This window comes from Rhodopseudomonas sp. WA056, from assembly GCF_010906995.1.
GTDB lineage: Bacteria > Pseudomonadota > Alphaproteobacteria > Rhizobiales > Xanthobacteraceae > Rhodopseudomonas > Rhodopseudomonas palustris_G.
Genome location: NZ_QPFS01000008.1, coordinates 1 through 54,264, shown reverse-complemented (window position 1 = coordinate 54,264; position 54,264 = coordinate 1). Strand labels below are relative to the sequence as shown.

The following is a 54,264-nucleotide window of genomic DNA, read 5'->3' as shown; positions in this document are numbered from 1 at the left end:
GTACACAGGGACTACGTAGAACCCCGAGATCAGCATCCGGTCGAGCGCCCGCACCGCATCGACGAAATCGGTGCGTCCGCGCGCGCGCAGCAGCGCCGCGATCATCGCGTCGATCGCCTGGTCCCTGGCGCCCATATAGTTGCGGGTGCCGGGCGTGTCGGCTGCGTCGCTGCCCCAGTAGAACGCCTGCTCGTTGCCCGGAGACAGCGACTGATCCCAGCGGTTCGGGATCATATCGAAATCGTAGCTCAATCGGCGCTGGTCGAACTGGACCGCGTCGACCGTTCGGACCGACACGGTGATGCCGGCGCGCTTGACGTCGCGGGCGAAGGCGAGCGCGATCCGCTCCTGTTCGCGCGTCGTCACCAGCAGTTCGAACGACAACGGCTGGCCGGTGTCGCGCTTGCGCAGGATGGTGCCGTCGAGTTGGTATCCGGCCTGCCCGAGCAGGTCGAGCGCACGGCGCAGCCCGGTGCGATCGCGCCCCGAGCCGTCGCTCTCCGGCAGCCTGTAACTGCCGTCGACGATATCGGGGCGCAGGCGCGCCAGATACGGCTGCAGCAGCGTGCGCTCGCCGTCTTCGGCCGCGCGGCCGTAGGCCGACAGATCCGATCCGCCGAAGAATCCGCCGGCGCGGGAGTACAGGCCGAAGAAGTAGTTGCGGCTGATCCATTCGAAATCGAACAGGTTCAACAGCGCCTCGCGAACCCGGATGTCGGCGAACACCGGCCGGCGGGTGTTGAACACCAGGCAGTCTGTCGGCTCCGGGGTGCCGGGCTTGATCGCGAGGCGGCTCACCTCGCCGCGGCGGGCCGCGGGGAAGTCGTAGCCTTCGTGCCAGCGCAGCGGGTCGGTCTCGACGCGGAAGTCGTACAGGCCGCGTTTGAACGCCTCGAATTGTGCATTGGCCTCGCGGAAGTAGTCGATCCGGACTTCGTCGAAATTCCACGAACCCCGGTTGATCGGCAGATCCCGGCCCCAGTAGTTCGGATCGCGGGTGAGGGTGACGCTGGTGCCCGCCTGGACCCGGGTGACCCGGTAGGGGCCGGAGCCGAGCGGTGGCGTCAGCGAGGTTTCCTCAAATCGGTCGGGATCCACGGCGTGGCGCGGCAGCACCGGCATCAGGCCGAGGATCAGCGGTAGTTCTCGGTCCGGCGCGCCGCCGAAATCGAACCGGACGGTGAGGGGATCCAGCACTTCCGCGCGGGCCACCTTGCCGTAGTACAGGCGCAGGTTCGGGCGGCCCTTGTCGCGCAACAGCCGCCACGAGAACAGGACGTCCTCGGCGGTCACGGGCTTGCCGTCCGCGAACCGGGCACGGGAATCGATGCGGAAGGTCACATAGCTGCGGATGTCGTCGGTCTCGACCGACCGTGCGAGCAGGCCGTACAGGGTGAACGGCTCGTCATGGCCGCGCGCCAGCAGGCTCTCGATCACATAGCCGCGCATCTGTTGCACCGCTATGCCTTTGACGATCAAGGGATTGAGGCTGTCGAACGCTCCAACCACGCTGGCGATCATCCGGCCGCCCTTGGGAGCATCCGGATTGACGTAGGGCATCGCCGTAAAGTCGGCCGGCTGGGCGGGCTTGCCGTGCATCGCGATGGCGTGGCTGACGGTCCCGGCGGCGGAAGCGCCGGCCGGCTCGGCACCGGCGATTGTTGCGCCGCCGAGGCACCCGATGCCGACCGCCAGCGCGCAGGCGAGGGCCTTGATCCCGGGGACGATGTGGTGCTCTGATTCGGCGCGTCTCACGTTTGAATTTTTACCACATCGACGCAGGGAAACCGGCCCCGGAGGATTGTTGCCATTGATATTTTCGTTCGCCAATGTATTGAAGGCGGGCAGTCGATGATGCCCACCGGCTCGTCACGTAACCGCCTCAATTGGCACAGAGACAGCGGCCGACGGCCGGATGTCGCTCCCGCGTCGCGGTTGGGGTGCGCGACCGTTTCAGAAAGGGTTTTCCGAATGAATTCTTGCAACTTGGTCGCGTCGGCCGGGCTGCGCGGGCGAGTCTTCGCCCTGCTGGCGGCTACCGCATTCGCCACGCTGACCGTCGCCCCCGCTGCGCAGGCCCAGCAGCAGCCGGCTGCTCCGAAGGCAGCGCCGAAAGCGGCGCCGAAGAACGCGCCGGCACCTGCGCAGCAGGCCCCCGCGCAGGCCGAGCAGCAGCAGGTTCAGTTGATCTACGCGCCCTGGACGAAGTTCTGCCTGAAGGGGCAGGACGCCAACGCCAAGCAGGTGTGCTTCACCGGCAAGGACGGCCGCATCGAATCCGGTCAGCCGGTGATCGCGGCGGTGATCATCGAGCCGGAAGGCGAGCCGAAGAAGATCCTGCGCGTGACACTGCCGCTCGGTATGCAGCTCGTTCACGGTACCCGCATCATCGTCGACGGCAATGCGCCGCAGCAGAGCCCTTATGTGATCTGCTTCGCCAACGGCTGCATGTCGGACTACGAAGCGACGCCGGAACTGGTCAACCAGCTCAAGAAGGGCCAGAATCTGGTCGTCCAGGCGATCAACTCCAACGGCGCGCCGCTGACGCTGCCGCTGCCGCTGGCGGAATTCGCCAAGGCCTATGACGGTCCGCCGACCGATCCGAAGCAGTTCGAAGAGACCCAGAAGAAGCTGCAGGAAGAGCTGCAGAAGCGCGCCGAAGAGCAGCGCAAGAAGCTGGAAGCTCAGGCTCCGGCCGGTGCCAACCCGGCCGCCAAGTAAGCCACTAAGTAACACGCGACCACGATCGCGAAACGCAAAGGGCGCCCCCGGTGGCGCCCTTTCTGTTTTCTGAGGACTCGCCTGCGCCCGCCGGGCTGTCATATCAGCCGGTGATGATCGCCATCGCGGACGACTGGGTCGCCGCTAGGCTTTCGCGTGAGGCGCCGTGCGGGAGATCCGTGCTGGTCGGGTATTTTCAACCCAGCGATCGTCGAGACGCCCGAGACGGCACCCGCGCCCGATTAGTTCAGCGACGGGTTGCGCGGCCGGTAGCCGCCGGACTTATCCTTGATGAAGATCTCGGCGACCTGGGAATGCCGGATCGGCTCGCCGGAATCGTCGGGGAGCAGGTTCTGCTCCGACACATAGGCGACGTATTCCGACTCCGCGTTTTCCGCGAGCAGGTGATAGAACGGCTGGTCCTTGCTCGGCCGCACATCTTCGGGGATCGCCAGCCACCATTCTTCGGTGTTGGCGAATTCCGGATCGATGTCGAATACCACGCCGCGGAACGAGAAGATCCGGTGGCGGACGATCTGACCGATCTGAAACTTGGCGGTTCGCGTTTTGATCATGGGAGTCGGATAGACCAGCTTGGCGGCGGACGCTAGTGGTAAACCGGCGAGTCTGCTCCGCGGCGGCCAGCCCGGGGTTTCCCTGATACCGTTCGGTTCCCAACTCCGGCCGCATTGCGCATGATCGACATTCTCAATCTCGCCCTGCCGTATTTCGGCCTGATCTTCGTCGGCTTCGCCTGCGGCCGTCTCAAGAAGCTGCCGGAGCAGGGCCTGGTCTGGATGAACTTCTTCCTGGTCTACGTCTCGCTGCCGGCGCTGTTCTTCCGGATCATGTCGAAGACGCCGTTCGAGGAGCTCAACAACCTGCCGTTCATATTGGCGACGACGCTGGCCACGGCGATCGCGTTCTTCCTGTCCGGCCTGCTCGGGCGGATGATCGGCAAGTTGTCGATGCGCGAGGCGACGATGGCGGCGCTGTCGGGCGGCTACGGCAACATCGGCTACATGGGGCCGGGCCTGGCGCTGTCGGTGCTGGGCACCCAGGCGGCGGCGCCGACCGCGCTGATCTTCTGCTTCGACACGATCTTTCTGTTCTCGATCGTGCCGCTCGGCATGGCGCTGACGGCGGCCGACAAGCGGCCGATGCTACCGACCATCCTGGCGGTGCTGCGCGAGATTTTACTGCACCCGCTGATCGTCGCGGCCTATTGCGGAGCCGCGGCCGCGGCGTTTCATGTCGAGTTACCGGTGGCGCTCGATAAGATGCTGGCGTTCCTGCAGAACGCCGCTGCGCCGGTGGCGCTGTTCACGCTCGGCGTTACGGTGGCGCTGCGTCCGTTCGGCCGGGTTCCCTGGGAGATCCCGAGCCTGGTGGCGGTCAAGCTGCTGCTGCACCCGATCATCGTGTTCGGCCTGATCCTGGCATTCGGACCGTTCTCGCCCGAATGGGCGGCGACCGCGGTGCTGATGGCCGCGCTGCCGCCGGCGCTCAACGTGTTCGTGATCGCCAGGCAGTACAATACCTGGGTCGAGCCGGCGTCGGTCGCGGTATTGATCGGGACGTTCGTCTCGGTGGTGACGCTCACCACCGTGATGTGGCTGATCCGGACCGGGCAGATCCCGTTTCCGGGGTAGGGGCGTCAGATCGAGCGCCAGAACGGCGACAGCCCCTCGCGCATCGCGAACCGGCGCAGCGGGCCGACCGAGCCGAGCAGGTGCATCCCCGCCGCCCGCAGCATCTGCACCGGCAGCAGGCCGCTGAGCAGGGTGCGGTTGGCGATGTCGATCGCGGCGGTGCGGCTGGCGATGTCCGGGCCGCGGCTGCGGCCGTAGCGTGCCAGCACCGCATCCGAGCCGATATCGGCGCCGCTCTCGATCGCTTCACGGACGATGTCGGCGAGGTCGCCGGCGTCGCGCAGCCCCATGTTCAGCCCCTGCGCCCCGATCGGCGGCACCACGTGAGCGGCCTCGCCGACCAGGGCGATGCGATGCTGCGCGTAAGCGGCCGGCTTCTCGATCGCCAGCGGAAACAGATTGCGGCCGGGCTCGACGGTCATCTTGCCGTAGATCGACTGCGACTGCTTTTCGGCGGCTGCCGACAACTCATCGTCGGACAGCGCCATCAGCCGCTGCGCCTCCTTCGGCGCCGCGACCCAGACGATGCTCATGCGCTTGCCGGGCAGCGGCACGAACACGCACGGGCCTTCCTCGGTGTGAAACTCGGTCGAGACATTGTCGTGCGAGCGTGTGGTCTTGACGTTGAAGGTCAGCGCCGACTGGTGCAGCGCCCGGCTGCTCACCTTGATGCCGGCGGCTTCGCGGCACTGCGACTGCCGCCCGTCGGCTCCCACCACCAGCGTCGCCGACAGCGTCATGCCGCCGCGCAGCCGCACGACCGCCTCGTCGTCGCCCGGGACGACGCTGTCCGCTTCGTCGTCGAAGCGCTCGAGGTTGGACAATTCGGCCGCGCGTTCTTCCAGCGCGATCAGCAGGGTGCGGTTCTCGATGTTGTAACCGAACGCGTCCATGCCGATCTCTTGGGACGCGAACTTGATCTCAGGCGCCCGGATCAGCCGCCCGGTATCGTCGACCAGCCGCATCGCCCGCAGCGCCGCGGCCTTCCCCGAGCAGCGCCGCCACACGTCGAGCCGGTCCAGGATGTCGATCGAATCGCCGAGCAGCGCCGTGGTGCGGTTGTCACCATACGGGACTCGCCGGGCCACCAGAGCGGTGATCGCGCCGCTGTCGGCGAGCGCGATGGCGGCGGTGAGGCCGGCGGGGCCGCCGCCGACCACGATGGCATCATAGCTGTTGGGCTCGAGCAGGCTCTGGGTCATGCCGGGACAATTGCCCCGGCCTGCGCCGATTTCAAGTCCGCCGCGAAACATTAACGTTTCTGGCCGTTTGCGCGACCGAACGCCGCAACGGAATTGTGCAGATCGGCCGCCAACCTGCTATGCACGACGTTCGATGACACCGCAGGATCCTCCGCCGCCTCCCGGATCGCGCTCTCGCCGTGCCGCTGCGCTCGGCGTGCACGTGTTGACGGCTGCCGGGGCGGCGATTGCGCTGCTCGCGCTGCTGGAAGGGGTGCGCCAGCATTGGGCGGCGATGTTCGCCTGGCTCGGGCTGGCTCTGCTGATCGACGCGATCGACGGCCCGCTGGCGCGGCGGCTCGACATCGCCCGGCTGCAACCGCAATGGTCGGGCGAGGTGCTCGATCTGGTGGTCGACTTCCTCACCTACGTGTTCGTGCCGGCCTATGCCATCACCGCGAGCGGTCTGCTGTTGCCGATCGCGGCGCCGGTGCTCGGCGTCGGCATCGTCGTCAGTTCGGCGATGTACTTCGCCGATCGCCGGATGAAGACCGAGGACAACCACTTCCGGGGCTTTCCGGCATTGTGGAACGCCGCGGCGTTCTATCTGTTTCTGCTGCACCCGCCGGCGATCGTCGGCAGTCTCGGAATCGCCGTCTTGATCGTCCTCACCTTCGTGCCGTTTCGCGTCGTGCATCCTGTGCGGGTGGCACGGCTGCGCCCGCTGACCCTGACGCTGACCGCGCTGTGGGCGCTGCTTGCCGGCTACACGCTTCTGCGAGACTTTGAAGTTGTTGCCCCGGTGACGATCGCTCTGTGCGCGATCGCGCTGTATGTCGGCTGCGCCGACACCGTGTTCCGCTTGCTCCGACGAGACCCCCGATGATCGAACTGCTCTCCAGTCCTGAAGCCTGGGCCGCGCTGCTGACCCTGACGGCACTCGAAATCGTGCTCGGGATCGACAATGTGATCTTCCTGTCGGTTCTGGTGTCGCGCATCCCCGAGCCGCGCGCGACGCGAGCGCGGCAGATCGGCCTTGCCCTGGCCCTGATCTTCCGCCTCATCCTGCTGACATTGCTGGTCTGGCTGATCGGTCTCACCACGCCGGTGTTCAGCATCGCCGACAAGCCGTTCTCCTGGCGGGACATCATCCTGATCGCCGGCGGACTGTTCCTGATCGCCAAGGCCACCCACGAGATCCACAGCGAGGTCGAGGCGAGGGACCACGCGCCTGAACCCGGTCTCGCCGACCGGGCGTTCTTCTGGGTGATCGTACAGGTCGTCATCGTCGACCTGGTGTTTTCGATCGATTCGATCATCACGGCGATCGGGATGGCCCAGGACATCGAGATCATGGTCGCTGCCGTGGTGATCGCGATGGTGGTGATGTACATCTCGTCGGGTCCGGTGGCGCGGTTCGTCGCGGAGCATCCGACCACCAAGATGCTGGCGCTGGCGTTTCTGGTGCTGATCGGCGTGGCGCTGGTGGCGGACGGTTTCGCGTTCCACATCCCGCGCGGCTACATCTACTTCGCCATCCTGTTCTCGGCGTCGGTGGAGTTCTTCAACGTGCTCGCCAAGCGCAAGCGTGCGCCTCAGCGCTGACCGCGGAAGCCGTCGCTGCCGGCAGGTTGACAACACCCGGGTGATGGCTTTCGGTGAAGCTCACATGAGATCCGAGGGGACGACGATGACGAAGGCGGTGCGTGTACATCAGGTGGGCGGACCGGAGGTCCTGGTCTACGAGGACGTCGAGCTGCCGCCGCCGGGCGAAGGCGAGGTCCGGATTCGCCAGCACGCCGTCGGCCTGAACTTCATCGACGTGTATTTCCGCACCGGCCTCTACAAAGCGCCGTCGCTGCCGTTCGTGATCGGCAACGAAGCGGCCGGCGAGGTGGTCGCGGTCGGCCCGCACGTCACCAACTTCCATCCCGGCGACCGGGTCGCGTACTACGCGAATCTCGGCGGCTACGCCACGCAGCGCAACATCGAAGCCGCCAAGCTGGTAAAGCTGCCAGACCACATCACCTACGAGCAGGGCGCCGTGCTGATGCTCAAGGGCCTGACGGTGTGGTACCTGCTGCACAAGACCTTCAAGGTCGAGCCCGGCCATCGCGTCTTGATCCACGCCGCCGCCGGCGGCATCGGGCTGCTCGCCTGCCAATGGGCGCGGGCGCTCGGCGCACACGTCATCGGCACCGTCGGCTCCAAGGCCAAGGCCGACCTCGCACTCGCCAACGGCTGCGATCACGTCATCCTCTACAACGAGGAGGATTGGGTGACGCGGGTCAAGCAGATCAGCCGCAACGAACTGTGCGACGTGGTCTATGACGGCGTCGGCAAGGCGACGTTCCCGGGCTCGCTGAAATGCATCAAGCCACGCGGCCTGTTCGTGTCGTTCGGCAACGCCTCCGGGCCGGTGCCGTCGTTCCCGCTCGCAGAACTCAACAATCACGGTTCGCTGTTTGCGACGCGGCCGAAGCTGAACGACTATATCGGCACCCGCAAGGAACTGATCGAAGGCGCCGACACGCTGTTTTCAGCGGTGATCGAGGGCAAGCTGCACGTCCCGATCAACCACGCCTACGCGCTGAAGGACGCCGCGAAGGCGCATATCGATCTGGAAGGGCGGACGACGACCGGTGCTTCGATTCTGAAGCCGTAAGGTCGCACAACGTCACCCATACGAGCCGCCACCCTCCGCGAAAGCGGAGGGCCCAGTGTTCCGGAACGCTGGTGTAAAGCAATCAGCTCTCTGGAATACTGGGTCGCCCGGACAAGCCGGGCGATGACCTGCGTGTGTGTAGTCGCTGTTGCTGCTCAGAACCCCGCCACCGTGCCGTGCAGATCATACGCGTCGGCGCGGTCGATCTTGGCGGTGACGATTTCGCCGATGCGCAAGGGGCGACGGCTCGACAGATAGACGGCGCCGTCGATCTCCGGCGCGTCGGCCTTGGAGCGGCCCTTGGCGACGGTCGGGCCGATCTCGTCGATGATCACCTGCTGACGGGTGCCGACCTTGCGCTTCAGCCGCCGCGCTGAGATCGCCTGCTGCCGCGCCATCAGTCTGTTCCAGCGCTCCTGCTTGACCTCGTCCGCGATCTGATCCTCCAGCGCGTTCGACGGCGCACCGGCGACCGGCTCGTATTTGAACGCGCCGACGCGATCGATTTCAGCTTCATCGAGCCAGTCGAGCAGGAATTCGAAGTCGCGCTCGGTCTCACCGGGAAAGCCGACGATGAAGGTCGAGCGCAGCGCCAGGTCGGGGCAGATTTCACGCCAGCGCTTGATCCGGTCGAGCGTCTTGTCCTGTGCGGCCGGGCGCTTCATCTGCCTGAGCACGTCGGGGCTGGCGTGCTGGAACGGAATGTCGAGATAGGGCAGCACCTTGCCGTCCGCCATCAAGCCGATCACCTCGTCGACATGCGGATACGGATAGACGTAGTGCAGCCGCACCCAGGCACCGAGTTCGGCGAGCTCGCTGGCCAGATCGAGGAATTTGGCGCGGACGGCACGATCCTTCCACGGGCTCTCGGCGTACTTGACGTCGACGCCGTAAGCCGAAGTGTCCTGCGAGATTACCAGCAGCTCCTTGACGCCGGCGGCGACCAGCTTCTCGGCTTCGCGTAGCACGTCGCCGGCCGGGCGTGATACCAGATCGCCACGCAGCTTCGGGATGATGCAGAAGCTGCAGCGATTGTTGCAGCCCTCGGAGATCTTCAAGTAAGCGTAGTGCCGCGGCGTCAGACGCACGCCCTGCGGCGGCACCAGATCGAGGTGCGGGTTGTGCAGCGCCGGCCGGGCGCGATGCACGGCGTCCAGCACGCTTTCATATTGCTGCGGACCGGTGATCGACAGCACGCCGGGATAGGCGGCTTCGATCTGCTCCGGCTCGGCGCCCATGCAGCCGGTGACGATCACCTTGCCGTTCGCCGCCATCGCTTCGCCGATTGCGGCCAGCGATTCCTGCTTGGCGCTGTCGAGGAAGCCGCAGGTGTTGACGATGACGAGGTCGGCGCCGTCGTGCTTGCGCGCCAGCTCGTAACCCTCGGCGCGCAACCGGGTGATGATGCGCTCGGAATCGACCAGGGCCTTGGGGCATCCGAGCGAAACAAAGCTGATCTTGGGCGCGGCGGCCTGCTGCATGGTCGAACTGCCTGGATTGGGGTGCGAGAGGAGCTAAACCGGATCGGCGGCGCTGACAAGGCGGCTCGGAACCGAACCGGCGAGAAGATTGCCCTTCGGCGGGGTTCCGGAAGAGACGAATTTTGCCGGTTCCCGGACCCGGACAGCGCCGCCTTTGTTATTTCGGCGGCCGTCTTGCGGCGGAGGCGGTCAGGCCTTTCTTGTTCCTCGGAACCAGGAGAACGGACCGTGCGACACCAGGCTCATCTGCACTCGGCGACGACACCACAGCGGCTTCGGTCGTGGTCGTCGTTCGCGATCGATATTCACGTCCTGATGCTCGGCGCAGCCCTCGGGTTGATCGGCGCGATCGTGATCGCGGCGCCGCATCTGCGACTGTCCTGAACGGCGTCCAGATAGTTAGTCGTGCGAGCCACTGCCGGCCTGGGTTCGCACGAAACGCGCCGCGGGAGCGATCGCTGAATTCGCGAAATGCCGGACGATCACGCTGGCGAGCGCCTCTGCCGCAGGATTGGCACTCCGCGCCGAGCGGTACAGCACCAGATCGACCTTGGGCAAGGCCGGGAAGGTGTCGCCGCGGCCGAGCACCCGCATCCCCGGAAGCACCGAACTCTTGCCGACCACGCTGACGGCGATGCCGGCGAACACGGCGGCCTGAATGCCGCTGATGCTCTCGCTGATGCAGCTCAGCCGCCAGATCCGGCCGATGCTTTCCAGCGCGGCGAGCCCGAAATCGCGAAAGATGTTGCCTGGCGGCAGCATCGCCAGCGGCACCGGATTTTCGAGGTGGACCGAGCCACGCTCCGACGTCACCCAGACCAGCTCCTCCTGCGCGACCAGCTCTCCGACCTTGAACGCGGGCATCCCGGTGACGATCGCCAAGTCGATTTCGGCTTTCTCGACCGAAGCCATCAGCTTGCTGGACAGCGCGCATTTCAGCTCGACATCGACGTTGGGATAGGCGCTGCGAAAATCCGACAGGATGCCGGGTAGCAGATAGGCGGCATACAGATCGGGCATTCCGAGAACGACCGCGCCGTCGAGCTTCGGCGCAGCGAGGCGGGCGCGTAGTTCGTCCTGCAGGCCCATGATGGTGCGCGCATAGCCGAGCACCAGCTCACCGTGATTTGTCAGCACCAGCCTGCGCCCGACCTTGGTGAACAGTGGAGCCCCGGTTGCTTCCTCGAGCCGGTTGAGCTGCAGGCTGACGGCCGGCTGAGTCCGGCCCAATCGCCGCGACGTTTCGGAAAAACTGCCGGTCTGAACCAGCACGATGAAGGTCTGCAGCAGGCGGAGGTCGAGCGGTGCGAGCATCGTTCTATTAAGCCAGCTTATAAAACCGATATAAACAATAAATTTCTGATGTTGTTGCGTCGCACCTACAGTGGCTTGCCGGGATCAGCAGCGAGGAAGCCATGCACAACACCACCAGACGCCACTTCATCCGCCTCGCGGTGACCGCGACCGCACTTGCCGCCACCAGCCTGACGGCGCTTGCGGAGGATCGCGTCATCAAGGTCGGAACCTTGAAGCTCATTCACGGCATCACACCGTATTTCTACGAGAAGTTCGTGCCGGCGGGCGTCAAGGTCGTGGTGGTGCCGTTCGAGAGTCCGACCGACGGCAAGAACGCCGTGGCGACGGGATCGGTCGATTTCGGCATCTTCGGCCTCGCGGCGGCGACGCTCGGCGGCGCCAATGGCGAGCCGGTGGTGGTGGTCGGTGCCGCCTGCAACCGTGGCATGGCGGTCGTCGCCGGCAAGGATTCCGGCATCGCCAGCATCAAGGATCTGAAGGGCAAGAAGGTCGCGATCTGGCCGGGCTCGACCCAGGAGGTGGTGATCCTCGACCGGCTGGCCGCCGAAGGCATGACGATCAAGGACATCCAATCGGTCCGCGTCTCGTTCAGCGACATGGCCCCGGCGCTCGCGCGCGGCGACATCGACGCCTATGTGGGCGCCGAGCCGGCGGCCGGCATCAGCCTCGCCAGCGGCGTCGGCAAGATCGTCGAATATCCGTATTCGACGCCGACCGGTTCGCTGAACATGGTGCTGAGCACCCGGCGCGAACTGATCGAGAAGGATCCCGAACTGATCCGCACGCTGCTCAAGGTGCACCGCAAGGCCAGCGAATACGCGATGAGCAACCGCGACGCGTTCGTCGAGATGGCGATGCAGAAGCTCGGCCAGCAGAAAGCCTCGATCGAGCAGGCGGCACCGAACGTCGAGCTGACCTGGAACATCGACGATCAGTTCCTGAAGCAGGCGCAGTATTACGGCGCCCAGATGCTCGACAAGAAGCAGATCCGGCAATTGCCCGACTACAAGACCTTCATCGACGCAAGCTTCATCAAGGCGATTTCGGCGTCGTGAGCAACTGATGAGCCTGCAAAGCACGGTCACCTCGTCCGCCATGGGCGCTCCCTCGATGACCAGGACTTCCGCCGCACCTGCGCGCGGCGGAAGTCGTCCCCCCGGCAAGCTCGCAGCCAGGCTACGCGCCACAGCCCTCGCGCTGATCGTGCCGCTCGGCCTGCTGCTGGCGTGGGACTTGATGGTGCGCTGGACCGGGACGCGGCTGGTTCCGCCGCCATCCGGCGTCGCGACGATGATGTGGGATTTCGCCTTCGGCGGAATCTACGACGACGCCTACAGCGCCAGCCTGCCGATCCACTTCTGGAAATCGGTACAGCGGGTGTATGGCGGCTTCTTTCTGGCTGCGCTGATCGGAATTCCGCTTGGGTTGATGATCGGACGGATTCCGCTTTTGCGCGCGTTGCTCGATCCGACGCTCGCACTGCTGCGGCCGATCCCGGTCACTGCCTGGCTGCCGCTGTCGATGATCTTCTTCGGCCTTGGGCCGAAGTCGGCCGTGTTCCTGGTCTTCCTCGGCGCGTTCTATCCGATCCTGCTCAATACCGTGTTCGGGGTGAAGTCGGTCGATGTCCGGCTGTTCGAGGCCGCCGGGATGCTCGGCTGCAACGGGCCGCAACTGTTCAGATCCGTCGTGCTGCCGGCGGCGTTGCCGAGCATCTTCAACGGTCTGCGGCTCGGCGCGTCGTTCGCCTGGATCCTGATCGTGGTCGGCGAGATGACCGGCGTTCCGGAAGGTCTCGGCGCCGTGATCATGGACGGCCGCACGCTGTCGCGCACCGATCTCGTCATCACCGGCATGATCATCATCGGCATCACCGGATTCCTGTCGGATCGCATCCTGGTGATGCTCAGCAACTACTTCCTGCGCTGGAGTCCGCAGCACCATGCTTGATCAAACCACCAATCGTGACGCCCCGCCGGTGATCCTGGAGGTGAGCGGGCTGAACAAGATCTATCACGCGTCCAACGGGCCGGTGGAGGCGCTGCGCAGTGTCGATCTGACGGTGCGCAAGGGCGAGTTCATCTGTCTGCTCGGCGCTTCGGGCTGCGGCAAGTCGACCCTGCTGCGGATCATCGCCGGCTTCGAGACGGCGACGCAGGGCTCGGTCGGCGTGTACGGTTGCGAGGTGCGCGGTCCCGGCCCGGACCGCGGCATGGTGTTTCAGGACTACGCGCTGTTTCCCTGGCTGACGGTACGGCAAAACATCGGGTTCGGCCCGAGCCATCGCCGGGTCGCGGCGCAGGAGGTCGACAAGCTCACCGAGCGGTTCATGGCGATGGTCGGGCTCACGGCATTCGCCGACCGCTATCCGCACCAACTGTCCGGCGGCATGAAGCAGCGCGTCGCGATCGCCCGGGTGCTCGCCAACGACGCCGACATTCTGTTGATGGACGAACCGTTCGGTGCGCTCGACGCGCTGACCCGCGCGGCGCTGCAGGAAGAGCTGATCGAGATCTGGCGGACCACCAAGCTGACGGTGATCTTCGTCACCCATTCGGTCGAGGAGGCGGTGCTGCTCGCCGACCGTGTCGTGGTGATGAGCTCGTCGCCGGGCCGGATCGATCGAGATGTTGCGATCGAGCTGGCTCGCCCGCGCGATGTCGCCTCGGTGGAGTTCAATACGCTTCGGCGCAGCATCACGCAGCAACTCACCAGCCATGTCGGCGCCGGCCGCAAGGTTGCAGCGACGGCGGATTCCTGAGTGACCGTTTCAACTTCCCACGCTTCGCGATCGATCTATCGCGGGATGGATCGCACCGCGCTCGACGCCGCCTACAACAACAGCGCCGCGGTGGTCGACAGCCCGCAATGGCTGGATCGCTGGCGCGACCGCAGCGACACGCGCCGCGCGGGGGCGGGAGCGCGGCTCGATATCGCCTATGCGGATCGCGAGCGGACCTCGCTGGACTATTTTGGCTCCGGTGAAGCGGGCGCGCCGCTACTGGTGTTCCTGCATGGGGGCTATTGGCAACGCAATTCCAAGGAGATGTTCTCCTTCGTGGCCGATGGACCGAACGCCCACGGCATCGACGTCGCCGTGGTCGGCTACACGCTGGCGCCGGCGGCGCGGTTGTCGGACATCGTCGCCGAGGTCGATCTGGCGCTCGATGTACTGGCTGCCGACACCGAGCGATTTAGCTTCGACCGGCGCAAGCTGGTGGTGAGCGGCTGGTCCGCCGGCGGACACCTCGCCTCGGTGGCGAGCGCGCATGCAGCGGTCCGGGGCGCGGTATGCATCAGCGGCATCTTCGATCTCGAGCCGATTGCGCTGTGCTATCTCGATGAGGCGTTGCGGCTGGATCGGCAGGAAGTCGAGATCCTCAGTCCGATCCGGCGCACACGTCTCGGCATGGCGCCGCAATCGCTGCTGGTCGGCGGCGACGAACTGCCCGAACTGCAGCGGCAATCGCTGGACTATGCCAACGTCGCCGCGCGGGCAGGATCGCCGGTCGCTCTGCGCATTCTGCCGCGGCATCACCACTTCTCCATTTTGAACGAATGGAGCGTCGATGGCGCGCTGACCGCCGAGCTGCTGACGCTGATCGGGACGTAGCGCGGATCGCGGGCGTCAGGCTCCGGCAAACGGCGCGACGGCGATGCCGCTCGCTTCGAGCTTCCGGCGCACCCCGCGCGCGATCTCGACCGCGCCTTTGGTATCGCCATGGATGCACACCGTGTCGGTGCGCATCTTGATCACCTTACCCGTGACGGAGACGACGGCGCCGTCCTGCGCCATCCGCAGCACGCGTTCGGCAATCTCATCGGGGTCGTGCAGCACCGCGCCGGGCTTCTTGCGCGACACCAGATTGCCGTCGTCCTCATAGGCCCGATCGGCAAACACTTCGTGCGCCAGCGGCAGGCCGGCGGCTTCGCCCGCCAGCATCAGCTTCGAATTCGCCAGCACGACGAACACCAGCGACCGATCGACTGCCTTGATTGCCGATGCGATCGCGCGCGCGGTCATGTCGTCTTCGCAGGCGACGTTGGACAGCGCGCCGTGTGCCTTGACGTGGGTGACCTTGTGGCCGGCAAGGGTGGCGACCGCCTGCAGCGCGCCGATCTGATAGGCGACGAGGTTTTCGATCTCGGCCGCGGTGATCCCCGGCACCGGGCGGCGGCCGAAGCCGTGCAGGTCGCGGAAGCCCGGATGCGCGCCGATCGCGACGCCGTTCTGCTTCGCCAGCGTCACTGTCGCGTGCATGATGTCCGGATCGCCGGCGTGGAAGCCGCAGGCGATGTTGACGCTGGTGGCGATCTGCATCATCGCCGCGTCGTCACCCATCTGCCAGACGCCAAAGCCTTCGCCGAGGTCGCAGTTCAGATCGATCTTCATCCCGATTGGTCCCGTCGTCGGATTCGATTACTCCGCCGTCAGCGCGTCGATCGCGGTGCCGGCGACGTTGGCGGTGAGCAGCGCGTCGAGGTCGATGGTGGCATGCTGTGCGTCGCGCAGCCGGTCGGGCAGCGAGCGGATCAGCCTGGCCATGGCGCGGTAGGCGCCCTGCGCGTCTTCGACGCTGACCGCCCCAAAGCGGAACGGCCGCCCGGGCTGGCGCTGCGCCAGCCGGCCGAGATCGGCCGAGATCACCGTGGCGATTTTCGGATAGCCGCCGCTGGTGCCGCGATCGGGCATCAGCACGATCGGCTGGCCGGAGCCGGGCACCTGAATGCTGCCGTCGACCGTGCCGTCCGAGACGATGTTGTGGCCGTGCAGATGCGAGATCTGCGGACCATCGAGCCGATAGCCCATCCGGTCGCTGGTCGCCGAGACCGTCCAAGCGCCGGAGAGCAACGTCTCCACCGCATCGCCGAACTCATCGTTCTGCGGACCGAGCACGACCCGGATCGGCGCGTCTTGTTGCTCGGGCAGGTCGAGGTGGCGTTCGACGGCCGGCGCCGCGGATTTGACCTCGATCGTGTCGCCGGCCTGCAACGGCCGCGGGTAGGGGCTGCCGAGACCGGCGCGCGCGTTGACGGCGAGACTGCCGAACATCGGCTCGCCGCGGACGCCGCCTTCAATTCCCAGATAGCTGAATACGCCGCCGCGGGCGACGCCTACGGTGAGGATCTGGCCGTCGGTGAGCGTGAAAGACTCGTTGAACGCGAGCGGCGCCCCATCGATCGCGGCGGGGCGCTCGGCGCCGGTCAGCGCCAGCCGCACCGCGCCGTCCCGGACACTCAGTTTCGAGCCGAGCGGGCCGAGTTCGATCGCCGCTGCGAACGCGCTGTTGCCGACCAGTACATTGGCGGCGGCAAGCGACAGCCGGTCCATCGCGCCGCTGGGCGGCAGGCCGTAACGCTGCGTGCCGTGGCGGCCGCCGTCCTGCACCGAGGTGGCCGGGCCGACGCTGTCGATCACAAGGCTCGTCATGCGCTCAGCAGGTCCGCGACGATTTCGCCGTGAGAGGCCGCATCTTCGCGCTCGGCGAATTCCTTGGCGTCGATCTGCGCGAAGCTGATCGCATCGCCGGGCTCAAGCAGAAAGATCGGCTCGCGATGCAACTGATAGGTTCGCACCGGCGTGCGGCCGAGCAGGTGCCATCCGCTCGGTCCGGCAAGGCACTGGATTCCGGCCTGGATGCCGCCGACCGAGATCGTGCCGGCCGGGGTGTGCAGCCGCGGCGCCTGCCGCCGAGGCATCGCCAGCGCCGGATCGAGGCCCGACAGATACGACCAGCCCGGCGTGAAGCCGATCATGGCGACGCGATAATCACCGGCGGCATGGCGCGCCACCAGCGCGTCGGGCGTGATGTTGAGCGCACGCGCGGCATCCTCCAGATCGATACCGTGTTCGCCGCCATAGCACACCGGAATCCGCCAGCGCCGTCTGGCGATCGTCGCGTCGTCGTCGGGCGCTTGCGCCAGCGAGACGAGTTGATCGGACAGCGCGCCGAAGCCGACCGTCTCAGGATCGTAATGCACCAGCAGCGATCGATAGGTCGGCACGGTTTCGACGATACCAGCGACCGGACTCTGCTTCAGCCTGCGATCGAGCGCGAGCACGCGGCGGTTGGATTCGTCGCTGATGTCGCGGCCGAACTCGACGGTGATTGCGGTATCACCGCTCGGCAGCAGTCGTGGAGGCGGGGTGGTCATCCGGTAACGATCTCACAAAGCTACCGGCTCCGATAGCGCGTTTTCCGGCGCGGTGAAAATCACTTCGCGACGATCGCGCTGCCGATAAGTCGATCCCGGCAGAGGTGATAAAATGCGATGATCGCCATGCGCCGCACTGGGCTGTCGATCGCAGGGTTGCGTCTTGACGCGGCAGTCGCGGCCCGCAAGATGCGCCGACAATCACTGGAGCTCTCCCTTCATGTCTCTGACCCCGGAAGCCGTCGACATCCTGTCGCGCGTTTCGACCGCGACCATCACCACGGTGCTGCTGAAGAAGGGGCTCCGCAACGTCTGGCTGCGCGGCGCGCGGCCGCTGCGGCCGGGCGCGACGCGGCTGGTCGGCGAGGCGTTCACACTTCGCTTCGTGCCGGCGCGCGAGGATCTGGCGACGCCGGAGTCCTGGGCTTCGCCGATCTCGACCCGTGCCGCGATCGAGGCGATGCCGGAAGGCTGTATCGCCGTGGTCGACGCCATGGGCATCAAGGACGCCGGCATCTTCGGCGACATCCTGTGCGCCCGCATGGTCAAGCGCGGCATCAAGGCGCTGATCACCGACGGCGTGGTGCGCGACCTCGAGGGTGTGCTCGGCACCGGACTGCCGGTGTGGTGCGACGGCGCGGCGGCACCGCCGTCGGTCGCCGGCCTGACCTTCGTCGGCTGGGACCAGCCGATCGGCTGCGGCGGCGTCGCGGTGTTCCCGAAGGACATCATCGTCGCCGATCAAGACGGCGCGGTGCTGATCCCTCAGGCGCTGCTCGACCACGTGCTCGCCGAAGGGCCGGAGCAGGAGCGGATGGAAGGCTGGATCGTCGAGGAGGTCAATAACGGCGCGGTGCTGCCCGGCCTGTATCCGATGAACGCGGAAACCAAGGCGCGCTATGCGGCGTTCAAGGAGAAGGCCGACAAGACCTGAGGAGCGTTGGCGATGGACATCTTCGCGGCCGGCTCGCGCCCGACCCAGCGGGCGCCCAGGGACTATTTCACCGGCACGGTGTGGCAGGACCCGATCGTCGCCGCACCGGCGCCGGCGCGGCTGGCCGCAACCCGGGTGGCGTTCGAGCCCGGCGCCCGCACCGCCTGGCACACCCATCCGCTCGGCCAGACGCTGTATGTGGTGACCGGAGTGGGGCGGATTCAGACCGAAGGCGGCCCGGTGCGTGAGATCCGCGCCGGCGACGTGGTGTGGATTCCGCCCGGCGAGAAACACTGGCACGGCGCCTCACCGACCAACGGCATGACCCACATCGCAATGCAGGAGGCGCTTGACGGCAGTTTCGCCACCTGGATGGAGCAGGTTTCCGACGACGATTACGCCGTCGCGCCGTCCGCCTGAGATCCGCGGCCGCCGCCGATCAGAATCCTCAAAACCGCCGGTTTCTCCGCCGATGGAACCCTTTCCCGTCGGGTGGGGACTCGGTATGAAGGGCGCTTCGTTGCAAGGTCGCGGGCGTTGAGGAGAACATGATGGCAGCCAAGACGAAATTTCGGGGGTCGTTCACCGCCTTGGTCACGCCGTTCAAAAATGGCGCGCTCGACGAGCAGGCGTTTCGCAGCCTGGTGAACTGGCAGATCGAGCAGGGCACCCACGGCCTGGTGCCGGTCGGAACCACCGGCGAGAGCCCGACGCTGAGCCACGAGGAACACCACAAGGTGGTCGAGTGGTGCATCGAAGAGGCCAAGGGCCGGGTGCCGGTGATCGCCGGCGCCGGGTCCAACTCGACCCGCGAAGCCGTCGAACTGGCCCGCCACGCCGAGAAGGCCGGCGCCGATGCGGTGCTGGTGGTGACGCCGTACTACAACAAGCCGACTCAGGAAGGCATGTATCAGCACTTCAAGGCGGTGAACGACGCGATCGGAATTCCGATCATCATCTACAACATTCCGCCGCGCTCGGTCGTCGACATGTCGGTCGACACCATGAGCCGGCTGTACGAGCTCGACAACATCGTCGGCGTCAAGGATGCGACCGCCAATCTCGGCCGGGTGTCGCAGCAGCGCCACGCGATGGGCCCCGATTTCATTCAGCTCTCGGGTGAGGATATGACGGCGCTGGCCTATATGGCGGCCGGCGGTCACGGCTGCATCTCGGTGGTGTCGAACATCGCCCCGAAGCTGTGTTCGGATTTGATGGGCGCGGTGTTCGCCGGCGACTATCCAGGCGCGCTGAAGATTCAGGACCGCCTGGTGCCGCTGCACGACGCGGTGTTCAAGGAGCCGGGCGTCGCCGGCGCCAAGCACGGCCTGACGCTGCTCGGCCGCATTCAGGAAGAAGTCCGGCTGCCGCTGATGACGGTGACCGAACCGACCGGCAAGGCGATCCGTGCGGCGATGGTGCACGCAGGAGTGATCAACTGACAGGGAGCGCATGACCAGCACCGACTCCGTTCGCGACCTCGAGCAGAAGGGCTCGCGGCTTCTCAAGGAGTTTCGCGATTTCGCGATGAAGGGTAACGTCGTCGACCTCGCGGTCGGCGTCATCATCGGTGCGGCGTTCGGCGGGATCGTCACCTCGCTGGTCGGCGACGTGATCATGCCGATCATCGGCGCGGTCACCGGCGGACTGGATTTTTCGAACTACTTCACGCCGCTGTCGCAGACGGTCACCGCTAATACGCTGGTCGAGGCCAGGAAGCAGGGCGCCGTGCTCGCCTGGGGCAATTTCCTCACGGTGACGCTGAACTTCCTGATCATCGCGGCGGTGCTTTTCGCAGTGATCCGGTCGCTGAACAAGTTGAAACAGCGGGCCGAGGAGACCAAAGCGCCACCACCGACTCCGACCCGGCAGGAAGAGCTGCTGACCGAGATCAGGGATCTGTGGAAAAAGGTCGCCGGCCCGTCGCCATAGGCGGCGATGGGGATCGCGCCGACAGGAATCGCCACCAATGGCCGAGAAGAACGAACGCGCGATCAAAGTGGTCGCGGAGAACCGCAAGGCGCGGTTCAACTACGCGATCGACGACACCATCGAGGCCGGGATCGCGCTCACCGGCACCGAGGTCAAGTCGATCCGCAACGGCAAGACCACGATCGCGGAGTCCTATGCGGACGCCCGCGGCAGCGAGATCTGGCTGATCAACGCCAACATTCCCGAGTATCTGCAGGCCAACCGCTTCAACCACGAGCCCAAGCGGCCGCGCAAACTGCTGCTGCATCGCAAGCAGATCAACAAGCTGATCGGTGCGGTCGAGCGTGAGGGCATGACGCTGATCCCGCTCAAGCTGTATTTCAACGAGCGCGGCCGTGCCAAATTGCAGCTCGCGCTCGCCAAGGGCAAGAAGCTGCACGACAAGCGCGAGACCGAAAAGAAGCGCGACTGGAATCGGGAGAAGGGCCGTCTGCTGCGCGCACGTGGCTGAGCGGGCGGTCGAACCGGAGAAACGGATGGCCAACCAGCCCAACATCATGGACGTCGATTGGAGCGCAATTCCGGCGCCGGTCGACGACGGCGGCGCCGCGCATCTGCCCGGCACAGCGGTTCCGCCGATGGCTTTGCGAGCTACCGACGGTGGCAGCGTGACGCTGGCGGCTTTGACGGGACGCACCGTGGTGTTCGCCTATCCCCGGACCGGCGAGCCCGGCAAGATCGCCCCGGTCGACGACTGGGACATGATCCCCGGCGCGCGCGGCTGCACACCGCAGACTTGCGCGTTTCGCGACCTGTTCGCCGAACTCAAGGCGGCTGGAGCCGACCAGGTGTTCGGCTTGTCGACGCAGTCCACCACGTATCAGGCAGAGATGGCGAGCCGGCTGCATCTGCCTTTCGCCGTGCTCTCCGACGAGGCTCTGGAACTGACGCGCGCCCTGAATCTGCCGACCATGCAGGTCGCAGGCATGACGCTGATCAAGCGGATGGCGCTGATCATCGACGACGGCCGGATCAGCCATGTGTTCTATCCGGTGTTTCCGCCGGATCGGAACGCCGCCGACGTGCTGGAATGGCTGAAGGCCAATCGGCGCTAGTTAGCAGTCGCGGATCGCCATCCCCGTCATTGCTTCGCTTCGCTCCTCGCAATGACAATTCTTTCTGATCCGACTACGCGTCGAGATCAGCCCGGACCCGCGCGAACACGTCGCGAAACATCTTCGGCGTCAGCACGCCGGTGTTGGTGTTGTAGCGCGAGCAGTGGTAGCTGTCGTAAAGGCGCAGCCTGCCGGCCTCGTGCACGGCGCCGTGGCCGAACGGCGCCTGGGCGGCGCGCAGGCCGAGCGCCTTCAGCGTTGAATCGTGCGCGATCCGACCGAGCAGGACGATCGCGCGCAGCTTCGGCATGGCGTCGATCGTCGCGATCAGAAAACGGCGGCAGGTGTTGATCTCGACTGGCAGCGGCTTGTTCTGCGGCGGGACGCAGCGCACCGCGTTGCTGATCCGGCAACCGACCAGCCGCAGGCCGTCGTCCGGCCGCGCCTGATACTGGCCGCTGGCGAAGCCGTATTCGATCAGCGTGGCGTAGAGCAGGTCGCCGGCGTAGTCGCCGGTGAACGGCCGGCCGGTGCGGTTGGCGCCTTGCAGCCCGGGCGCAAGTCCGACAATCAGCAGCGACGCGTCAGTGTCGCCGAACGAGAGTACGGGCGCGTTGAACCAGCCCGGCTTGCGCGCGCGCGCCTCGCTGCGGAATTCAGCCAGGCGCGGGCAGAACGGACAATCGCGATCGGGGTCGGTGAGGGAGGTCGGGACGCGGGGCCCGGAGCCCCGCGCCAACGTCGTCATGGTCTCAGTCTCAGTCTTCGAAGTCGTCGGCGCCGGCACGCGACGCCAGAGCAGTGGACCGCTGCAGGAATTGCGGCGCGTGGTGACGCGGCTCGCGGGGTTCGCGCGGCGGCGGACGGTCAGCCGGGTCGCGGCCGATCTTGGATTGCAGCTCCACCAGATCGGTGAAGATGTCGGCCTGGCGGCGGAGTTCGTCGGCGATCATCGGCGGCTGGCTGGAGATCGTCGAGATCACGGTGACGCGAACGCCGCGGCGCTGAACGGCCTCGACCAGCGAGCGGAAGTCGCCGTCGCCCGAGAACAGCACCATCTGGTCGATGTGCTCGGCCAGTTCCATGGCATCGACCGCAAGCTCGATGTCCATGTTGCCCTTGACCTTGCGGCGGCCGGAAGCGTCGATGAACTCCTTGGTCGCCTTGGTGACGACGGTGTAGCCGTTGTAGTCCAGCCAGTCGATCAGCGGGCGGATCGACGAGTATTCCTGATCTTCGATGATCGCGGTGTAGTAAAATGCGCGGACCAAATTGCCGCGGCCTTGAAACTCCTTCAGCAGCCGCTTGTAGTCGATGTCGAAGCCGAGGGTCTTTGCGGTTGCGTAAAGGTTGGCACCGTCGATAAACAGCGCAATCTTGTTACTGGCGGAAGTGGACATCAAGATCTCTCACGTGTCTGTTGTCAGCTTCTTGGCGCAACGGAAATGGCTGCGCAGCTCAAGTCAATTTTTGCACGAATAGCCGTCGCGCTTGGCAACCGGCGCATCTTCAACCGCACGAAGCATCAGCCGGTACTCTATACTTTTCTTTCTGAAAAGAAGCCTTTTGTTGTCGGGCTCGTGTTCGCCCGAGCCGGCCGATGATTGGCCGTCCCCGAACAATGGGTGCATTATCAGAGTGGCGGTGATCGGCCAAATGACAAATTGCTGCTTGCGAAAGCGGTCTATGCCCTATAGGTAGCGGTCTAACCCCGATTTTGGTCCTATTGAACGGAGCGACTGGCCATGGCGCGCGTCACCGTGGAAGATTGCATTGACAAGGTCGACAACCGGTTCGACCTCGTGCTGTTGGCGGCTCATCGCGCGCGTATGATCTCGTCCGGCTCGCCGCTGACGATCGATCGCGACAACGACAAGAATCCCGTTGTTTCGCTTCGCGAAATCGCCGACCAGACGATTTCCCCCGAAGATCTCAAGGAAGAGCTGGTGCACTCGCTGCAGAAGTTCGTCGAGGTCGACGAGCCGGAGCAGGATACCGTTCCGCTGATCGGTTCCGCCGGTGCCAGTGTCGACGCCGACGACACCGAGGTCGCCATGGAGCGGATGACCGAAGAGGAGCTGCTGAAGGGTCTGGAAGGCTTGGCGCCGCCCGAAGAGCAGCCCGAGGAAGACGAATAACGATCGGTTGCGATCTCGCACATTTCCGTGATGCTTTGCAAAACGACCCGGATCTGATCCGGGTCGTTTTTTTGCATTTCGCTACACTCGCGGTCGGCTCAAAGGAATGCGGTGCGGCATTGCTGCCTTGACCTAAACTCTGCCGAAATCGCGTTTTTTCTGGCCGTTCAGGTTCCTTTCGTGGCACAACTCGTGTGACCCGCCACGCATGGACGAGGGGCCGGACGCAACAGGAATTGCTCTTGTTGCGGTGCAATAGAGGTTGTTGAAATGGCGTCAGGACGCCAGACTCCGAAGCAGATGGAGCAGGCGGGCGGAGCTGCCGCGATCGCCGAGCCGGCTGCCGCCGCCAAACCCAGATCCCGAGCCCGCATGATGCGGCAATACGATCTGGTGGAACGGGTACGATCTTACAATCCGAATACCGACGAGGATCTGCTCAACCGGGCCTATGTCTATGCGATGATGGCGCATGGCGAGCAGACCCGTGCCTCGGGCGACCCGTATTTCTCGCACCCGCTCGAAGTCGCCGCGATCCTGACCAACCTCAAGCTGGACGATGCCACCATCGTGGCGGCGTTGTTGCACGATACGATCGAGGACACCGAGGCGACCCGGACCGAGATCGACACCATGTTCGGTCCGGAAATCGGCGCGCTGGTCGAGGGCCTGACCAAGCTGAAGCGGCTCGAACTGGTATCGCGCGAGGCCAAGCAGGCGGAAAACCTGCGCAAGCTGCTGCTGGCGATCGCCGACGACGTCCGGGTGTTGCTGATCAAGCTGGCCGACCGGCTGCACAACATGCGCACGCTGGATTTCGTGCCGCCGGCGTCGCGTCAGCGCATCGCCGAGGAGACCCTCGACATCTACGCGCCGCTTGCAGGCCGCATGGGCATGCAGGAGATGCGCGAAGAGCTCGAGGATCTGTCGTTCCGTACTCTCGATCCCGAAGCCTTCACCGTTGTGATGCAGCGGCTCGACGCGCTGGCGGAACGCAACCGCAATCTGATCGGCGAGATCGAAACCCAACTCTCCGCCAACCTCGCTCGCCACGGCATCGCCGCCGAGGTCACGGGCCGTCGGAAGCGGCCGTTTTCGATCTGGACCAAGATGGAGCGCAAGTCGGTCGGCTTCGAACAGCTCTCGGACATCTACGGCTTTCGCGTCGTGCTCGACGAGGTCGAGTCGTGCTATCGCGCGCTCGGGGTCGTGCACACCACCTGGCCGATGGTTCCCGGCCGTTTCAAGGACTACATCTCGACGCCGAAGCAGAACGACTACCGCTCGCTGCACACCACGGTGATCGGTCCCGGTCAGCAGCGCGTCGAGCTGCAGTTCCGCACCCGCGAGATGAACCAGATCGCCGAATACGGCATCGCCGCACACGCGTTCTACAAGGACGGCGTCGGCTCGCCGACCGAGCTGCTCAATCGCGAGTCCAACGCGTTCGCCTGGCTCCGCCACACCATCGAGATGCTGTCGGAGAGCTCGAACCCGGAGGAATTCCTCGAGCATACCAAGCTCGAATTGTTCCATGATCAGGTGTTCTGCTTCACCCCGAAGGGCAAGCTGATCGCGCTGCCGCGCAAGGCCAACGTCGTCGACTTCGCCTACGCGGTACACACCGACGTCGGCAACAGCGCGGTGGGCTGCAAGATCAACGGTAAATTCGCGCCGCTGTCGTCGGAGCTGCAGAACGGCGACGAGGTCGAGGTGCTGACATCGCCGGTGCAGTCGGCGCCGCCGGCCGCGTGGGAATCGCTGGCCGTGACCGGCAAGGCGCGGGCGGCAATCCGCCGTGCGACCCGCGTGGCGATGCGCGATCAGTATGCCGGCCTCGGCCGCCGGATCGTCGAGCGTTTGTTCGCACGCGCCAAGATCGACTACGCCGACGACAAGCTGAAGGGGGCGCTGCCTCGGCTGGCGCGGGCTTCGGTCGAGGACGTGATGGCCTCGGTCGGTCGCGGCGAGATGAAGGCGTCCGACGTCGCCCGCGCGATGTATCCGGACTACAAGGAAGAGCGCATCGCGCGCTTCGGCGGCAAGAAGGACGCGTCCGACAAGGTGGTCGCCAAGTCGCCAGAGACCGGCAAGGTCGGCTCGGTGATTCCGATCGGCGGGCTGCATTCCGGACTGCCGGTGAAGTTCGCACCGAACGGCGGCGCGGTGCCGGGCGATCGGATCGTCGGCATCGTGACGCCGGGCGAGGGCATCACGATCTACCCGATCCAGTCGCCGGCCTTGAAGGAATTCGAGGAAGAGCCGGAGCGCTGGCTGGACGTGAAGTGGGACATCGACGAGACCACGCCGCAGCGTTTTCCTGCTCGGCTGTTCGTACAGAACGTCAACGAACCCGGCAGTCTCGCGCAGATCGCCGGTGTGATCGCCGAACACGACGGCAACATCGACAACATCAACATGAGCCGGCGCTCGCCGGATTTCACCGAGCTCACCATCGATCTCGAAGTCTATGACCTCAAGCATCTCAGCGCTATCATCGCTCAGTTGCGCGCCAAGGACGTCGTCGCTCACGTCGAGCGGGTCAACGGCTGAGGCTCGACGTGATTCAGGTGGAGCCGAGATGCTATCCCCGTCATTGCGAGGGAAGCGAAGCAATCAAGGGCCAAGTATCCGAAGCTGGATCGCTTCGTCGCTTCGCTCCTCGCAATGACGATTGAATTGAAAGCTGCGAGTCTCAAGATGTCCAAAGCTCTTCCGCTGCGTCTCGGGGTCAACATCGATCACATCGCCACGCTGCGGAACGCGCGCGGCGGCCGCCATCCAGATCCGCTTCGCGCTGCGCTTGCCGCGATCGAGGCGGGTGCGGACGGCATCACCGCGCATCTGCGGGAGGATCGCCGCCACATCCGCGACGCCGACATGCAGCGTCTGAAAGCGGAGATCTCGAAGCCGCTGAATTTCGAGATGGCGGCGACCGACGACATGATCCGGATTGCGCTTCAGGTGCAGCCGCATGCGGTGTGCCTGGTGCCGGAGCGGCGCGAGGAACTGACCACCGAGGGCGGGCTCGACGTGATCGGCCAGCAGACTTCGCTGGCACCGGCGATCGCGCGCTTCACCGATGCCGGCATCCGCACCTCGCTGTTCATCGCCGCCGATCCGGCGCAGATCGAGACGGCGGCGAAACTGAAAGCGCCGGCGATCGAGATCCACACCGGCGCCTGGTGCGACGCGATCAACGACGGCGACGCCGCAACGGCGAATGCCGAATGGCAGCGGATCGTCGCCGGGGCGGCGCTGGCGCGTTCGGCCGGGCTCGAAGTCCATGCCGGCCACGGCCTCGACTACGCCACCGCCGAGACGATCTCGGAACTGCCGCAGATCGCCGAATTGAACATCGGTTTCTATATGGTCGGCGAGGCACTGTTCGTCGGTCTCGGCGAGACCGTCCGAGCGATGCGGGCGGCGATGGATCGCGGCCGCGCCAAGGCGATCGCCGCATGATCATCGGCATCGGCTCCGACCTGATCGACATCACCAGGATCGCCAAGGTCATGGAGCGGCACGGTGACCGCTTTCTCGATCGGGTGTTCACCGAGGCCGAGCGGGCGAGGGCGGGGCGCCGCAGCAAGAAGACCGAACTGGTTGCAGCCACCTACGCCAAACGGTTCGCCGCCAAGGAAGCCTGCTCCAAGGCGCTTGGTACCGGGATACGCCAGGGCGTGTGGTGGCGCGACATGGGGGTGGTCAATCTGCCCGGCGGACGGCCGACCATGGTGCTGACCGGGGGTGCCAAGGTCCGGCTCGACGCACTGACGCCGGCGGGCATGACGTCGCGGATCGACCTGTCGATCACCGACGAATGGCCGCTGGCTCAGGCCTTCGTGGTGATCTCGGCGGTCCCGGCGGGACTGCGCGAGGGCGGCCCGGCGGCCCCGTGACGCAGAAAAAGCGGCTGATTCGTCATAGCATTAGCGGGATTCGCCGCGACGTTTGATTGCGCCTGTCGCGACAACAGTCTAAAACCGCGCACAATCCCCAATGGGGGCGAGTCCTCGGCGAATGAGCGCCGGTCGTGGCGCTCTCCGTCGCCATGTCCGGCTCTCGCCCGCAAGCTGGACCCGTTCCACACACCAGACCAGTCGTCCACCGTGCGGCTCCCCGCGACGGGAATCGGGAAAGCGATGAGCGTGACATCCGGAACCAAATCTGAGAGCGGCGTCGGCGAGACCATCCGCGTCGTCATTCACGCCCTCATCATTGCGCTGGTGATCCGCACCTTCCTGTTTCAGCCCTTCAATATTCCGTCCGGATCGATGAAGGCGACGCTGCTGGTCGGCGACTATTTGTTCGTGTCCAAATACTCCTACGGCTACAGCCGGTATTCGATCCCGTTGTCGCCGCCGTTGTTCTCCGGGCGCATCTTCGGCTCGGATCCGAACCGCGGCGACGTGGTGGTGTTCCGCCTGCCGAAGGACGACTCCACCGACTACATCAAGCGCGTCATCGGCCTGCCGGGCGACCGCATCCAGATGCGCGAAGGGCTGCTCTACATCAACGACAAGCCGGTCGAGCGCGAGCGGCTGGCGGACTATGTCGGCGAGGATCCGTGCGGCTCGGAGGCCACGGCGCGGGTCAAGCGCTGGAAGGAGACGCTGCCGAACGGCGTCTCCTACGAGACGCTGGATTGCGTCGACAACGGATTCTACGACAACACCAACGTCTACACCGTGCCGCCCGGTAACTTCTTCATGATGGGCGACAATCGCGACAACTCCACCGACAGCCGTGTGCTGTCGGCGGTCGGCTACGTGCCGTACCAGAACATCATCGGCCGCGCGCAGATGATCTTCTTCTCGATCGCCGAAGGCGAGCACGCGTGGCAGATCTGGCGCTGGCCGACCGCGGTGCGCTGGAGCCGCATCTTCACCATCGTTCGATGATCGACGACGCGACCAGCGTGGACCGACCGCAGCCGGCCGGCGAGCCGCAGCCGCCTGAGCTTCCTGCGTCCGAGTCCTCGGCCGCGAAGAAGCGCCGCACCGGCAAGGCCAAAGCCAAGGCGACCGCCGCGGCGATCGAGCAGCGGATCGGCCACAGCTTCGCCGACCCGTCGTTGTTGACCACCGCGCTGACCCATGTCTCGGCGCTGAAATCGGCGCGTCGCACCGACAGCTATCAGCGGCTGGAATTCCTCGGGGACCACGTGCTCGGCCTGATCGTTTCCGACATGCTGTATCGCGCGTTTCCCGACGCCGACGAGGGCGAATTGTCGAAACGGCTCGCCGATCTGGTGCGCAAAGAGTCCTGCGCCGATGTCGCCCGCCATCTCGATCTGTCCGAGGGCATCAAGATCGGCACCGTCGGCGCCGGCGCCGGCGCCAAGCTGCGCAAGTCGGTGCTTGGCGATATCTGCGAGGCGGTGATCGGCGCGGTCTATCTCGACGGCGGCTACGAGGCGGCGTCGAACTTCGTTCGAAGTAACTGGACCGAGCGGATGCACAAGCCGGTGCGGTCGCTGCGCGATCCCAAGACCGTGCTGCAGGAATGGGCGCAGGCCCGTGGCCTGCCGACCCCGGTGTACCGCGAGGTCGAGCGCACCGGGCCGCATCACGATCCCCAATTCCGTGTCGCCGTTGTTCTGCCGGGTCTGGAGCCGGCCGAGGGCGTCGGCGGCAGCAAGCGGGCGGCCGAGAAGGTCGCGGCTTCGGCGATGCTGGCGCGCGAAGGCGTCGGCGCAGGCGGCAATGATGGCTGAACATGAAGACGCGGCGCCAGCCGCGACCCGCTGCGGCTTCGTCGCGCTGATCGGCGCGCCGAACGTCGGCAAATCCACCCTGGTCAACGCGCTGGTCGGCTCGAAAGTCACCATCGTGTCGCGCAAGGTGCAAACCACGCGCGCGCTGATCCGCGGCATCGTGATCGAAGGCGCCTCGCAGATCATCCTTGTCGACACGCCCGGCATCTTCGCGCCGAAGCGGCGGCTCGACCGCGCGATGGTCAAGACCGCATGGAGCGGCGCGCACGACGCCGACCTCGTTTGCGTGCTGCTCGACGCCCGTGCCGGCATCAATGAGCAGGCCGAGGACATTCTGGCCAATCTCGCCAATGTCGATCGACCGAAGCTGCTGGTGCTCAACAAGATCGATCTGATCGCTCGCGAGAAACTGCTGGCGCTGGCACAGGCCGCCAATCAGCGGCTGGCATTCGACCAAACCTTCATGGTGTCGGCGCTGACCGGCGATGGTGTCGACGATCTGCGCAAGGCACTCGCCGCGCAGGTGCCCGAAGGGCCGTTCCACTATCCCGAAGACCAGATGTCGGATGCGCCGCTGCGTCATCTGGCGGCCGAGATCACCCGTGAGAAGATCTTCCGGCAACTGCATCAGGAATTACCGTATCAGTCGACGGTGGAGACCGACACCTGGACCGAGCGCAAGGACGGCTCGGTGAAGATCGAGCAGACGATCTTCGTCGAGCGCGAGAGCCAGCGCAAAATCGTGCTCGGCAAGGGCGGCGCCACCATCAAGGCGATCGGTGCCGAGGCGCGCAAGGAGATCGGCGCGATCCTGGAGCAGCCGGTGCACTTGTTCCTGTTCGTCAAGGTTCGTGAGGACTGGGGCAACGACCCGGACCGCTACCGCGAAATGGGCCTGGAGTTTCCCAAGGAATGACCAACGGTACGACCTCAGGCCTGCCGCGGAACGTCTACTGGTTCGAGGTGCTGCTGCTGACATCGTTGATGCTCGACTGCATCTCGGTGGCGTTCCAGGATCGCAGCCTGCTCGAGTCGAGCCTGTCGGCCGGAATGGTCGCGGCTGCCAACACCATCGCGGCCGGCCTGATCTTGCTGCTGGCCTATCTGGTCTGGCTCGCCGCCCACGGCCGCAAGAACTGGGCGCGGGCGGTGCTGACCGCTTCACTTGTGTTCTCGGTGGTATCGCTGGCGCAGATCGTCGGCGACAGCGGCCTCGAGGCGGGACTGTGGATCGATATCGTATCTTGCGGCCTGACTGCGGCCGGCGTGTATCTGTCCTTCACCGGCGACGCCCGCGGCTGGTTCAACGGCTGACCCGATGGCCCGGGCGGCTGCGCGCCGGCGCTGAATCCTGTACGATCCGCTGATGGATTGGAGCGACGAGGGCATCATTCTCGGAGTGCGCCGGCACGGTGAGGCCGGCGCCATCGTCGAACTGCTGACCCGCAGCCACGGCCGCCATCTCGGCATGGTCCGCGGCGCGGCGTCGGCGCGGATGCGGCCGCTGCTGCAGCCCGGCAACAGTGTCCTGGCGTCGTGGCGGGCGCGGCTCGACGAACATCTCGGCTACTATCAGCTCGAAGCCACCAAGATGCGCGCCGCGACGCTACTGGCATCCTCCCATGCAGTGTACGGCGTCACTCATCTGGCGTCGCTGGCGCGGCTGCTGCCGGAGCGCGATCCGCACGAGGAGATCTATCACCGGCTGATCCTCACTCTGGATGATTTCGACGATCTCGGTATCGCCGCCGCCCACCTGATCCGGTTCGAGCTTGCCATTCTGGCCGAGCTTGGATTCGGGCTCGACCTGTCCGCCTGCGCCGCGACCGGCGCCACCACCGAACTGATCTACGTGTCGCCGAAATCCGGCAGCGCGGTGTCGCGCATCGCGGGCGAGCCGTGGCGCGACCGGCTGCTGCGACTGCCGCCGTTCCTGCGCGACGACGAGGCGGCGAGCGAGAGCGGCTGGTCCGGTCAGGATCTGTTCGACGGCTTCGCACTGACCGGCCGGTTCCTGCTGCGCAACGTGCTGGAGCCGCGCGGGCAGGGCCATTCCGACGCCCGTGCGGGGTTCATCAATGCGGTGACGCGGGCGCTGGCGCAGGTCGCGATCCCGTGAGCACGCGGCGCCGCTCAGACGTAGCGCCGCAGCCGCTGGCCGGGCAGCAGGTCGTAGGGCGAGCGCCAGCCCGGCAGCGCCGCGATCCGGCCGAGCCAAGCCTGCACCTCCGGGTGGCGGGCAGGAAGGTCGAAGCCTGTCTCGTCGTCCGGGAACGACAGATAGGCCATCATCGAGATGTCGGCGATCGTCGGGCTGTCGCCGACCGCGAAAGCGTGGTCGCGCAGATGCGTGCCGAGGATCGTCAGGTAGTCGTCGATCCGCTTGCGGAAATACGCCAGCACGTCGCTGTTGGCCGACGGCATGAAGGTGCGCGCGAACCGATAAGTCGCGGCGTAACTGCTGAGCTTGTGGTTGTCCCAGAACAGCCAGCGCAGCACCTCGAATTTTTCGTCCGCAGTGCCGCCGCCGAACCGGCCGTAACGATCGGCGAGCTGCAGCAGGATCGGCGCCGTCTGCGTCAGCCGCGCGCCATCCTCTTCGAGCACCGGGATCTCGCCCATCGCATTGACGCGGGCACGCCATTCCGGCGTCCGGGTGATGCCGCTGCCGAAATCGGTCCAGACCGGCTCGAATCTCTGGCCGCACAGCGTCAGCATCAAAGCGAGCTTGTAGCTGTTTCCGGATTCGGGAAAATAGTGCAGGCGGTAGGTCGGCATTCGGCCTCCTGGAAACTGCGAGTCGTGGCGTCGAATGGATGGTGTTTCGTCCATGATGGAACGCATGTAAGGTAGAACAGAACATTTGTTCTGTTGGATGATTGTTGAGAAGCGAGCGGCTGTCAACCGATGGATAAGATGGGGCCGGGCACCACCGAGCGCGAACGCGAAGTGATGGAGGCGACGCTGCGCCTGATTGGGCGCAGCGGGCTCAAAGCCGTCACCCATCGGGCTGTGGCGGCCGAGGTCGGGATGTCGCTGGGTGCGATCACCCATCGTTTCGGTACGCGTGATCTACTGGTCGAGGCCGCGCTGAATTTCGCCTTGATGCGCGAGGTCGCGCGGCTGCGCGCGCTGGCGCTGAAGCTGCAAAGCGATGCGCTCGATCTCGAGTCCTGGATCGACGCTCTGGTCGGCTGGTACGCTAAAGAACTCGATGCCGAGGCGGAAATTCACATCGCCTGTTACGAGGCGTTCCTGGCCGCGGCGCGGGACGACCGCTACCGTCCGATCGTTGCCGAGTGGCAGCAGACCTGGCAGCGCAGCGCTGAGCTGGCGCTCGCCGCGGCGGGATCGCGCACGCCGCGGCTTCACGCCGAAATTTTCGTCTCCGTGCTGGTCGGAACCGTGCTCGGGCAGCTTGCAGCTCCGCGCCGGAAGTTCAAGCCTGAGATGCGAGCCGCCTTATCCGAACTGGTTCGAGGTTTGACCGGCAGGCTCTGAAGCAAGTCGGGCGATCGCTGCCGCGCGCTTGGTCAGCGCGGCACGCTCAGCGCGGCGGCGATCGTCGCGGCGAGCGGCGTGGTCGGACGTCCGATCAGGCTGTTCAGCGTGCGGCTGTCGTCGAACAACGCGCCCTTGGCGGCGCCGGCGTCGGAGTCGGCCAGTAGCGCGGCGAACGGTTCGGGCAGGCCGGCAGCGACGAGGGCCGCCTGGTACTCGGGCTGCGGCAGGTCGCGATAGGCGACCGCTTTGCCGGATTGCCGCGACAGCTCGGCGGCGAACTCTGCGAGCGTATAGGAGGTGTCGCCGGCGAGCTCATAGATCCGGCCAGCCTGCGGCTGCCCGGCAGTCAGCACGCGGACCGCGGCCTCGGCGTAATCGGCGCGCGTCGCCGAGGCGATCCGGCCGTTGCCGGCGCTGCCGAGCAGGGCGCCGTGCGCCAGCGCCGCCGGAATGGAAGCTGCGTAGTTCTCGCTGTACCAGCCGTTGCGCAGCACGACATGCGGCACGCCGGAGGTCTTTAGCGCCGCTTCGGTCTGGCGATGCTCTTCGGCGAGGCCGAGCGGCGAGGTGTCGGCGTGGAGCAGGCTGGTGTAGGCGAGCAGCGACATCCCGGCGGCGCGGGCGGCTTCGATCGCGTTGCGATGCTGAGCGGTCCGCTGACCGATCTCGCTGGAGGAGATCAGCAGCGCGCGGTCGACGCCGGCGAACGCCGCCGTCAGCGTCTCGGGGCGGCTGTAATCGCCCTGGTGGACGTGCAGGCCACGCGCGGCGAACTCGGCCGCGGCCTTGTCGCTGCGGACCAGGACGCCGATCTGGGCGGGCGGCACCGACTTCAGCAGGCCGTCAACGACGAGGCGGCCGAGCTGGCCGCTGGCACCGGTGACAAGGAAACGGGAGGCGGACATCAGGATCTCCTGGTGGTTTTTAATTGAGGGTAGGTCTATATTGGAGACCTTCAGCCGACCGCGTAAGGAGGCAGTTTTCCGTGACAAGGTCACCTGGAGAGAACCTGTCCGTCGCGACGCATCGCGCCACGCTGACCGACCGCTACGCCGCCTGGCGCGAGCAAGGGTTCGATGCCGCGCGCTGCCCGGTGCGCAACGTGCTCGACCATCTGGGCAGCAAATGGAGCACTCTATTGTTGATCGCTCTGGCCGAAAAGCCGATGCGGTTCAACGCGCTGCTACGGGATGTTCCTGATATTTCGAGGCGGATGCTGACCCAGACGCTGCGCGATCTCGAGCGCGACGGGCTGGTCTCCCGTCAGGTGTTTCCGACCAAGCCGCCCAGCGTCGAATACCGGCTGTCGGCGACCGGCGAGTCGGTGCTCGGTCCGCTCACCGCTCTGGTCGGTTGGGCCGAACAGCACTTTCCCGAGATCGAACGCGCCCGGGCCAGGTTCGATGCGGTGGCCGGCGCGGGTGCCGCCGCGATTCCCGGTGAAACCGCAAGGCCGGAAAGCCCGCAGGCGCTTGCTCCGTCCCCGGTCAGGGGATAACCCCACGCCATGGGAAAACGATTGATTCCGCCTGAGCCGGCCGAGATTCACGAGGTCCAGCTTCGCGAGGCGCTGGAAGAGCGCTATCTCGCCTACGCGCTGTCGACCATCATGCACCGGGCGCTGCCGGACGCCCGCGACGGACTGAAGCCGGTGCATCGCCGCATCCTGTACGGGATGCGGTTGCTGCGGCTCGACCCCGGTACGCCGTTCAAGAAGTCGGCCAAGATCGTCGGCGACGTGATGGGTTCGTTCCATCCGCACGGCGACCAGTCGATTTATGATGCGCTCGTGCGCCTCGCGCAGGATTTCTCGTCGCGCTATCCGCTGGTCGACGGCCAGGGCAATTTCGGCAACATCGACGGCGATAACCCGGCGGCCTACCGCTACACCGAAGCGCGGATGACCGATGTCGCGCGCCTGCTGCTCGACGGCATCGACGAGGACGGCGTCGCGTTTCGGCCGAACTACGACGGTCAGGCCAAGGAGCCGGTCGTGCTGCCGGGCGGCTTCCCGAACCTGCTCGCCAACGGCGCCCAGGGCATTGCCGTCGGCATGGCGACCGCGATCCCGCCGCACAACGCCGCCGAGCTGTGCGACGCCGCGCTGCATCTGATCGAGAAGCCCGACGCCAAGTCGAGGGCGCTGCTGCGCTTCGTCAAGGGACCGGACTTTCCGACCGGCGGCATCATCATCGATTCCAAGGAGAGCATCGCCGAGGCCTACACCACGGGGCGCGGCGCGTTCCGCACCCGCGCCAAGTGGGCCCAGGAAGAGGGCGCGCGCGGCACCTGGAGCGTGGTCGTCACCGAGATCCCGTGGCTGGTGCAGAAGTCGCGGCTGATCGAGAAGATCGCCGAGCTGCTCAACGAGAAGAAGCTGCCGCTGGTCGGCGACATCCGCGACGAGTCGGCCGAGGACGTCCGCATCGTCATCGAGCCGAAGTCGCGCAGCGTCGATCCGGCGCTGATGATGGAGTCGCTGTTCCGGCTGACCGAGCTGGAGAGCCGGATTTCGCTCAACCTCAACGTTCTGATCAAGGGTCGCATCCCAAAGGTGGTCGGCCTCGCCGAAGCCTTGCGCGAATGGCTCGACCATCTGCGCGACGTGCTGTTGCGCCGCTCCAACCATCGCAAGACGCAGATCGAGCACCGGCTCGAAGTGCTCGGCGGCTATCTGATCGCGTACCTGAACATCGACGAGGTGATCAGGATCATCCGCACTGAGGACGAACCCAAGCCGGTGTTGATGAAGACCTTCAACCTGACCGAGATCCAGGCCGAAGCCATCCTCAACATGCGGCTGCGCTCTTTGCGGAAGCTGGAGGAAATGGAGATCCGCACAGAGGACAAGAACCTCCGCGCGGAGCTGAAGGGCATCAACGCGGTCCTAAAGTCCGAGACCGAACAGTGGGCCAAGGTCGGCGAGCAGGTCCGCAAAGTCCGCGAGATGTTCGGGCCGAAGACGCCGCTCGGCAAGCGCCGCACCGAATTTGCCGACGCGCCGGAGCACGATCTCGCGGCGATCGAGGAAGCCTTCGTCGAGCGCGAGCCGGTCACCGTGGTGATCTCAGACAAGGGCTGGGTGCGCACGCTGAAGGGCCATGTCGAGGATCTGTCGGGGCTGAACTTCAAGCAGGACGACAAACTCGGCCAGTCGTTCTTCGCCGAGACCACCTCGAAGCTGCTGCTGCTCGCCACCAACGGCCGGTTCTACGCGCTCGACGTCGCCAAACTGCCCGGGGGCCGCGGTCACGGCGAGCCGATCCGGATGTTCATCGACATGGAGCAGGATGCGGCGATCGTCACCGTGTTCGTCCACACCGGCGGCCGCAAATTCCTGATCGCCAGCCATGACGGGCAGGGCTTCGTCGTGAACGAGGACGAGTGCGTCGGCTCGACCCGCAAGGGCAAGCAGATCCTCAACGTCGATATTCCCAACGAAGCGCGGGCGCTCACCGTGGTCAGCGAGGGCGACGACAGCGTCGCGGTGATCGGCGACAACCGCAAGATGGTGATCTTCCCGCTGGATCAGGTGCCCGAGATGACCCGCGGCCGCGGCGTGCGGCTGCAGAAATACAAGGACGGCGGGCTGTCCGACGTCGCCACCTTCTCGTCGAAGCAGGGCCTCGGTTGGCGCGATTCTGCCGGCCGCGAGTTCAGTGCGACCATGAAGGAGCTTGCCGAATGGCGCGGCAATCGCGCCGATGCCGGCCGGCTGCCGCCGAAGGGCTTCCCGAAGTCCAACAAATTTGGACGTGGCATCGGGTGATGTCGCGTCGAACTGCCCCGCGCGCCAGTCGCACGCGGGGCCGCATTCTGATCTTCGCCTCGCTCCCGATTTGCACTCACTGATCGCGATGTTCGAACGCCGCCCCGGCCGATGTGGTCTCCTGCTGCCGCTGTTGCTGTTGCTGTCGCCTTGCCCGGCGCAGGCGGCGGAGCTCGACGGTGCCGCGCTCGGCGGGGTATGGGGTGTCCCGTTCGCCGGCATCCTGCTGTCGATCGCACTCGGCCCGCTGCTGGCCCCGAAAATCTGGCATGCGCATTACGGCAAGATCGCTGCTGGATGGGCCATGCTCGCGCTGGTGCCGATCGCGATCGTATACGGCTGGCAGATCGCGCTGGCGTCGCTGGTGCACGCGCTCCTTGCCGAGTATCTCAGCTTCATCGTGCTGTTGTTCGCGCTGTTCACGGTGTCTGGCGGCATTCTGGTCACCGGGACGATCCGGGCGACGCCGCTGCTCAACACTGGCCTGCTGGCGGTCGGCACCGCATGCGCCAGCCTGATCGGCACCACCGGCGCGGCGATGATCCTGGTTCGGCCGCTGATCCGCGCCAATGCCGGGCGGCGGCACAATGTCCACGTCATGGTGTTCTTCATCATCCTGGTCGCCAATATCGGTGGCGCGCTGTCGCCGCTCGGCGATCCGCCGCTGTTCGTCGGCTTCCTGCGCGGAATCGATTTCTTCTGGCCGGTGCAGCATCTTTGGCAGCAGACGCTGATTGTCGCCGGCATCCTGCTGACGATCTTCTATCTGCTCGACCTGTGGTACGCCCGGCACGATCCGCCAGCCGAAACCGCCGAACAGCCGGTCGGCTTTCGCGGCAGCATCAATTTCGTTCTGATCGCCGGCATCATCGGCACGATTCTGGCCTGCGCGCAGTGGCGGTCGGGGATCGCGTTCGACGTCTACGGCACGCGGGTCGCACTCGAGAACCTGGTCCGTGACGGTGGTCTGATCGTGCTGGCGCTGCTGTCGCTGTGGTGGACCGCGGACGAACATCGCTCCGCCAACGGCTTCACCTGGGAGCCGATCCGCGAAGTCGCCAAGCTGTTTGCCGGGATCTTCGTCGCGATCATCCCGGTCCTTGCGATGCTGCAGGCCGGCAAGGCCGGCCTGTTTGCGCCGGTGCTCGACGCGGTGTCGGGAAGCGACGGCACGCCGCGCGAGGTGCCGTATTTCTGGTTCACCGGTCTGTTGTCGGCGGTGCTCGACAACGCACCGACCTATCTGGTGTTCTTCGAACTGGCGGGCGGTCAGCCGGCCGAGTTGATGGGGCCGCTCGCCGGAACGCTGGCGGCGATCTCGATGGGGGCGGTTTTCATGGGCGCGCTGACCTATGTCGGCAATGCACCGAATTTCATGGTGTATGCCATCGCCACCGAACGCGGGATCAGAATGCCGGGGTTCTTTGGCTATGCGTTGCGGGTCGGCGCCGTACTGATCCCGTTGTTCCTGTTGCTGACGGTGCTGCCGATCGTTCCGAAGCTGCAGCTCCATTGAAACTGCGGCGGCAGGGCCTGACGCGTTGTCTTCGCGCAAGCCTGCCGCCCGATCGGCGCGAAACCGCGTCAGTTGCCGGGCGGCGCAACGGCGGCGGGAGCGGGCGGCAACCCCGGTGTGTGCCTGGGCTTCAGGGTGCCGATGTAGAACGACACGCCGCCGACCAGCACCACGCACACGAAATACATGGCGTAGGCTTGCGGCGGGGTCGTGGCCCAACGCAGAAACCCGCCGAATGACATTCGCTCTGGTACTTGGCTCGACATGGCGGCCTTGTGCGCCATTTCCGGTCGAATCGGAAGCCGGAAAATGTGATGCCAATCGTTGCCGGCCGAGCCCGGCCGAAGCTCGATCAATGACCAGTGGCGTCTTTTGTGGCAGATATTACGGAAGTCTCTGGCGACTCGCGTCGTGAAGGCGGTTTTGGACGCAAATTCGACCGACATCAGTGCTTGGCCACCTACATGCAACTGTGAATGATTTGCGAGAGCGCTTGGCGGTCTGCATTGTGATGCGATGGATGCAAAAACGTCGCAGATGACATCAGAACCAGCGCCGGCACCGAAACGAACCAAAGGGTGGCGTCTTTCGCCGGGCGAGCCATCGCTCGCCGGAATGTTCGGGACGATCCCGACCCGCGCCAAAGGCCCGTTCTGGCGCAAGCTGATTGCATTCCTCGGCCCCGGCTACCTGGTCGCAGTCGGCTACATGGACCCCGGCAACTGGGCGACTTCGCTCGCCGGCGGTTCCAAATACGGCTACGCGCTGCTGACCGTGGCGCTGATCTCCAACATCATGGCGGTGTTGCTGCAGTCATTGTGCACGCGGCTCGGCGTCGGTGCGGGCAGGGATCTCGCGCAGGCCTGTCGCGACGCCTATCCGCGCTGGGTGTCGTGGCCGCTGTGGCTGTCGGCGGAGATCGCCATCACCGCGACCGACCTCGCCGAGGTGATCGGAACTGCGATCGGACTCAATCTGCTGTTCGGTATCCCGCTCGAACTCGGCGTGCTGATCACCGCTGCCGACGTGTTCCTGGTGCTGGCGCTGCAGGCGTTCGGCTTCCGCTGGATCGAAGCCTTCGTGGTGGCGCTGCTCGGCGTGATCGCGGCCTGCTTCGCGATCCAGATCGCGATGGCCGATCCGGACTGGGGAGCGGTAATCCGCGGCTTCGCGCCGACCACGCGGGTGCTGACCGAGCCCGGCATGCTGTATCTGGCGCTCGGCATCCTCGGCGCCACGGTGATGCCGCACAACCTCTATCTGCACTCCGGCCTGGTACAGACCCGCGGTTTCGGCCACAGCCCGGCCGAGAAGCACGAGGCGATCAAGCTCGCCACGATCGACTCGACGATCGCGCTGACCTTCGCGCTGACCATCAACGCCTCGATCCTGATCCTGGCGGCGGCGACCTTCCACCACGCCGGCCAGACCGATGTCGCCGAACTCGACCAGGCCCATGCCTTCCTGGCGCCGCTGCTCGGCTCGACGCTGGCGCCGACGCTGTTCGGCATCGCGCTGCTCGCCTGCGGCCTGAATTCGACCGTCACCGCCACGCTGGCCGGCCAGATCGTGATGGAAGGCTTCATCCAATTCCGGATCAAGCCGTGGCTGCGCCGGATGGTGACGAGGCTGATCGCGATTGTGCCGGCGGTAGTGGTCACCATCATCGCTGGCGAAAAGGGCACCGGGCAGCTCCTGATCCTCAGTCAGGTGGTACTCAGCCTGCAACTGCCGTTCGCGGTGGTGCCGCTGGTGATGTTCACCGCCAGCCGAGCCAAGATGGGCGAGTTCGTCGCGCCGCGCTGGCTGTCGATTGCCGCCGCACTGATCGCCGCGATCATCATCGCGCTGAATATCAAGCTGGTGTTCGACTACGCGACCGGCGGGTAGTCCGCAGACGAAATCCCAGAGCCGCGGCTGTGCTGGCCGAGTAGAACCGGCGTTTGGTCAAACACGGTTCTGCTCATTCGATCCCGCTTTCGTGGGGGCGTGACGTTGCGCGAAGTATTGAGCGGGAGTGCTTCCAAGCGCCTTCTTGAACATGGTGATGAAGGCGTTGACCGACTCGTAGCCAAGTCCGGCCGCAACGTTCTGCACCGCTTCGCCGCTCGCGAGTTCCCGAAGGGCGACGACGAGGTGGAGCTGCTGTCGCCAGCGTCCGAACGTCAGTCCTGTCTCGCGGATCAGCAGCCGCGCCAGCGACCTTTCACTCATCGCGATCTGCTTCGCCCAATCGCTCAAGGTCCTGCGGTCGGATGGCTCCGCTGTCAGAGCGTCGGCGATGGCCCGAATCTTCGGATGGCTGGAAATCGGCAGGTTGAACCGCTCGCGCGGCATCTCCGCGAGTTCGTCCAGCAGAACGCGCGCCATTCGGGCTGCGTGGCTGTCTGCGTGATAGTCCGCACGCTCCTCTGCCAGACGCTCGACCATTTCCCGGATCAACGGAGAGATCGACAGCGTGCAACTGGATTCGGGCAGTTTCGCCGCTTCCGGTTCCACGAACAGATAGTTGAGCCGCGCATTTGCGGTCGCGCGCGCGCTGTGAGGCACTCCGCCAGGAATCCACACCCCGCAATTCGGAGGCACGATCCAGATCTCGTTGCCGGCCGTGCACGTGACGGCTCCGTGCAGGGCCAAGATCAACTGCCCCTTGCGATGGACATGCAAAGGCACTTCCGCCGCATGGTCGGAGAAATCGAGCTTGTGGCTGACCGCAGGCAGGTGCGTCAGGTCGGGATCGAAAACGGAAACGACAGATTGTGGCGCGGACATCAGGATGGCCGTTTTCAGGTATTTTATGTCGTAATACCGAATTTATTCGCTTCTGCAAATCGGACACAACTGGCGGCATGAAGATAATGCCGACGGTATCTCCTCGCTTGATCGACCCCTGCGCAGCAGTATGGCAGGTGGCAGCGGGCTTCGCTCGAACGCCGGCAACGAAGGAGGATGCGGATGCGGTCCTCTTTTCGGCAAAGAGTTTCGCCGCGGCGATGCTGGCCTATTACATTTCGCTGCAACTCGATTTGCCCAAGCCGTTCTGGGCCATCGTTACTGTCTACATCGTCTCTCAGACATCGGCGGGAGCGTCGCTCAGTCGTGGCGTGTATCGCTTCGTCGGCACCTTCGTGGGTGCGATTGCGACGGTCGCTATCGTTCCGAATTTCGTCAACGACCCGATCGTATGCTGCGTCATCCTCGCGGGCTGGATCGGTCGGTGTCTGTTTCTCTCGCTGCTGGATCGAACGCCGCGCGCCTACGCCTTCGTACTGGCTGGCTACACGACGAGCCTGATCGGCTTTCCGAGCGTGCTCGATCCCGGTGCAGCGTTTGAAACGGCATCGCTGCGCGTCCAGGAGATTTCCATCGGAATTCTCTGCGCGGTTCTGATCCATCGTTACGTCCTGCCGAAGCCGATGAGTGGCCAGTTCACCGGCAAGCTGTCGGCGACGCTTCTGGACGCCCGCCGGATTGCGGGCCTCGCGCTGACGGGAACGCCGGAACAAAACCGCCACGATCGCCATCAACTTGCTGCCGATCTCCTGATGCTCCGGGGGCTTGCGACGCATCTGCCGTATGATCCCGGATCGGTGACGCCGCGGCGCGAGACGCTGCAACTCATACACGACCGGCTCGCTCGGCTTCTTCCGCTCACGACCGAAATCGAAGACCGGGTCCGTTTTCTCGGCATTGGGCCCGGCGATACGGCTGATGGGCTGACCGCATTGATCCACGATGTCGGGGCCTGGATCGCTGCCGCTGGGACGGGCGATGGGGAGAGGGTGGCTCGGCTGATTGCGCGCGCGCGATCGCTCCAGGCTCATCTGGGCACAGATGCGGCGACGCCCGTAGACCGGGTGGGCGCCAACCTTGCAGGTCATCTGGCTGAAATGATCGGCCTGATTCACGACTGCGACCAGCTCGATCAGAACATGATCATCGGCTCGAGCTCACCACAGGCGGAGTGGCTTTACGGGCCGGCGCCTGCAAAGGGGTACGTCTATCACCGTGATCCATGGATGGCGGCTCGTGCAGCGCTCGGTGCCGTCGTCGCTATCCTCAGCGGCTGCGCCTTCTGGATATGGTCGGCCTGGCCGGAGGGCGGCACCGCAGTCTCAATTCTCGGCGTATGCTGCACCTTGTTCGGCAATTTCGACGCGCCTGTGCCATTCGTCGTCAAATACATCGTGGGCTCGATCTGGGGAGTTCTGATAAGCCTCGTCTACAGCTTCGCCATCTTGCCCCAAGTCACGAACTTCGCAGTTCTTGTCGCGGTCCTTGCGCCGGCATTCCTGTTTGCTGGCTCGCTCCAGGCGCGAGCGCCGACGACGTTCATGGCGCTGGGAATCACTCTCACAATTCCGATCCTGTCGGGCCTCGGCAGCAACTACACCGGTGACCTCGCCACTTTTCTCGACACCGTGATCGCACTGTTCGCAGCAGTTGGTTTCGGGGCGGTCAGCATGTCCATCTTCCAGACTGTACCGCTGGACGTCGCGATCAACCGGCTGCTTCTCCACAGTCGGCAGGATGTCGGTCGCCGCGCTCTGGGCGGCGCGCCGAACGAAGCGCGCTGGACAAGCCTGATGATCGACCGAACGGCGCTGCTGCTGCCGAGGCTGCGAGCGGCCGGCAGAGCCCCTGCAAACGTCCTTGACGATACGCTGTGCCTTCTTCGCATCGGTCACGTCGCCGGCCGGCTTCGCAAGCTGGTCCCGCAGGTCCAGGGCGAGGCCGGCGTCGCAATCGGCGGTCTTCTGTCCGCGATTGCCACGTGTTTCAGCGTGAGGCGACCGACGACGCCTGCCGAACTTGCAGACCTCGATCAGCGCATCGCGACGTTGATGGCAATGATGGCGGCCAGCTCATTCAAGAGACGCCTGCGGATCGTCGATCTGCTGATCGACCTCCGTTTCGCGCTCGGTTTCGGTGGAATGATGCAGGAGGACGATCCGGCTCATGATCGTTGATTTGAATATGGGGGGTGTCTTCATCCCCGGCCTGGTGGTCCTCGCGCTCATCGCGCTGTTCGCCACCTTGGCAATCATGCGTTTCTGCAACGCCACCGGGATCTCCCGGCTGTTCGAGTATCGGCCACTCGTCGAAATCGCCACCTTCCTCATGATCTACGGTCTTCTCATGCTGTATCTTCCCCTGGTCGGATCAATCTCGTGAAATCGTTTCTGTCCGTGCTCAGCCGCTATGCCCTGACCGTCGGCTTAGTCGCTCTTTCGGGTGTTGTCGGCCTGCAGGCCTGGGGCCACTACCAGCGAACACCCTGGACGCGCGACGGTCGAGTGAGCGTGAATGTCGTCCAGATCGCGCCTGAGGTTTCAGGTGCGATCCGCTCGGTGGCAGTGGTCGACAATCAGTACGTCAAACGTGGTGATGTACTTTACGAGATCGACCCCGAGCGGCTTCGTTTGGCACTGGCGCTGGCCGAGGCTGACGTCGAAGCGAAGCGCCAGGATATGATCGTTCGTCAAGCCACGGCGCAGCGGAAACGGCAGCTCAAGGATGTGGTCTCACAGGAAGCCGTCCAGCAATCGGGCGGCGCTGCGGCAATAGCCAGCGCCGCCTATCAGGCCGCGGTGGCGACATTCGATTTGGCCAAGCTCGATCTTGCTCGTTCCGTCGTTCGTTCACCTGTCGATGGGTATGTGACGAATCTGAAGCTTCGGCCCGGCGACTACGCGACCGCTGGGGCGACGAATGTCGCGATCCTCGATGCCGCCAGTTTCTGGATCACCGGCTATTTCGAAGAGACGAAAATTCAGCAGATCCGTGTCGGGGCCCCGGCGCTGGTCAAGCTGATGGGCTTTGACCAGCCAGTGACGGGTCATGTCGAGAGTATCGGTCGCGGCATCGAGAACAGCAGTGAAGCGCCGGGTCGCTTCGGCCTGCCCAATGTCGCGGCGACGTTTTCCTGGGTGCGTCTCGCCCAGCGCATCCCGGTGCGTATCCATATCGATCAAGTACCGTCCGGGATAGAACTGGCGGCTGGGATGACGGCCACCATCGAGATCGCTCCCGCTGATGTTGAGCCGAACACGGGGCAGCGACCATGAACTGCACGCGCACGCTTTCGTTGTCCCATTGTCTCGCCACGGTGTAGCGGGACGACCGGCGAGACTGGACGCCTGTGTCGGAAGGGCCGAGCTAATCCTGCGGCTCGGGCTGCATCTCGCCGGAAGCGTCGATGCGCAACCAGCCGCTCGGCGCCAGCCGCTGCTGGGGCAGGTAGCGGCCTTTGTAGTCCATCTTTTTGGAGCCTTCGATCCAGTAGCCGAGATAGACGTAGGGCAGGCCGAGCCGCCGTGCGCGGGCGATATGATCGAGGATCATGAAGGTGCCGAGCGATCGGTTCTGTTCGTTCGGCTCGTAGAACGAATACACCATCGACAGCCCGTCTCCGAGCACATCGGTCAGCGCGGCGGCGATCAGGTCGCCGCCGCGGCCGGTGACGCCGGTGTCGGGGGTGCGCTTGCGGTACTCGATCATCCGGGTCTGGACATGACTGTCCTCGACCATCATCGCATAGTCGAGCACCGTCATGTCGGCCATTCCGCCATGGCGATGGCGCTGGTCGAGATAGGCGCGGAACACCGAATATTGCTCGGAGGTCGGCACGGGGTTGCGCTGCTCGCCGACGATGTCGGCGTTGCGGGCCAGCAGCTTGCGCTGGTTGCGCGATGGCTTGAACTCGTTGACGATCACCCGGACCGACACGCAGGCGCGGCAATGATCGCAGGCCGGGCGGTAGGCGATCGACTGGCTGCGCCGGAAGCCGCCATGGGTGAGCAGGTCGTTGAGCTCGCCGGCCTTGTTGCCCACCAGATGGGTGAACACCTTGCGCTCGTGCCGGCCCGGCAGATAGGGGCACGGCGAGGGGGCGGTCAGATAGAACTGGGGGGTATCGCGCGAGTGCTGGGTCACGTCGGGTCGTCGGCCTCCAACGCGCCCAGCATCGCCTCGCATCCGACGCCGGTCAATCGCTTTCGCCCTTAGTAGGAGCGCGCCGGCTGCGAGGCGGGTACGGTGCTGTTGATAATCACGGTCCCGAGCAGGATATCGTGCAACAGCCGGCGCCGACTGTTGAACAGCCCGATCAGCAGGATCAGCGGGGTCAGCATCGACAGCGACAGCCAGAACAGGAAGGCGTGTGCCGCGCCGAGCACGAAGTAGCCGGGTTCGCCGGTCCAGGTGGTCAGTTCCAGCCCCATTGTCCGCATCCCGATCGTCGCCGAATGCGGGCCGCCGAGCGAGGCGCCGTAATACACCAGCGCCCAGATCACCGACAGCGGCGACACCAGCCAGAACAGGGTCCAGCCGATCCCGAGCGTGACCAGGCCGAACATCGCGATGAACACCGTCACCACGATGACCGGCACGGCGAGCACCACCAGGTCGATCAGGAAGGCGAACACCCGCTTGGTCAGCACGCCCTGAAACAGTTCCGGATTGAGCCAGGGGTCGAACGCCGCGGGCCGCACCTCGCCGCCGCGCCAGCCGCCACTCCCACCATAGTCAGCCATCAGCCTGCTCCGCGTTGGGCCGCCCGGACAGGAGCGGTCGCCCGGTTCGACATGGCGACGGCAACGACGCGTTGCAAGGCTGCCGCGACATTACAAACCATCCATCGATCCGCCGGAGGCCGGCGAATCGGCGAGGGAAGCTGCGCGGCGGAGGGGGCCGGGACTCAGCCCAACTGCCTCAACTTCTCGGCGGCCGCCGGGGCGAAGTAGGTGAGCACGCCGTTGGCGCCGGCGCGCTTGAAGGCGAGCAGGCTCTCCATCATCGCCCGGTCGCCGTCCAGCCAGCCGTTGTTGGCGGCCGCGGCGATCATCGCGTACTCGCCCGACACCTGATAGGCGAAGGTCGGCACGCCGAAGGTTTCCTTCACGCGGCGGACGATGTCGAGATACGGCATGCCCGGCTTGACCATCACCATGTCGGCGCCTTCGGCGAGATCGAGTTCGACCTCGCGGATCGCTTCGTCGGTGTTGGCCGGGTCCATCTGATAGGTGCGCTTGTCGCCGGTCAGCGCCTTGGCCGACCCGATCGCGTCGCGGAACGGGCCGTAGAAGGCGGACGCATACTTGGCCGCATAAGCCATGATCTGGACGTCGAGATAGCCGGCGGCATCGAGCGCCTCGCGGATCGCGCCGATGCGGCCGTCCATCATGTCCGATGGCGCGATCACGTCGCAGCCGGCCTCGGCCTGCACCAGCGATTGCTGCACCAGCACCGCGACGGTCTCGTCGTTGAGGATGCGGCCGTCCTCGATCAGGCCGTCATGACCGTGGCTGGTGTAGGGATCGAGCGCGACGTCGCACAGCACGCCGATCTGAGGAAATTCCTTCTTGATCGCGCGGACGGTCTTGCAGATCAGGTTTTCCGGATTGGACGCTTCGGTGCCGTGCTCGTCGCGCAGCGACGGCTCGGTGAACGGGAACAGCGCGATGCACGGGATATCGAGCTTGGCGGCGCGTTCGGCGTCGCGGACGATCTGATCGACGCTGAGCCGTTCGACCCCCGGCATCGAGGCGACCTGAACCCGCTGGTTGCTGCCGTCGATCACGAACATCGGCCAGATCAGGTCGTCGGTGGTCAGGACGTTCTCACGCACCAAGCGGCGGGCCCACTCGGTCTTGCGGTTGCGGCGCGGACGGATGGTGAGATCGAGCGGCGGAGCGGCGGGCCGGGTCGAGGGGTCGCGAATCTCGATGGGACGGCCGAATTTGATCGCCATGGTGCCAACTCTCCCTGCAGGCTCTGCTGTGTTCATGGAAAGTAGCATTTTGGCACTGCCGCGTCACGGCGCTGTTGATTTGGCGCAATCAGAAGGTTCCGCCGCCATCACAGCCGATTGATTTTGCTGCCCCGGCGGGCCAAGACTCCGCCGAACCCGATCCGCCGAGCAACAGCCGAGCCTTGATGTCCGACATCCAACCCCGCGAACCGCTGCCGCGCGACCAGGCGATCTCGGTCGCGGCGATTTCGCCGGAGCGGCCCGACAACCACGACAACGACTGGACGCGGCGGCTGGTGCTGTTCCTGCGGGTGATGGCGGTGCTGTCGGTCGTCAAGGGACTTTACCACTGGGCGCAGATCACCGGCTTCGTCGGCGGCGAGGACGACGCCTTTGAGGTCCAGACCATGGCCTGGCAGACCGCCACGGTCTATTTCGCCGTGATCGAGCTGGTCGCCGCCGTCGGGCTGTGGCTGGCGACCCCCTGGGGCGCCGTGGTGTGGCTCACCACCGTGGTGTCGATGGCGGTGATCGAATTGATGTTCCCGGCGATCTACGGCGGCAGTCTCCTGGTCGTGCTCGGGGAAGCGGTGCTGCTCGCTGCCTATCTGGCGCTTGCCTGGATGGCGGCCCGCGAACGTCCGCCATAGCCCGGTCTGCAAGCGCCGCCGCAGCACGCAGGCGGGCGCGACAACGACAACAACCATCACAAGGGGGAAAACCATGGACCAGCTTCATTCCGGCGGCACCGGCGGCGGCCTGATCGTCAATGCGATCGCGCGCCACGGCGACCGTCCGGCGATCGCCGACGGCAGCATTCGCTGGAGCTACCGCGAACTCGGCGAGGCGATCGGCCGCTTCATCACGCTGTTTCGCGACTGCGGCCTTGCCAAAGGCAGTGCGCTGTCGATTCTGTCCTCGAATCGCGCCGAATCCTGGGCTGCGATCTGCGCCGCGACCGTGATGGGGATGCGCTACACGCCGCTGCATCCGATGGCGGCCGAAGACGACCACGCCTTCATCATCGAGGACGCCGAGATCGACGCGCTGATCGTCGAAGGCGGCAAGTTCGCCGCGCGCGGCGAGGCGATCCGCGCCCGCGTGCCGGGCCTCAAGCATCTGCTGTCGTTCGGCGCCGTCAACGGCGCCCGCGATCTGCTCGATGGCTTCGCGGCGGTTCAGCCTGCGCCGCTGGTCGACGACAGTGCGACCTCCGACATCGCCTGGCTGGCCTACACCGGCGGCACCACCGGCCGCTCCAAGGGGGTGATGATCCCGCATCGCGCGCTGACCACGATGGCGGTGATCCTGTATTCGGATTGGGACTGGCCGGCCGAGATCCGCTATCTCGCCGCCACCCCGATCAGCCACGCCGCCGGCGTCACCGTGTATCCGGTGATGATGCGCGGCGGCTTCACCCGGCTGGTGCAGGGCTTCGAGGTCGAATCCTATTGCCGCGTCATCGCCGAGGACAAGATCACCGCGGTGTTTCTGGTGCCGACGCTGATCTACGCGCTGATCGACGCGCCGCAGGTGAGGGCGCGTCACGATCTGTCGTCGCTCGACATGATCGTGTACGGCGCCGCGCCGATGTCGCCGGATCGTCTGCGCGAAGGCATCGAGATCTTCGGCAACGTGTTCGTGCAGCTTTACGGCCAGACCGAAGCGCCGCAATGCATCACCACGATGCGCAAGATCGACCACGACGATTCCAAGCCCGGCCGGCTCGGCAGTTGCGGACGGCCGAGCCCGCTGCTCGACGTCAAGCTGTTCGATTCCGAGATGCGCGAAGTCGGCCCCGGCGAGCCCGGCGAAATCTGCGTGCGCGGCACGCTGGTGATGGACGGCTATTGGAAGCGGCCCGAAGCGACGGCGGAAGCGTTCCGCGGCGGCTGGCTGCACACCGGCGACGTCGCCGTGAAGGACGCCGACGGCTATCTCTATATCGTCGACCGCACCAAGGACATGATCATCTCCGGCGGCTTCAACATCTATCCGCGCGAGGTCGAGGATGCGTTGATGGCGCACCATGCGGTCGCGTCTGCTGCGGTGATCGGCGTGCCCGACGACAAATGGGGCGAGGCGGTGAAAGCGTTCGTGGTTCTGAAGCCCGGTGCCAACAACGACGCGGCCGAACTGCAGGCGCATGTGAAGGAGAAGCGCGGCGCGCCGTGGTCGCCGAAGACGATCGACTTCGTCGACGCGATTCCGGTCACCGGCCTCGGCAAGATCGATCGCAAGGTGCTGCGTGCCCCATATTGGGAAGGCCGCAACCGCGGCGTCGCGTAAACAAGCTCCCGGCATTTTATCAAAACGCGGTCCGGATAGGGTTGTGAAGACCTTAACCGGATCGCGCACCGCGCGGCCGATCCGTTACGCAGATCTTTCAAATTCGAACGAAGCTGTCTTCAAATGCGACAAGGGCATCCGGAAAACCCTTGAATCGGCGTCGATCCGTGAATCAAACGTTGCAAAAAGCCCTTGATTTGCAGGCTTAATGCACGGTTCACTGTCTTAAATTCATGATCTCTTTATCGTCTTATTTAAGCTGATGTTCAAAGCGGCCCCTTAAGGTGGACCTATCAGACGAGACAGAAGTTTCGTCGAATAAGTCGATCAAAAAAGACGACAGGGGAAGTGTCATGATCAAAGCAGTCGCCACGGCGGCGGAGACCTCCGCACCCGCAGTAGCAGCCAACACGCCGGTCCAGCCGCTCTATCTCGAGGCGCTCACCTTGGTGGAGCGGCTGCACCGCCGGTTGCTCGACGTCATCAAGGACGAGTTCGATCGTCGCGGTCGCGCTGATATCAATTCGGTTCAGGCGCTGCTGCTCTACAACATCGGCGACAAGGAGCTGACCGCGGGCGAACTGCGCACGCGCGGTTACTACCTCGGCTCCAATGTCTCCTACAATCTGAAGAAGCTGGTTGAACTCGGGTTCCTCGATCATCAGCGGTCGCGCGTCGATCGCCGCTCGGTGCGGATCCGCCTGACCCCGCAGGGCCAGGAAGTCCGTCACATCGTCGAGGCGCTGTATCAGAAGCACGTCAAGACGGTGGAGCAGGTCGGCGGCATCTCCAGCGAGGAGTTCGCCACGCTGAACAAGTCCCTGCACCGCCTCGAGCGGTTCTGGACCGACCAGATCCTGTATCGGCTGTAAGGCTCCACCAATACGCGCCAACGCCGGCCGGCGATCCGCCGAGCCGCTGCTCGCAAACGAGCAGGCCCGCGCGCTGTCAGTCTCCAGACCTGTCGTCCTCGGCCTCCCCGCAACGGGAGGCCGATTTGTTTTGTGCGCCGCCGAATTTCTCCGGAACCTGCGGGAACCATCGTGGCCGGAAAGACTTGTCACTGCGCAGTCCGTTGGAGAGGGCGATGCTGATCGAACGAGGGCTCCGGGTGATGAATGTGGATACGATCGGAAAATCCTACGACATCGCGGCGAACTACCTGCGGCGCACCGGCGCGATTCCGGACGGCACCTCGACTTATGATCCGCTGCTCGAACTGATTGTTCGGCTGTTCCAGCGCGGCGAGACCCATCCGATCCGGCTCGCCAACAAGGCGATCTCGAATTTCGAATCCGCCAAGATCGCCGCTTGAGAACCAGGGAGACGACATGCAACGCGCCATCGATCGCGTGATTCAGACTTACGGCCTGTTGACCAGCAAGGAAGCGGCCGAAAATTCCAAGGCCAAGGTCGAGACTTACATCCGCACGCTGGTCGAGGCCGGCGAGACCGACGACAACCGGCTGACCGTGTGCGGTCTGGTCTATCTGCGCGAGCTTGACGGCAGCAACGATCCGTTGAAAGCTGGCTACACGGGAATGTAGCGCGCCGGAGATCGAATGCTGATGCGGCTGTTGGCAGGGCTGGTCGCAGTCTTGCCGGCCATCGTGATTTTCGCCGGGGCGATCGCCGGGGCGGAGAGTCCGCGCAAGCATTCCCTGCTCGAAGCTGTCGGCGTCAAGGCGGTGCTCGGCTGGCCGCCCAACGCCGCCGACGTGCTGCGCTATCTTCACCAGTTCAACATGTTTCAGGTGGAAGCGGCCGGGCTGGCGGATTCGCGGGGCGACGACGCGCTGCGGCAGTTCGCTTTCGGGCAGGCGCGGCTGGCACGCGAGCGCGATCAGGATGTGTTCCGTCTCAACACCTTCGCGCTGCTGTCGATCGATTTCCCGACCCGGCCGAACGCCGTGTTGGCCAATCAGATCGCCGGCTTGCGCGGCGCGGTGGGGAGCCGGTTCATGACCGACTTCCACGGCAAGCAGGTCCAGGAGTTCCGCCGTGTCGTGGCGCTGCTTCGGCGCTTTCTGCTGCATCCCGATAACGACCAGATTCGCCGCTTCGCGATCGAGCAGTTGCCGCTGCTGGAACGCGATCTGGACATGCTCGAGGGGCGAGCGCGGACAGCGGGTTGAGCCCACGTGCACAGCCGATGTCGGAGCCTGTGGTTCGATCCATGCCTTGAGTGCCGCCGCGTGGAGCCTTACATCGGGCCGATGAGCATCGCCAATTCCGACATCCTCACCGACGAGCAGATCGCGCATCTGGTGCGCACGTTCTACGGCCGCGCCCGGCAGGACGAGGTGATCGGGCCGATCTTCGCCTCCGCGGTGCAGGATTGGGATCACCACATCGCCCAGATCGCCGATTTCTGGTCGTCGATGCTGCTGAAGACCGGGCGGTACGGCGGCCGGCCGATGCGGCCGCATCTGATGCTGAATCTCGCGCCCGAACATTTCGACCGCTGGCTGAAACTGTTCGAAGCGACCGCGACCGAGTTGTTCACCCCGGAGGTGGCAGCCGAGTTCATCATCCGCGCCCGCCGCATCGCCGACAGTTTCGAAATGGGAATCGCCACCACCCAAGGCAGGGTCGCGCACCCGCGGCACAGCGTGTAGTTGGAGACCGGTCATTCGAGAGCGAGATCTACCTCCCGTCATTCCGGGGCGCGAACGCAGTTCGCGAACCCGGAATCTGGAGCTTGTGGAAACGCTCGCCTGACCAATCTCGGGATTCCGGGTTCGCGCTACGCGCGCCCCGGAATGACGGGAGGGAGAGGCGCTCACGCGGTCCGTTTTGTGACGCCCCTTACGACTTCGCGGCCTCGAGCTTGTCCTGCGTCTTCGTCTCGAAATCGCCGGCGTCGTGGCGTTCGTGGAGCTGGGTGGATAGGTCGCCGCTGATGCGGTTGACGATTCGGCCGCGCTTCACCGCCGGGCGAGCGCCGATCTGTTTGGTCCAGCGCTGCACGTTCTTGTAGCTGGCGACATCCAGGAAGGTGGCGCTGTCGCCGTACAGCACGCCGTTGGCGAGTCCGCCGTACCACGGCCACACCGCGATGTCGGCGATCGAGTACTCGGTGCCGGCCAGATACTCGGTCTCGGCCAGCCGGCGATCGAGCACGTCCATCTGCCGCTTCACCTCCATCGCGAAGCGGTTGATCGGGTATTCCCACTTCTCGGGCGCGTACGCGTAGAAGTGCCCGAAGCCGCCGCCGAGATACGGCGCCGAGCCCATCTGCCAGAACAGCCAGTTCAGGCATTCGGTGCGGCCGGCCGGGTCCTTGGGGATGAACTCGCCGAACTTTTCGGCGAGGTACAGCAGGATCGAGCCGGATTCGAACACGCGCTGCGGCGGGTTCACCGAGCGATCGAGCAGCGCCGGGATCTTCGAATTCGGATTGACCCCGACGAAGCCGGACGAGAATTGGTCGCCGTCGCCGATCTTGATCAGCCAGGCGTCGTATTCGGCGCCGCTGTGGCCGCGCGCCAGCAGCTCCTCGAGCAGGATCGTGACCTTCTGGCCGTTCGGCGTCGCCAGCGAATAGAGCTGGAGCGGATGCTTGCCGACCGGCAGCTCCTTGTCATGGGTCGGACCGGCGATCGGACGGTTGATCGACGCGAATTTGCCGCCGTTCTCCTTGTCCCAGGTCCAGACGGGGGGCGGCGTGTAGGGGGCGTCGGTCATTAATGCGCTCCGGATTGAGGTTCGGATTGTGATTGAGCGGGACAGCAGAGATTGGCGAGCCGCGCGCGCATTGCAAGGGGCATCGCGGCCGGCCCGTCGGGAACCATCACGTCCCCGGCCGTTTAGCTCCACTCCGATCACAGGAGCGAAATGATGTCCTACGCCCGATTTGCCGCGATGATCGCGACCTCGACGGTCGTGATGTTCGGCCTGATGTATCTCAACACATATGCGCTCGACCATGTCTGGTTCAGCCAGACCCGAATGTGGATGGCGCTGGTGATGGGCGCGGTGATGGCGCTGATCATGCTCGGCTTCATGTGGGCGATGTATCCGAGCCGCAGCGCCAATTGGGGCATCGTCGCCGCCAGCGTCGTGGTCTTTGCCGGCGCGCTGTATCTGGTGCGGAGTCAGGACACGGTCGGCGACGTCGCCTACATGAAGGCGATGATCCCGCATCATTCGATCGCGATCATGACCAGCGAGCGCGCGCGTATCGGCGATCCGCGCGTCCGCAAGCTCGCCGACGCCATCTGGCAGACGCAGGTCAGGGAGATCGTCGAGATGACGGCGCTGATCGACGAGCTCGAACGCACCCCGCCGCCGAGCGATGCGCCCGAGCTGCCGCCGCCGGACAAGCGGTGAGGCGAGGGTAGCGCGATGTCCTCGACCGCGTTTTGACGACCGGAGGCATCGGATTGTTGTCCTAGGTCGGCGACTGCCCACCGATTTTCGCACGGCGTGGCGGATTTGATGCGGCCGCCGTCATTGCGCTGCGCTACAACGCGGGGCCACGACACAACCAACGATGGACGACATGGACAAGAAGGCGATGCGCGAAGAGGCCGAACGGCTGATGCGCGAGGCGATGGCGACCCGCAACGTCACGGTCAAGCAGGGCGACACCGTGATCATGGCCACCTGCGGCAAATGCGGCGCCCCTAACAAGGTCAAGGCGCCGAAGGGCGTCAGCCGCGTGGCCTACGTCTGCAAGGAATGCGGGGCGAAGCAGGAGACGCTGTGAGGCTGGCGCCTGGGCCCGGATGACGCGCAGCGCAATTCGGGACGGCCGGCCATCTCGATTCCCATCGCGCGCGCCGCGCGCAGTCCCGGAGGACGCGATGCACCCTGCACCACCTCAACGACAGCCGCTCGCAGCGCATCCTGTGGCTGCTGGAGGAGATCGGCGCGCCCTACGAGCTGAAGCGCTACCAGCGCGACGCCACGACGCGGCTGGCGCCGCCCGAACTCGCCGCCGTGCACCCGCTCGGCAAGTCGCCGGTGATCACCGACGGCGACCTGACGCTGGTCGAGTCCGGCGCGATCGTCGACTACATCCTGCGCCGCTACGGCGCGGGCAGCGGCCTGCGTTCCGCCGAGGGCACACCCGAGTTCGAGGCCTATCAGGAATGGCTGCACTACGCCGAGGGATCGGCGATGCTGCCCTTGATGCTGCAGCTCTACACCGCGCGCCTGAAAGACGCCGCCGCGCCGCTGCAGCCGCGGATCGACAGCGAGATCGCCAATCACCTCGGCTTCGTCGAGCGCGCGCTCAAAGGCCGCGACTACTTCGTCGGCGACAGCCTGACCGGCGCCGACATCATGATGAGTTTCGTCGCCGAGGTCGCCGGCTCGTTCGGCAAGCTCGGGCCGTATCCGGCGCTGGCGGCGTGGATCGGCCGCATGCACGCGCGGCCGGCGTTCGTGCGGAGCGTGGAGGAGGGCGGGGCGTATCG

The 54,264-nt window shown here is 65.3% G+C and carries 62 protein-coding genes (1 of these 62 only partly in view); 44 read left to right on the top strand and 18 right to left on the bottom strand.

Annotated elements, in window-relative coordinates:
• A protein-coding gene (locus DU475_RS03480) for an extracellular solute-binding protein (RefSeq protein ID WP_164630695.1) crosses the window boundary here: on the bottom strand, nt 1-1,755 show its 5' portion. The gene continues 126 nt to the left of window position 1, outside the view; 1,755 of the gene's 1,881 nt are visible here — the first part of the coding sequence; it begins with the start codon at nt 1,753-1,755; the stop codon falls past the left edge of the window.
• Nucleotides 1,756-1,971: 216 nt separating this feature from the next.
• Between DU475_RS03480 and DU475_RS03475 the strand changes: the two genes are divergently transcribed.
• The gene (locus tag DU475_RS03475) at nt 1,972-2,721 is read left to right on the top strand and encodes an invasion associated locus B family protein (protein ID WP_013502540.1); all 750 of its coding nucleotides are present in this window, start codon (nt 1,972-1,974) and stop codon (nt 2,719-2,721) included.
• Between the two features lie 242 nt (nt 2,722-2,963).
• Here DU475_RS03475 and hspQ read toward each other — a convergent pair whose 3' ends face one another.
• Entirely contained in the window at nt 2,964-3,296 is a 333-nt protein-coding gene (gene hspQ / locus DU475_RS03470; protein ID WP_013502539.1) for a heat shock protein HspQ, read from the bottom strand.
• Between the two features lie 120 nt (nt 3,297-3,416).
• Here hspQ and DU475_RS03465 point away from each other — a divergent pair, with 120 nt between their 5' ends.
• Complete coding sequence (locus tag DU475_RS03465) at nt 3,417-4,373, top strand: AEC family transporter (RefSeq protein WP_164630693.1); 957 nt, start codon at nt 3,417-3,419, stop codon at nt 4,371-4,373.
• Nucleotides 4,374-4,378: 5 nt separating this feature from the next.
• On the opposite strand, the gene DU475_RS03460 is transcribed toward DU475_RS03465, so the two are convergent.
• Nucleotides 4,379-5,575, bottom strand: a complete 1,197-nt coding sequence (locus tag DU475_RS03460) for a UbiH/UbiF family hydroxylase (RefSeq protein ID WP_164630691.1) — start codon at nt 5,573-5,575, stop codon at nt 4,379-4,381.
• A 133-nt stretch (nt 5,576-5,708) separates the two neighbouring features.
• On the opposite strand from DU475_RS03460, the gene pcsA reads away from it, so the two are divergent.
• The 3 genes from pcsA to DU475_RS03445 all read left to right on the top strand — a co-directional run bounded on the left by pcsA (nt 5,709) and on the right by DU475_RS03445 (nt 8,219).
• The gene (pcsA, locus tag DU475_RS03455; protein WP_164630690.1) at nt 5,709-6,440 is read left to right on the top strand and encodes a phosphatidylcholine synthase; all 732 of its coding nucleotides are present in this window, start codon (nt 5,709-5,711) and stop codon (nt 6,438-6,440) included.
• Nucleotides 6,437-7,159 carry a TerC family protein gene (locus DU475_RS03450; protein WP_142882684.1) on the top strand — a complete coding sequence of 241 codons (723 nt, stop codon included), beginning with the start codon at nt 6,437-6,439 and terminating at the stop codon, nt 7,157-7,159. Before pcsA ends, DU475_RS03450 begins: the two co-directional genes overlap by 4 nt.
• 85 nt (nt 7,160-7,244) lie before the next feature.
• On the top strand, nt 7,245-8,219 hold the full coding sequence (locus tag DU475_RS03445) for a quinone oxidoreductase family protein (protein ID WP_164630688.1): 975 nt from the start codon (nt 7,245-7,247) through the stop codon (nt 8,217-8,219).
• Nucleotides 8,220-8,374: 155 nt separating this feature from the next.
• Here DU475_RS03445 and rimO read toward each other — a convergent pair whose 3' ends face one another.
• Complete coding sequence (rimO, locus tag DU475_RS03440) at nt 8,375-9,700, bottom strand: 30S ribosomal protein S12 methylthiotransferase RimO (RefSeq protein ID WP_164630686.1); 1,326 nt, start codon at nt 9,698-9,700, stop codon at nt 8,375-8,377.
• A gap of 228 nt (nt 9,701-9,928) precedes the next feature.
• Between rimO and DU475_RS03435 the strand changes: the two genes are divergently transcribed.
• Nucleotides 9,929-10,084, top strand: coding sequence for a hypothetical protein (locus tag DU475_RS03435; RefSeq protein WP_164630684.1), 156 nt, complete (start codon nt 9,929-9,931; stop codon nt 10,082-10,084).
• A 15-nt stretch (nt 10,085-10,099) separates the two neighbouring features.
• Here DU475_RS03435 and DU475_RS03430 read toward each other — a convergent pair whose 3' ends face one another.
• Nucleotides 10,100-11,014: a LysR substrate-binding domain-containing protein gene (locus tag DU475_RS03430; protein ID WP_164630682.1), complete on the bottom strand. Its 915-nt coding sequence runs from the start codon at nt 11,012-11,014 to the stop codon at nt 10,100-10,102.
• Between the two features lie 101 nt (nt 11,015-11,115).
• On the opposite strand from DU475_RS03430, the gene DU475_RS03425 reads away from it, so the two are divergent.
• The 4 genes from DU475_RS03425 to DU475_RS03410 are packed head-to-tail and all read left to right on the top strand — an operon-like array spanning nt 11,116 to nt 14,630.
• Nucleotides 11,116-12,072: an ABC transporter substrate-binding protein gene (locus DU475_RS03425; protein ID WP_013502531.1), complete on the top strand. Its 957-nt coding sequence runs from the start codon at nt 11,116-11,118 to the stop codon at nt 12,070-12,072.
• A gap of 7 nt (nt 12,073-12,079) precedes the next feature.
• Nucleotides 12,080-12,967, top strand: a complete 888-nt coding sequence (locus tag DU475_RS03420) for an ABC transporter permease (RefSeq protein WP_164630680.1) — start codon at nt 12,080-12,082, stop codon at nt 12,965-12,967.
• Nucleotides 12,960-13,778, top strand: a complete 819-nt coding sequence (locus DU475_RS03415; RefSeq protein ID WP_164630678.1) for an ABC transporter ATP-binding protein — start codon at nt 12,960-12,962, stop codon at nt 13,776-13,778. Before DU475_RS03420 ends, DU475_RS03415 begins: the two co-directional genes overlap by 8 nt.
• Before the next feature lie 45 nt (nt 13,779-13,823).
• Nucleotides 13,824-14,630 carry an alpha/beta hydrolase gene (locus tag DU475_RS03410; protein ID WP_164630716.1) on the top strand — a complete coding sequence of 269 codons (807 nt, stop codon included), beginning with the start codon at nt 13,824-13,826 and terminating at the stop codon, nt 14,628-14,630.
• Between the two features lie 15 nt (nt 14,631-14,645).
• Here the strand turns inward: DU475_RS03410 and DU475_RS03405 are convergent, their stop codons facing one another.
• From DU475_RS03405 to pxpB, 3 genes are read right to left on the bottom strand one after another with little or no spacing between them, the layout of a single operon-like run.
• Nucleotides 14,646-15,410: a LamB/YcsF family protein gene (locus DU475_RS03405; RefSeq protein ID WP_164630676.1), complete on the bottom strand. Its 765-nt coding sequence runs from the start codon at nt 15,408-15,410 to the stop codon at nt 14,646-14,648.
• 27 nt (nt 15,411-15,437) lie between these two features.
• Nucleotides 15,438-16,448, bottom strand: a complete 1,011-nt coding sequence (locus DU475_RS03400) for a 5-oxoprolinase subunit C family protein (RefSeq protein WP_047307294.1) — start codon at nt 16,446-16,448, stop codon at nt 15,438-15,440.
• Complete coding sequence (pxpB, locus tag DU475_RS03395) at nt 16,445-17,173, bottom strand: 5-oxoprolinase subunit PxpB (protein ID WP_047307295.1); 729 nt, start codon at nt 17,171-17,173, stop codon at nt 16,445-16,447. The genes DU475_RS03400 and pxpB overlap by 4 nt, the downstream gene beginning before the upstream one ends.
• A gap of 220 nt (nt 17,174-17,393) precedes the next feature.
• Here pxpB and DU475_RS03390 point away from each other — a divergent pair, with 220 nt between their 5' ends.
• The 6 genes from DU475_RS03390 (at nt 17,394) to DU475_RS03365 (ending at nt 21,154) form a co-directional block, all read left to right on the top strand.
• A complete protein-coding gene (locus DU475_RS03390; RefSeq protein WP_013502524.1) occupies nt 17,394-18,107 on the top strand; it encodes a ribonuclease activity regulator RraA in 714 nt (237 codons plus the stop codon).
• A gap of 12 nt (nt 18,108-18,119) precedes the next feature.
• Nucleotides 18,120-18,527 carry a (R)-mandelonitrile lyase gene (locus DU475_RS03385; protein WP_164630674.1) on the top strand — a complete coding sequence of 136 codons (408 nt, stop codon included), beginning with the start codon at nt 18,120-18,122 and terminating at the stop codon, nt 18,525-18,527.
• Nucleotides 18,528-18,658: 131 nt separating this feature from the next.
• Complete coding sequence (gene dapA, locus DU475_RS03380) at nt 18,659-19,549, top strand: 4-hydroxy-tetrahydrodipicolinate synthase (RefSeq protein ID WP_013502522.1); 891 nt, start codon at nt 18,659-18,661, stop codon at nt 19,547-19,549.
• Nucleotides 19,550-19,559: 10 nt separating this feature from the next.
• Nucleotides 19,560-20,039 (top strand): large conductance mechanosensitive channel protein MscL, encoded by a 480-nt coding sequence (gene mscL / locus DU475_RS03375; RefSeq protein ID WP_164630673.1) that lies wholly within the window; start codon nt 19,560-19,562, stop codon nt 20,037-20,039.
• 37 nt (nt 20,040-20,076) lie between these two features.
• Nucleotides 20,077-20,550 (top strand): SsrA-binding protein SmpB, encoded by a 474-nt coding sequence (gene smpB / locus DU475_RS03370; RefSeq protein ID WP_013502520.1) that lies wholly within the window; start codon nt 20,077-20,079, stop codon nt 20,548-20,550.
• A 25-nt stretch (nt 20,551-20,575) separates the two neighbouring features.
• Nucleotides 20,576-21,154, top strand: coding sequence for a peroxiredoxin (locus DU475_RS03365; protein ID WP_164630671.1), 579 nt, complete (start codon nt 20,576-20,578; stop codon nt 21,152-21,154).
• A 73-nt stretch (nt 21,155-21,227) separates the two neighbouring features.
• Here DU475_RS03365 and DU475_RS03360 read toward each other — a convergent pair whose 3' ends face one another.
• Nucleotides 21,228-21,902: a uracil-DNA glycosylase gene (locus DU475_RS03360; RefSeq protein ID WP_142882696.1), complete on the bottom strand. Its 675-nt coding sequence runs from the start codon at nt 21,900-21,902 to the stop codon at nt 21,228-21,230.
• A 10-nt stretch (nt 21,903-21,912) separates the two neighbouring features.
• A complete protein-coding gene (locus DU475_RS03355) occupies nt 21,913-22,554 on the bottom strand; it encodes a LabA-like NYN domain-containing protein (protein ID WP_013502517.1) in 642 nt (213 codons plus the stop codon).
• A gap of 45 nt (nt 22,555-22,599) precedes the next feature.
• Between DU475_RS03355 and DU475_RS03350 the strand changes: the two genes are divergently transcribed.
• The 10 genes from DU475_RS03350 to recO all read left to right on the top strand — a co-directional run bounded on the left by DU475_RS03350 (nt 22,600) and on the right by recO (nt 31,130).
• Nucleotides 22,600-22,758 (top strand): hypothetical protein, encoded by a 159-nt coding sequence (locus DU475_RS03350; protein WP_155413257.1) that lies wholly within the window; start codon nt 22,600-22,602, stop codon nt 22,756-22,758.
• 141 nt (nt 22,759-22,899) lie between these two features.
• Nucleotides 22,900-23,292, top strand: coding sequence for a DNA-directed RNA polymerase subunit omega (rpoZ, locus tag DU475_RS03345; RefSeq protein WP_013502516.1), 393 nt, complete (start codon nt 22,900-22,902; stop codon nt 23,290-23,292).
• Between the two features lie 270 nt (nt 23,293-23,562).
• The gene (locus DU475_RS03340) at nt 23,563-25,845 is read left to right on the top strand and encodes a RelA/SpoT family protein (protein WP_013502515.1); all 2,283 of its coding nucleotides are present in this window, start codon (nt 23,563-23,565) and stop codon (nt 25,843-25,845) included.
• A gap of 147 nt (nt 25,846-25,992) precedes the next feature.
• On the top strand, nt 25,993-26,757 hold the full coding sequence (locus DU475_RS03335; RefSeq protein ID WP_013502514.1) for a pyridoxine 5'-phosphate synthase: 765 nt from the start codon (nt 25,993-25,995) through the stop codon (nt 26,755-26,757).
• Complete coding sequence (gene acpS / locus DU475_RS03330; RefSeq protein WP_142882698.1) at nt 26,754-27,194, top strand: holo-ACP synthase; 441 nt, start codon at nt 26,754-26,756, stop codon at nt 27,192-27,194. Before DU475_RS03335 ends, acpS begins: the two co-directional genes overlap by 4 nt.
• A 243-nt stretch (nt 27,195-27,437) precedes the next feature.
• Entirely contained in the window at nt 27,438-28,196 is a 759-nt protein-coding gene (gene lepB / locus DU475_RS03325; protein WP_013502512.1) for a signal peptidase I, read from the top strand.
• A complete protein-coding gene (gene rnc, locus DU475_RS03320) occupies nt 28,193-29,011 on the top strand; it encodes a ribonuclease III (RefSeq protein ID WP_013502511.1) in 819 nt (272 codons plus the stop codon). Before lepB ends, rnc begins: the two co-directional genes overlap by 4 nt.
• The gene (gene era / locus DU475_RS03315; protein WP_164630669.1) at nt 29,004-29,927 is read left to right on the top strand and encodes a GTPase Era; all 924 of its coding nucleotides are present in this window, start codon (nt 29,004-29,006) and stop codon (nt 29,925-29,927) included. Before rnc ends, era begins: the two co-directional genes overlap by 8 nt.
• Nucleotides 29,924-30,325, top strand: a complete 402-nt coding sequence (locus tag DU475_RS03310) for a hypothetical protein (RefSeq protein WP_013502509.1) — start codon at nt 29,924-29,926, stop codon at nt 30,323-30,325. The genes era and DU475_RS03310 overlap by 4 nt, the downstream gene beginning before the upstream one ends.
• A gap of 52 nt (nt 30,326-30,377) precedes the next feature.
• The gene (gene recO / locus DU475_RS03305) at nt 30,378-31,130 is read left to right on the top strand and encodes a DNA repair protein RecO (protein ID WP_013502508.1); all 753 of its coding nucleotides are present in this window, start codon (nt 30,378-30,380) and stop codon (nt 31,128-31,130) included.
• Nucleotides 31,131-31,144: 14 nt separating this feature from the next.
• Here recO and DU475_RS03300 read toward each other — a convergent pair whose 3' ends face one another.
• Nucleotides 31,145-31,789 (bottom strand): glutathione S-transferase family protein, encoded by a 645-nt coding sequence (locus DU475_RS03300; protein WP_164630667.1) that lies wholly within the window; start codon nt 31,787-31,789, stop codon nt 31,145-31,147.
• 138 nt (nt 31,790-31,927) lie between these two features.
• Here DU475_RS03300 and DU475_RS03295 point away from each other — a divergent pair, with 138 nt between their 5' ends.
• Nucleotides 31,928-32,512 carry a TetR/AcrR family transcriptional regulator gene (locus DU475_RS03295; protein WP_246700231.1) on the top strand — a complete coding sequence of 195 codons (585 nt, stop codon included), beginning with the start codon at nt 31,928-31,930 and terminating at the stop codon, nt 32,510-32,512.
• A gap of 32 nt (nt 32,513-32,544) precedes the next feature.
• On the opposite strand, the gene DU475_RS03290 is transcribed toward DU475_RS03295, so the two are convergent.
• Nucleotides 32,545-33,420, bottom strand: coding sequence for an SDR family oxidoreductase (locus DU475_RS03290; RefSeq protein WP_164630663.1), 876 nt, complete (start codon nt 33,418-33,420; stop codon nt 32,545-32,547).
• Nucleotides 33,421-33,500: 80 nt separating this feature from the next.
• On the opposite strand from DU475_RS03290, the gene DU475_RS03285 reads away from it, so the two are divergent.
• The 3 genes from DU475_RS03285 to DU475_RS03275 all read left to right on the top strand — a co-directional run bounded on the left by DU475_RS03285 (nt 33,501) and on the right by DU475_RS03275 (nt 37,800).
• Complete coding sequence (locus DU475_RS03285) at nt 33,501-34,013, top strand: winged helix-turn-helix transcriptional regulator (RefSeq protein WP_164630661.1); 513 nt, start codon at nt 33,501-33,503, stop codon at nt 34,011-34,013.
• Between the two features lie 9 nt (nt 34,014-34,022).
• Complete coding sequence (gene parC, locus DU475_RS03280) at nt 34,023-36,284, top strand: DNA topoisomerase IV subunit A (protein ID WP_164630660.1); 2,262 nt, start codon at nt 34,023-34,025, stop codon at nt 36,282-36,284.
• Between the two features lie 88 nt (nt 36,285-36,372).
• A complete protein-coding gene (locus tag DU475_RS03275) occupies nt 36,373-37,800 on the top strand; it encodes a sodium:proton antiporter (protein ID WP_164630714.1) in 1,428 nt (475 codons plus the stop codon).
• Nucleotides 37,801-37,868: 68 nt separating this feature from the next.
• Here the strand turns inward: DU475_RS03275 and DU475_RS24500 are convergent, their stop codons facing one another.
• Entirely contained in the window at nt 37,869-38,246 is a 378-nt protein-coding gene (locus DU475_RS24500) for a hypothetical protein (RefSeq protein WP_349644155.1), read from the bottom strand.
• A 70-nt stretch (nt 38,247-38,316) separates the two neighbouring features.
• Here DU475_RS24500 and DU475_RS03265 point away from each other — a divergent pair, with 70 nt between their 5' ends.
• The gene (locus tag DU475_RS03265) at nt 38,317-39,690 is read left to right on the top strand and encodes an Nramp family divalent metal transporter (RefSeq protein WP_164630658.1); all 1,374 of its coding nucleotides are present in this window, start codon (nt 38,317-38,319) and stop codon (nt 39,688-39,690) included.
• Between the two features lie 57 nt (nt 39,691-39,747).
• Here the strand turns inward: DU475_RS03265 and DU475_RS03260 are convergent, their stop codons facing one another.
• Nucleotides 39,748-40,572, bottom strand: coding sequence for an AraC family transcriptional regulator (locus DU475_RS03260; protein ID WP_205524204.1), 825 nt, complete (start codon nt 40,570-40,572; stop codon nt 39,748-39,750).
• Between the two features lie 77 nt (nt 40,573-40,649).
• Here DU475_RS03260 and DU475_RS03255 point away from each other — a divergent pair, with 77 nt between their 5' ends.
• From DU475_RS03255 to DU475_RS03245, 3 genes are read left to right on the top strand one after another with little or no spacing between them, the layout of a single operon-like run.
• Entirely contained in the window at nt 40,650-42,770 is a 2,121-nt protein-coding gene (locus tag DU475_RS03255) for an FUSC family protein (protein WP_246700230.1), read from the top strand.
• A complete protein-coding gene (locus DU475_RS03250; protein WP_164630656.1) occupies nt 42,760-42,975 on the top strand; it encodes a DUF1656 domain-containing protein in 216 nt (71 codons plus the stop codon). Before DU475_RS03255 ends, DU475_RS03250 begins: the two co-directional genes overlap by 11 nt.
• The gene (locus tag DU475_RS03245; RefSeq protein ID WP_164630654.1) at nt 42,972-43,868 is read left to right on the top strand and encodes an efflux RND transporter periplasmic adaptor subunit; all 897 of its coding nucleotides are present in this window, start codon (nt 42,972-42,974) and stop codon (nt 43,866-43,868) included. Before DU475_RS03250 ends, DU475_RS03245 begins: the two co-directional genes overlap by 4 nt.
• A 91-nt stretch (nt 43,869-43,959) precedes the next feature.
• Here DU475_RS03245 and DU475_RS03240 read toward each other — a convergent pair whose 3' ends face one another.
• The 3 genes from DU475_RS03240 to hemB all read right to left on the bottom strand — a co-directional run bounded on the left by DU475_RS03240 (nt 43,960) and on the right by hemB (nt 46,552).
• On the bottom strand, nt 43,960-44,736 hold the full coding sequence (locus DU475_RS03240; protein WP_164630653.1) for an arginyltransferase: 777 nt from the start codon (nt 44,734-44,736) through the stop codon (nt 43,960-43,962).
• A gap of 68 nt (nt 44,737-44,804) precedes the next feature.
• Nucleotides 44,805-45,335 carry an RDD family protein gene (locus DU475_RS03235; RefSeq protein ID WP_013502494.1) on the bottom strand — a complete coding sequence of 177 codons (531 nt, stop codon included), beginning with the start codon at nt 45,333-45,335 and terminating at the stop codon, nt 44,805-44,807.
• A gap of 164 nt (nt 45,336-45,499) precedes the next feature.
• Complete coding sequence (gene hemB / locus DU475_RS03230; protein ID WP_013502493.1) at nt 45,500-46,552, bottom strand: porphobilinogen synthase; 1,053 nt, start codon at nt 46,550-46,552, stop codon at nt 45,500-45,502.
• A 185-nt stretch (nt 46,553-46,737) separates the two neighbouring features.
• Here hemB and DU475_RS03225 point away from each other — a divergent pair, with 185 nt between their 5' ends.
• From DU475_RS03225 to DU475_RS03195, 7 genes are all read left to right on the top strand, one after another.
• Nucleotides 46,738-47,202 (top strand): DUF6163 family protein, encoded by a 465-nt coding sequence (locus tag DU475_RS03225; RefSeq protein ID WP_013502492.1) that lies wholly within the window; start codon nt 46,738-46,740, stop codon nt 47,200-47,202.
• 73 nt (nt 47,203-47,275) lie between these two features.
• On the top strand, nt 47,276-48,841 hold the full coding sequence (locus DU475_RS03220; RefSeq protein ID WP_164630651.1) for an AMP-binding protein: 1,566 nt from the start codon (nt 47,276-47,278) through the stop codon (nt 48,839-48,841).
• A gap of 353 nt (nt 48,842-49,194) precedes the next feature.
• Complete coding sequence (ldtR, locus tag DU475_RS03215) at nt 49,195-49,713, top strand: transcriptional regulator LdtR (RefSeq protein WP_013502490.1); 519 nt, start codon at nt 49,195-49,197, stop codon at nt 49,711-49,713.
• Between the two features lie 215 nt (nt 49,714-49,928).
• Complete coding sequence (locus DU475_RS03210) at nt 49,929-50,156, top strand: hypothetical protein (protein WP_047307934.1); 228 nt, start codon at nt 49,929-49,931, stop codon at nt 50,154-50,156.
• A 16-nt stretch (nt 50,157-50,172) separates the two neighbouring features.
• Entirely contained in the window at nt 50,173-50,388 is a 216-nt protein-coding gene (locus DU475_RS03205; RefSeq protein ID WP_013502488.1) for a hypothetical protein, read from the top strand.
• 15 nt (nt 50,389-50,403) lie between these two features.
• Nucleotides 50,404-50,976 carry a DUF4142 domain-containing protein gene (locus DU475_RS03200; RefSeq protein WP_164630648.1) on the top strand — a complete coding sequence of 191 codons (573 nt, stop codon included), beginning with the start codon at nt 50,404-50,406 and terminating at the stop codon, nt 50,974-50,976.
• Between the two features lie 81 nt (nt 50,977-51,057).
• Entirely contained in the window at nt 51,058-51,459 is a 402-nt protein-coding gene (locus tag DU475_RS03195; protein WP_047307936.1) for a group III truncated hemoglobin, read from the top strand.
• A 190-nt stretch (nt 51,460-51,649) separates the two neighbouring features.
• Here the strand turns inward: DU475_RS03195 and yghU are convergent, their stop codons facing one another.
• Entirely contained in the window at nt 51,650-52,528 is an 879-nt protein-coding gene (gene yghU / locus DU475_RS03190) for a glutathione-dependent disulfide-bond oxidoreductase (protein WP_164630646.1), read from the bottom strand.
• Between the two features lie 153 nt (nt 52,529-52,681).
• Between yghU and DU475_RS03185 the strand changes: the two genes are divergently transcribed.
• The 3 genes from DU475_RS03185 to DU475_RS03175 all read left to right on the top strand — a co-directional run.
• Nucleotides 52,682-53,173 (top strand): DUF305 domain-containing protein, encoded by a 492-nt coding sequence (locus tag DU475_RS03185; RefSeq protein WP_164630644.1) that lies wholly within the window; start codon nt 52,682-52,684, stop codon nt 53,171-53,173.
• Between the two features lie 172 nt (nt 53,174-53,345).
• Nucleotides 53,346-53,552, top strand: coding sequence for a hypothetical protein (locus tag DU475_RS03180; RefSeq protein ID WP_164630708.1), 207 nt, complete (start codon nt 53,346-53,348; stop codon nt 53,550-53,552).
• A 104-nt stretch (nt 53,553-53,656) separates the two neighbouring features.
• The coding region (locus DU475_RS03175; protein ID WP_164630707.1) for a glutathione S-transferase family protein at nt 53,657-54,264 on the top strand (608 nt) is incomplete at its 3' end.

Bases quoted from the DNA above. Each gene is read 5' to 3' on its own strand.
- smpB (WP_013502520.1), top strand. From the start codon at position 20,077: ATGGCCGAGAAGAACGAACGCGCGATCAAAGTGGTCGCGGAGAACCGC.
- parC (WP_164630660.1), top strand. From the start codon at position 34,023: ATGGGAAAACGATTGATTCCGCCTGAGCCGGCCGAGATTCACGAGGTC.
- DU475_RS03420 (WP_164630680.1), top strand. From the start codon at position 12,080: ATGAGCCTGCAAAGCACGGTCACCTCGTCCGCCATGGGCGCTCCCTCG.
- DU475_RS03290 (WP_164630663.1), bottom strand. From the start codon at position 33,420: ATGTCCGCCTCCCGTTTCCTTGTCACCGGTGCCAGCGGCCAGCTCGGC.
- rpoZ (WP_013502516.1), top strand. From the start codon at position 22,900: ATGGCGCGCGTCACCGTGGAAGATTGCATTGACAAGGTCGACAACCGG.
- DU475_RS03360 (WP_142882696.1), bottom strand. From the start codon at position 21,902: ATGACGACGTTGGCGCGGGGCTCCGGGCCCCGCGTCCCGACCTCCCTC.
- dapA (WP_013502522.1), top strand. From the start codon at position 18,659: ATGGCAGCCAAGACGAAATTTCGGGGGTCGTTCACCGCCTTGGTCACG.
- DU475_RS03405 (WP_164630676.1), bottom strand. From the start codon at position 15,410: ATGAAGATCGATCTGAACTGCGACCTCGGCGAAGGCTTTGGCGTCTGG.
- DU475_RS03385 (WP_164630674.1), top strand. From the start codon at position 18,120: ATGGACATCTTCGCGGCCGGCTCGCGCCCGACCCAGCGGGCGCCCAGG.
- pcsA (WP_164630690.1), top strand. From the start codon at position 5,709: ATGACACCGCAGGATCCTCCGCCGCCTCCCGGATCGCGCTCTCGCCGT.
- DU475_RS03465 (WP_164630693.1), top strand. From the start codon at position 3,417: ATGATCGACATTCTCAATCTCGCCCTGCCGTATTTCGGCCTGATCTTC.
- DU475_RS03200 (WP_164630648.1), top strand. From the start codon at position 50,404: ATGCTGATGCGGCTGTTGGCAGGGCTGGTCGCAGTCTTGCCGGCCATC.
- ldtR (WP_013502490.1), top strand. From the start codon at position 49,195: ATGATCAAAGCAGTCGCCACGGCGGCGGAGACCTCCGCACCCGCAGTA.
- DU475_RS03185 (WP_164630644.1), top strand. From the start codon at position 52,682: ATGTCCTACGCCCGATTTGCCGCGATGATCGCGACCTCGACGGTCGTG.
- DU475_RS03340 (WP_013502515.1), top strand. From the start codon at position 23,563: ATGGCGTCAGGACGCCAGACTCCGAAGCAGATGGAGCAGGCGGGCGGA.
- DU475_RS03365 (WP_164630671.1), top strand. From the start codon at position 20,576: ATGGCCAACCAGCCCAACATCATGGACGTCGATTGGAGCGCAATTCCG.
- DU475_RS03295 (WP_246700231.1), top strand. From the start codon at position 31,928: ATGGGGCCGGGCACCACCGAGCGCGAACGCGAAGTGATGGAGGCGACG.
- DU475_RS03205 (WP_013502488.1), top strand. From the start codon at position 50,173: ATGCAACGCGCCATCGATCGCGTGATTCAGACTTACGGCCTGTTGACC.
- DU475_RS03180 (WP_164630708.1), top strand. From the start codon at position 53,346: ATGGACAAGAAGGCGATGCGCGAAGAGGCCGAACGGCTGATGCGCGAG.
- rimO (WP_164630686.1), bottom strand. From the start codon at position 9,700: ATGCAGCAGGCCGCCGCGCCCAAGATCAGCTTTGTTTCGCTCGGATGC.
- lepB (WP_013502512.1), top strand. From the start codon at position 27,438: ATGAGCGTGACATCCGGAACCAAATCTGAGAGCGGCGTCGGCGAGACC.
- DU475_RS03250 (WP_164630656.1), top strand. From the start codon at position 42,760: ATGATCGTTGATTTGAATATGGGGGGTGTCTTCATCCCCGGCCTGGTG.
- DU475_RS03355 (WP_013502517.1), bottom strand. From the start codon at position 22,554: ATGTCCACTTCCGCCAGTAACAAGATTGCGCTGTTTATCGACGGTGCC.
- DU475_RS24500 (WP_349644155.1), bottom strand. From the start codon at position 38,246: ATGTCGGTCGAATTTGCGTCCAAAACCGCCTTCACGACGCGAGTCGCC.
- DU475_RS03310 (WP_013502509.1), top strand. From the start codon at position 29,924: ATGACCAACGGTACGACCTCAGGCCTGCCGCGGAACGTCTACTGGTTC.
- DU475_RS03450 (WP_142882684.1), top strand. From the start codon at position 6,437: ATGATCGAACTGCTCTCCAGTCCTGAAGCCTGGGCCGCGCTGCTGACC.
- DU475_RS03195 (WP_047307936.1), top strand. From the start codon at position 51,058: ATGAGCATCGCCAATTCCGACATCCTCACCGACGAGCAGATCGCGCAT.
- recO (WP_013502508.1), top strand. From the start codon at position 30,378: ATGGATTGGAGCGACGAGGGCATCATTCTCGGAGTGCGCCGGCACGGT.
- DU475_RS03260 (WP_205524204.1), bottom strand. From the start codon at position 40,572: ATGTCCGCGCCACAATCTGTCGTTTCCGTTTTCGATCCCGACCTGACG.
- DU475_RS03255 (WP_246700230.1), top strand. From the start codon at position 40,650: ATGAAGATAATGCCGACGGTATCTCCTCGCTTGATCGACCCCTGCGCA.
- DU475_RS03415 (WP_164630678.1), top strand. From the start codon at position 12,960: ATGCTTGATCAAACCACCAATCGTGACGCCCCGCCGGTGATCCTGGAG.
- pxpB (WP_047307295.1), bottom strand. From the start codon at position 17,173: ATGACCACCCCGCCTCCACGACTGCTGCCGAGCGGTGATACCGCAATC.
- DU475_RS03410 (WP_164630716.1), top strand. From the start codon at position 13,824: ATGGATCGCACCGCGCTCGACGCCGCCTACAACAACAGCGCCGCGGTG.
- DU475_RS03300 (WP_164630667.1), bottom strand. From the start codon at position 31,789: ATGCCGACCTACCGCCTGCACTATTTTCCCGAATCCGGAAACAGCTAC.
- DU475_RS03400 (WP_047307294.1), bottom strand. From the start codon at position 16,448: ATGACGAGCCTTGTGATCGACAGCGTCGGCCCGGCCACCTCGGTGCAG.
- DU475_RS03390 (WP_013502524.1), top strand. From the start codon at position 17,394: ATGTCTCTGACCCCGGAAGCCGTCGACATCCTGTCGCGCGTTTCGACC.
- DU475_RS03265 (WP_164630658.1), top strand. From the start codon at position 38,317: ATGGATGCAAAAACGTCGCAGATGACATCAGAACCAGCGCCGGCACCG.
- DU475_RS03425 (WP_013502531.1), top strand. From the start codon at position 11,116: ATGCACAACACCACCAGACGCCACTTCATCCGCCTCGCGGTGACCGCG.
- DU475_RS03210 (WP_047307934.1), top strand. From the start codon at position 49,929: ATGCTGATCGAACGAGGGCTCCGGGTGATGAATGTGGATACGATCGGA.
- DU475_RS03235 (WP_013502494.1), bottom strand. From the start codon at position 45,335: ATGGCTGACTATGGTGGGAGTGGCGGCTGGCGCGGCGGCGAGGTGCGG.
- DU475_RS03225 (WP_013502492.1), top strand. From the start codon at position 46,738: ATGTCCGACATCCAACCCCGCGAACCGCTGCCGCGCGACCAGGCGATC.
- DU475_RS03460 (WP_164630691.1), bottom strand. From the start codon at position 5,575: ATGACCCAGAGCCTGCTCGAGCCCAACAGCTATGATGCCATCGTGGTC.
- DU475_RS03350 (WP_155413257.1), top strand. From the start codon at position 22,600: ATGGCTGCGCAGCTCAAGTCAATTTTTGCACGAATAGCCGTCGCGCTT.
- hemB (WP_013502493.1), bottom strand. From the start codon at position 46,552: ATGGCGATCAAATTCGGCCGTCCCATCGAGATTCGCGACCCCTCGACC.
- acpS (WP_142882698.1), top strand. From the start codon at position 26,754: ATGATCATCGGCATCGGCTCCGACCTGATCGACATCACCAGGATCGCC.
- DU475_RS03220 (WP_164630651.1), top strand. From the start codon at position 47,276: ATGGACCAGCTTCATTCCGGCGGCACCGGCGGCGGCCTGATCGTCAAT.
- DU475_RS03430 (WP_164630682.1), bottom strand. From the start codon at position 11,014: ATGCTCGCACCGCTCGACCTCCGCCTGCTGCAGACCTTCATCGTGCTG.
- era (WP_164630669.1), top strand. From the start codon at position 29,004: ATGGCTGAACATGAAGACGCGGCGCCAGCCGCGACCCGCTGCGGCTTC.
- DU475_RS03275 (WP_164630714.1), top strand. From the start codon at position 36,373: ATGTTCGAACGCCGCCCCGGCCGATGTGGTCTCCTGCTGCCGCTGTTG.
- DU475_RS03335 (WP_013502514.1), top strand. From the start codon at position 25,993: ATGTCCAAAGCTCTTCCGCTGCGTCTCGGGGTCAACATCGATCACATC.
- DU475_RS03445 (WP_164630688.1), top strand. From the start codon at position 7,245: ATGACGAAGGCGGTGCGTGTACATCAGGTGGGCGGACCGGAGGTCCTG.
- hspQ (WP_013502539.1), bottom strand. From the start codon at position 3,296: ATGATCAAAACGCGAACCGCCAAGTTTCAGATCGGTCAGATCGTCCGC.
- rnc (WP_013502511.1), top strand. From the start codon at position 28,193: ATGATCGACGACGCGACCAGCGTGGACCGACCGCAGCCGGCCGGCGAG.
- yghU (WP_164630646.1), bottom strand. From the start codon at position 52,528: ATGACCGACGCCCCCTACACGCCGCCCCCCGTCTGGACCTGGGACAAG.
- DU475_RS03475 (WP_013502540.1), top strand. From the start codon at position 1,972: ATGAATTCTTGCAACTTGGTCGCGTCGGCCGGGCTGCGCGGGCGAGTC.
- mscL (WP_164630673.1), top strand. From the start codon at position 19,560: ATGACCAGCACCGACTCCGTTCGCGACCTCGAGCAGAAGGGCTCGCGG.